At 72.3% G+C, this 56,653-nt stretch carries 52 protein-coding genes and 1 riboswitch (1 of these 53 cut by a window edge); of the genes, 25 read left to right on the top strand and 27 right to left on the bottom strand.

Features of this window, described 5'->3' with window-relative positions:
- A protein-coding gene (locus IEY91_RS19335) for a molecular chaperone Hsp90 (RefSeq protein WP_189174952.1) crosses the window boundary here: on the bottom strand, positions 1–2,783 show its 5' portion. It extends 487 nt beyond the left edge of the window; the window shows 2,783 of its 3,270 coding nt (coding positions 1–2,783); the start codon lies at positions 2,781–2,783; its stop codon lies beyond the left edge, outside the window.
- A 181-nt stretch (positions 2,784–2,964) separates the two neighbouring features.
- The gene (locus IEY91_RS19330) at positions 2,965–3,906 is read right to left on the bottom strand and encodes a DUF3027 domain-containing protein (protein ID WP_164323668.1); all 942 of its coding nucleotides are present in this window, start codon (positions 3,904–3,906) and stop codon (positions 2,965–2,967) included.
- Positions 3,907–4,385: 479 nt separating this feature from the next.
- Between IEY91_RS19330 and IEY91_RS19325 the strand changes: the two genes are divergently transcribed.
- The 4 genes from IEY91_RS19325 (at position 4,386) to IEY91_RS19310 (ending at position 8,161) form a co-directional block, all read left to right on the top strand.
- The gene (locus IEY91_RS19325) at positions 4,386–5,795 is read left to right on the top strand and encodes an MFS transporter (RefSeq protein WP_189174951.1); all 1,410 of its coding nucleotides are present in this window, start codon (positions 4,386–4,388) and stop codon (positions 5,793–5,795) included.
- Between the two features lie 275 nt (positions 5,796–6,070).
- A complete protein-coding gene (locus IEY91_RS19320; protein ID WP_164323664.1) occupies positions 6,071–6,571 on the top strand; it encodes a DUF2771 domain-containing protein in 501 nt (166 codons plus the stop codon).
- The gene (locus IEY91_RS19315) at positions 6,568–7,287 is read left to right on the top strand and encodes a futalosine hydrolase (protein ID WP_229697106.1); all 720 of its coding nucleotides are present in this window, start codon (positions 6,568–6,570) and stop codon (positions 7,285–7,287) included. Before IEY91_RS19320 ends, IEY91_RS19315 begins: the two co-directional genes overlap by 4 nt.
- Positions 7,280–8,161, top strand: a complete 882-nt coding sequence (locus IEY91_RS19310) for a 1,4-dihydroxy-6-naphtoate synthase (RefSeq protein ID WP_189175106.1) — start codon at positions 7,280–7,282, stop codon at positions 8,159–8,161. The genes IEY91_RS19315 and IEY91_RS19310 overlap by 8 nt, the downstream gene beginning before the upstream one ends.
- A gap of 73 nt (positions 8,162–8,234) precedes the next feature.
- Here IEY91_RS19310 and IEY91_RS42505 read toward each other — a convergent pair whose 3' ends face one another.
- Positions 8,235–8,618: a cold-shock protein gene (locus IEY91_RS42505; RefSeq protein WP_016642928.1), complete on the bottom strand. Its 384-nt coding sequence runs from the start codon at positions 8,616–8,618 to the stop codon at positions 8,235–8,237.
- Positions 8,619–8,828: 210 nt separating this feature from the next.
- On the opposite strand from IEY91_RS42505, the gene IEY91_RS19300 reads away from it, so the two are divergent.
- On the top strand, positions 8,829–9,092 hold the full coding sequence (locus tag IEY91_RS19300) for a hypothetical protein (protein WP_164323658.1): 264 nt from the start codon (positions 8,829–8,831) through the stop codon (positions 9,090–9,092).
- A 14-nt stretch (positions 9,093–9,106) separates the two neighbouring features.
- Here the strand turns inward: IEY91_RS19300 and IEY91_RS19295 are convergent, their stop codons facing one another.
- Positions 9,107–9,748, bottom strand: a complete 642-nt coding sequence (locus tag IEY91_RS19295; RefSeq protein ID WP_164323656.1) for an HAD family hydrolase — start codon at positions 9,746–9,748, stop codon at positions 9,107–9,109.
- A gap of 158 nt (positions 9,749–9,906) precedes the next feature.
- Between IEY91_RS19295 and IEY91_RS19290 the strand changes: the two genes are divergently transcribed.
- The 4 genes from IEY91_RS19290 to IEY91_RS19275 are packed head-to-tail and all read left to right on the top strand — an operon-like array spanning position 9,907 to position 13,809.
- The gene (locus tag IEY91_RS19290) at positions 9,907–10,905 is read left to right on the top strand and encodes a FecCD family ABC transporter permease (RefSeq protein WP_229697080.1); all 999 of its coding nucleotides are present in this window, start codon (positions 9,907–9,909) and stop codon (positions 10,903–10,905) included.
- A complete protein-coding gene (locus tag IEY91_RS19285) occupies positions 10,902–11,969 on the top strand; it encodes a FecCD family ABC transporter permease (protein WP_189174949.1) in 1,068 nt (355 codons plus the stop codon). The genes IEY91_RS19290 and IEY91_RS19285 overlap by 4 nt, the downstream gene beginning before the upstream one ends.
- A complete protein-coding gene (locus IEY91_RS19280; RefSeq protein WP_164323650.1) occupies positions 11,966–12,847 on the top strand; it encodes an ABC transporter ATP-binding protein in 882 nt (293 codons plus the stop codon). The genes IEY91_RS19285 and IEY91_RS19280 overlap by 4 nt, the downstream gene beginning before the upstream one ends.
- Positions 12,844–13,809 (top strand): ABC transporter substrate-binding protein, encoded by a 966-nt coding sequence (locus tag IEY91_RS19275; RefSeq protein ID WP_189174948.1) that lies wholly within the window; start codon positions 12,844–12,846, stop codon positions 13,807–13,809. The genes IEY91_RS19280 and IEY91_RS19275 overlap by 4 nt, the downstream gene beginning before the upstream one ends.
- 16 nt (positions 13,810–13,825) lie before the next feature.
- On the opposite strand, the gene IEY91_RS19270 is transcribed toward IEY91_RS19275, so the two are convergent.
- From IEY91_RS19270 to IEY91_RS19260, 3 genes are all read right to left on the bottom strand, one after another.
- Positions 13,826–15,097 (bottom strand): hypothetical protein, encoded by a 1,272-nt coding sequence (locus IEY91_RS19270; RefSeq protein ID WP_189174947.1) that lies wholly within the window; start codon positions 15,095–15,097, stop codon positions 13,826–13,828.
- 331 nt (positions 15,098–15,428) lie between these two features.
- Complete coding sequence (locus IEY91_RS19265; protein ID WP_189174946.1) at positions 15,429–17,972, bottom strand: helicase-associated domain-containing protein; 2,544 nt, start codon at positions 17,970–17,972, stop codon at positions 15,429–15,431.
- A gap of 104 nt (positions 17,973–18,076) precedes the next feature.
- Positions 18,077–18,334 carry a hypothetical protein gene (locus tag IEY91_RS19260; RefSeq protein WP_189174945.1) on the bottom strand — a complete coding sequence of 86 codons (258 nt, stop codon included), beginning with the start codon at positions 18,332–18,334 and terminating at the stop codon, positions 18,077–18,079.
- A gap of 239 nt (positions 18,335–18,573) precedes the next feature.
- Here IEY91_RS19260 and IEY91_RS19255 point away from each other — a divergent pair, with 239 nt between their 5' ends.
- Together IEY91_RS19255 and IEY91_RS19250 are read left to right on the top strand one after the other, a co-directional pair.
- Positions 18,574–20,598, top strand: a complete 2,025-nt coding sequence (locus IEY91_RS19255) for a serine/threonine-protein kinase (protein WP_189174944.1) — start codon at positions 18,574–18,576, stop codon at positions 20,596–20,598.
- An 81-nt stretch (positions 20,599–20,679) separates the two neighbouring features.
- Entirely contained in the window at positions 20,680–22,323 is a 1,644-nt protein-coding gene (locus tag IEY91_RS19250; protein ID WP_164323638.1) for a DNA repair helicase XPB, read from the top strand.
- A 4-nt stretch (positions 22,324–22,327) separates the two neighbouring features.
- On the opposite strand, the gene IEY91_RS19245 is transcribed toward IEY91_RS19250, so the two are convergent.
- Positions 22,328–22,525 (bottom strand): hypothetical protein, encoded by a 198-nt coding sequence (locus IEY91_RS19245; protein WP_189174943.1) that lies wholly within the window; start codon positions 22,523–22,525, stop codon positions 22,328–22,330.
- A 341-nt stretch (positions 22,526–22,866) separates the two neighbouring features.
- Here IEY91_RS19245 and IEY91_RS19240 point away from each other — a divergent pair, with 341 nt between their 5' ends.
- Positions 22,867–24,927 carry a HelD family protein gene (locus IEY91_RS19240; RefSeq protein ID WP_189174942.1) on the top strand — a complete coding sequence of 687 codons (2,061 nt, stop codon included), beginning with the start codon at positions 22,867–22,869 and terminating at the stop codon, positions 24,925–24,927.
- 40 nt (positions 24,928–24,967) lie between these two features.
- On the opposite strand, the gene IEY91_RS19235 is transcribed toward IEY91_RS19240, so the two are convergent.
- Positions 24,968–25,657: a copper homeostasis protein CutC gene (locus tag IEY91_RS19235; protein ID WP_164323632.1), complete on the bottom strand. Its 690-nt coding sequence runs from the start codon at positions 25,655–25,657 to the stop codon at positions 24,968–24,970.
- 188 nt (positions 25,658–25,845) lie between these two features.
- Positions 25,846–28,119 (bottom strand): heavy metal translocating P-type ATPase, encoded by a 2,274-nt coding sequence (locus IEY91_RS19230; protein WP_189174941.1) that lies wholly within the window; start codon positions 28,117–28,119, stop codon positions 25,846–25,848.
- A gap of 143 nt (positions 28,120–28,262) precedes the next feature.
- Between IEY91_RS19230 and IEY91_RS19225 the strand changes: the two genes are divergently transcribed.
- Positions 28,263–29,243, top strand: a complete 981-nt coding sequence (locus IEY91_RS19225) for a DUF8832 domain-containing protein (RefSeq protein WP_189174940.1) — start codon at positions 28,263–28,265, stop codon at positions 29,241–29,243.
- Positions 29,244–29,265: 22 nt separating this feature from the next.
- Here IEY91_RS19225 and IEY91_RS19220 read toward each other — a convergent pair whose 3' ends face one another.
- The 6 genes from IEY91_RS19220 to IEY91_RS19195 form a co-directional block, all read right to left on the bottom strand.
- The gene (locus IEY91_RS19220; protein WP_189174939.1) at positions 29,266–29,943 is read right to left on the bottom strand and encodes a maleylpyruvate isomerase family mycothiol-dependent enzyme; all 678 of its coding nucleotides are present in this window, start codon (positions 29,941–29,943) and stop codon (positions 29,266–29,268) included.
- A gap of 84 nt (positions 29,944–30,027) precedes the next feature.
- Entirely contained in the window at positions 30,028–31,278 is a 1,251-nt protein-coding gene (locus IEY91_RS19215) for a Cmx/CmrA family chloramphenicol efflux MFS transporter (protein WP_189174938.1), read from the bottom strand.
- 32 nt (positions 31,279–31,310) lie between these two features.
- A complete protein-coding gene (locus IEY91_RS19210; protein ID WP_189174937.1) occupies positions 31,311–32,408 on the bottom strand; it encodes a GNAT family N-acetyltransferase in 1,098 nt (365 codons plus the stop codon).
- A gap of 9 nt (positions 32,409–32,417) precedes the next feature.
- Complete coding sequence (locus IEY91_RS19205) at positions 32,418–33,110, bottom strand: HD domain-containing protein (RefSeq protein ID WP_189174936.1); 693 nt, start codon at positions 33,108–33,110, stop codon at positions 32,418–32,420.
- A 9-nt stretch (positions 33,111–33,119) separates the two neighbouring features.
- Positions 33,120–33,425, bottom strand: coding sequence for a DUF4031 domain-containing protein (locus IEY91_RS19200; RefSeq protein ID WP_189174935.1), 306 nt, complete (start codon positions 33,423–33,425; stop codon positions 33,120–33,122).
- Positions 33,422–33,808, bottom strand: a complete 387-nt coding sequence (locus tag IEY91_RS19195) for a DUF8819 family protein (RefSeq protein WP_164323619.1) — start codon at positions 33,806–33,808, stop codon at positions 33,422–33,424. The genes IEY91_RS19200 and IEY91_RS19195 overlap by 4 nt, the downstream gene beginning before the upstream one ends.
- A 79-nt stretch (positions 33,809–33,887) precedes the next feature.
- On the opposite strand from IEY91_RS19195, the gene IEY91_RS19190 reads away from it, so the two are divergent.
- Positions 33,888–34,817: a MurR/RpiR family transcriptional regulator gene (locus tag IEY91_RS19190; RefSeq protein ID WP_189174934.1), complete on the top strand. Its 930-nt coding sequence runs from the start codon at positions 33,888–33,890 to the stop codon at positions 34,815–34,817.
- A gap of 179 nt (positions 34,818–34,996) precedes the next feature.
- Complete coding sequence (gene murQ, locus IEY91_RS19185; RefSeq protein WP_189174933.1) at positions 34,997–35,953, top strand: N-acetylmuramic acid 6-phosphate etherase; 957 nt, start codon at positions 34,997–34,999, stop codon at positions 35,951–35,953.
- Positions 35,954–35,958: 5 nt separating this feature from the next.
- Here the strand turns inward: murQ and IEY91_RS19180 are convergent, their stop codons facing one another.
- Both IEY91_RS19180 and IEY91_RS19175 read right to left on the bottom strand, forming a co-directional pair.
- Positions 35,959–37,188 (bottom strand): mannosyltransferase family protein, encoded by a 1,230-nt coding sequence (locus IEY91_RS19180; RefSeq protein WP_189174932.1) that lies wholly within the window; start codon positions 37,186–37,188, stop codon positions 35,959–35,961.
- A 575-nt stretch (positions 37,189–37,763) separates the two neighbouring features.
- Positions 37,764–38,264: a SigE family RNA polymerase sigma factor gene (locus IEY91_RS19175; RefSeq protein WP_164323611.1), complete on the bottom strand. Its 501-nt coding sequence runs from the start codon at positions 38,262–38,264 to the stop codon at positions 37,764–37,766.
- A 263-nt stretch (positions 38,265–38,527) separates the two neighbouring features.
- On the opposite strand from IEY91_RS19175, the gene IEY91_RS19170 reads away from it, so the two are divergent.
- Entirely contained in the window at positions 38,528–39,766 is a 1,239-nt protein-coding gene (locus IEY91_RS19170) for an esterase/lipase family protein (RefSeq protein WP_189174931.1), read from the top strand.
- 28 nt (positions 39,767–39,794) lie between these two features.
- Here the strand turns inward: IEY91_RS19170 and IEY91_RS19165 are convergent, their stop codons facing one another.
- A complete protein-coding gene (locus IEY91_RS19165) occupies positions 39,795–40,370 on the bottom strand; it encodes a Uma2 family endonuclease (RefSeq protein WP_164323607.1) in 576 nt (191 codons plus the stop codon).
- Entirely contained in the window at positions 40,367–40,675 is a 309-nt protein-coding gene (locus IEY91_RS19160) for a hypothetical protein (RefSeq protein WP_229697079.1), read from the bottom strand. The genes IEY91_RS19165 and IEY91_RS19160 overlap by 4 nt, the downstream gene beginning before the upstream one ends.
- A gap of 115 nt (positions 40,676–40,790) precedes the next feature.
- Here IEY91_RS19160 and IEY91_RS19155 point away from each other — a divergent pair, with 115 nt between their 5' ends.
- The 4 genes from IEY91_RS19155 (at position 40,791) to IEY91_RS19140 (ending at position 43,370) form a co-directional block, all read left to right on the top strand.
- A complete protein-coding gene (locus IEY91_RS19155) occupies positions 40,791–41,633 on the top strand; it encodes a helix-turn-helix domain-containing protein (protein ID WP_189174930.1) in 843 nt (280 codons plus the stop codon).
- Complete coding sequence (locus IEY91_RS19150; protein WP_189174929.1) at positions 41,614–41,880, top strand: DUF397 domain-containing protein; 267 nt, start codon at positions 41,614–41,616, stop codon at positions 41,878–41,880. The genes IEY91_RS19155 and IEY91_RS19150 overlap by 20 nt, the downstream gene beginning before the upstream one ends.
- A 231-nt stretch (positions 41,881–42,111) precedes the next feature.
- On the top strand, positions 42,112–43,008 hold the full coding sequence (locus IEY91_RS19145) for a hypothetical protein (RefSeq protein WP_373287978.1): 897 nt from the start codon (positions 42,112–42,114) through the stop codon (positions 43,006–43,008).
- Positions 42,987–43,370, top strand: coding sequence for a Uma2 family endonuclease (locus tag IEY91_RS19140; RefSeq protein WP_229697078.1), 384 nt, complete (start codon positions 42,987–42,989; stop codon positions 43,368–43,370). Before IEY91_RS19145 ends, IEY91_RS19140 begins: the two co-directional genes overlap by 22 nt.
- A gap of 126 nt (positions 43,371–43,496) precedes the next feature.
- Here the strand turns inward: IEY91_RS19140 and groL are convergent, their stop codons facing one another.
- The 4 genes from groL to thrC form a co-directional block, all read right to left on the bottom strand.
- Positions 43,497–45,122: a chaperonin GroEL gene (gene groL / locus IEY91_RS19135; protein ID WP_164323601.1), complete on the bottom strand. Its 1,626-nt coding sequence runs from the start codon at positions 45,120–45,122 to the stop codon at positions 43,497–43,499.
- A 325-nt stretch (positions 45,123–45,447) separates the two neighbouring features.
- The gene (locus tag IEY91_RS19130; protein ID WP_005315736.1) at positions 45,448–45,651 is read right to left on the bottom strand and encodes a cold-shock protein; all 204 of its coding nucleotides are present in this window, start codon (positions 45,649–45,651) and stop codon (positions 45,448–45,450) included.
- A 448-nt stretch (positions 45,652–46,099) separates the two neighbouring features.
- Complete coding sequence (locus IEY91_RS19125) at positions 46,100–46,375, bottom strand: MoaD/ThiS family protein (protein ID WP_164323599.1); 276 nt, start codon at positions 46,373–46,375, stop codon at positions 46,100–46,102.
- Positions 46,376–46,406: 31 nt separating this feature from the next.
- A complete protein-coding gene (gene thrC, locus IEY91_RS19120; RefSeq protein WP_189174928.1) occupies positions 46,407–47,738 on the bottom strand; it encodes a threonine synthase in 1,332 nt (443 codons plus the stop codon).
- Positions 47,732–47,886, bottom strand: a riboswitch (SAM riboswitch). It overlaps the preceding gene by 7 nt.
- A gap of 153 nt (positions 47,887–48,039) precedes the next feature.
- On the opposite strand from thrC, the gene IEY91_RS19115 reads away from it, so the two are divergent.
- Together IEY91_RS19115 and IEY91_RS19110 are read left to right on the top strand one after the other, a co-directional pair.
- Entirely contained in the window at positions 48,040–48,984 is a 945-nt protein-coding gene (locus tag IEY91_RS19115) for a glucosyl-3-phosphoglycerate synthase (protein ID WP_164323595.1), read from the top strand.
- 122 nt (positions 48,985–49,106) lie between these two features.
- The gene (locus tag IEY91_RS19110) at positions 49,107–50,522 is read left to right on the top strand and encodes an alpha,alpha-trehalose-phosphate synthase (UDP-forming) (RefSeq protein WP_189174927.1); all 1,416 of its coding nucleotides are present in this window, start codon (positions 49,107–49,109) and stop codon (positions 50,520–50,522) included.
- 27 nt (positions 50,523–50,549) lie between these two features.
- On the opposite strand, the gene otsB is transcribed toward IEY91_RS19110, so the two are convergent.
- Genes otsB through IEY91_RS19095 form a run of 3 tightly spaced genes read right to left on the bottom strand, consistent with a single transcriptional unit; the run spans position 50,550 to position 53,017 of the window.
- Positions 50,550–51,422 (bottom strand): trehalose-phosphatase, encoded by an 873-nt coding sequence (gene otsB / locus IEY91_RS19105; RefSeq protein ID WP_189174926.1) that lies wholly within the window; start codon positions 51,420–51,422, stop codon positions 50,550–50,552.
- 15 nt (positions 51,423–51,437) lie between these two features.
- Positions 51,438–51,707, bottom strand: a complete 270-nt coding sequence (locus IEY91_RS19100; RefSeq protein ID WP_189174925.1) for a DUF3263 domain-containing protein — start codon at positions 51,705–51,707, stop codon at positions 51,438–51,440.
- 38 nt (positions 51,708–51,745) lie between these two features.
- Positions 51,746–53,017, bottom strand: a complete 1,272-nt coding sequence (locus IEY91_RS19095) for an ABC transporter substrate-binding protein (RefSeq protein WP_189174924.1) — start codon at positions 53,015–53,017, stop codon at positions 51,746–51,748.
- Positions 53,018–53,317: 300 nt separating this feature from the next.
- Here IEY91_RS19095 and IEY91_RS19090 point away from each other — a divergent pair, with 300 nt between their 5' ends.
- The 3 genes from IEY91_RS19090 (at position 53,318) to IEY91_RS19080 (ending at position 56,535) form a co-directional block, all read left to right on the top strand.
- Complete coding sequence (locus tag IEY91_RS19090) at positions 53,318–54,334, top strand: ROK family protein (protein WP_229697077.1); 1,017 nt, start codon at positions 53,318–53,320, stop codon at positions 54,332–54,334.
- Entirely contained in the window at positions 54,334–55,482 is a 1,149-nt protein-coding gene (nagA, locus tag IEY91_RS19085) for an N-acetylglucosamine-6-phosphate deacetylase (protein WP_189174923.1), read from the top strand. Before IEY91_RS19090 ends, nagA begins: the two co-directional genes overlap by 1 nt.
- 123 nt (positions 55,483–55,605) lie before the next feature.
- Positions 55,606–56,535, top strand: coding sequence for a 1-phosphofructokinase family hexose kinase (locus IEY91_RS19080; RefSeq protein WP_189174922.1), 930 nt, complete (start codon positions 55,606–55,608; stop codon positions 56,533–56,535).
- Positions 56,536–56,653: the final 118 nt, after the last annotated feature.

The raw sequence follows: 56,653 nt of genomic DNA, 5'->3' as shown, positions 1-56,653 counted from the left end.
GGCAGCGTCACCTGCTCCGGGTCGAGGTCCGCGAGCGCCCCGTACAGCGCGTGCAGCCGCGCCGAGGAAACGGTCCGCTCCGGGTCCGCGAGCCGGTCGAGCAGCTCCGCGGCGCCGCCTGGCTCCGCGAGCAGCGAGCCGACGGACGTACGCACGCCGAGCGCCCGCAGCACCTGCTCGTCCTCGAAGCCGCTCGCGTCGGCGTCGTCGTACAGACCGTCGAGCAGCGGATCCCCGCCCGCGGCCCGCAGCCCCGCCGGGCGCCGCCCGCCGAGCACCGGGTGCCCGCGCAGCCACCACGCGGTGTACGAGCGCACGCTCTCCGTCGTGCCGTCCGGAAGCAGCACCCGCACCGGCTGCGTGAGGGCGTCCCGCAGCGGCGGCTGGGCCAGCATGGCCAGGGCCTCGGGCCAGCGCTCGTCGTCGACGAGGTCGAGATCGCGTACGGCGACGACCTCCGTGGCGACCGGCGGCACCGGCGTGTCCGGCAGCCGGTCGAGGACGTCCTCGCACCACACGTCGACGGCGTCGAGCAGACCCGCGTCGTCGGGCTCGGCGAAGTCCCCGTCGCGCGGCTCCAGTTCGTCCGGGTCGAGGACGATGTCCGTGGCGCGGACCAGCGCGAAGGTGGCGAGCACCCCGCACGCGGCGAGCGGCTGCTCGCCCCACCGCTCCGCCAACTCGGCGTCCACTCCGGCGAGTTCACCCTCCCGCATGACGCGGGCGAACGGGCTGCCGGGCAGCACCAGCTCCCCGGCGGGCGCGAGCTCGCCGTCGTCGTCGGTCAGCGCGAGCGCGCCGAGCCACGGCTCGTCGCCGGGCGCGAGCTCCGCGTCACGCACGAGGGAGAGCACCAGGTCGGCCAGTTCCTCGGCGTCCAGAGCCCCCTCCCCCGTCTCGTCGTCGCCGTACCAACTGTCGTCGTCCAGCGAGGCGGCCACCGCGGCCCGCACCTGCGGGGTCGTCAGGACCGCGCGGGGCGTGGCGGGCAGGGCGCCCAGCTTCTCCAGGAGCGGGTGCGCGGCGTCGGGGTGCGCGACCTTCAGGCCGAGCCGGGCGAGGGCGGGGGCGGCACCGGTGTCTTCGTCGGGGGAAGGCAGCAGGACCTGGCGCGGGCCGATCGTCGTACGCCCGTTCGCGAGCGGCACGGGAAGGCCCGAGAGGCGGTCGGGGTCGAGGCCCGCGAGGGTGTCGTACAGCCGCCGCCACCAGGACGGTTCGCGCTCCAGACCCGCGAGCCGGTCGATCGCCTCGGTCAGCGGGACCCGGGCGACGCCGATCGTACGCAGCTCGCCCCGCCGCTCCAGGCCCGCGGGCAGCAGGCTCGGCAGCACCTCGGCGAGCACGCGCACGGTGTCGGCGCCCGCGCCCTCGACGACCTCCGCGTCGCGCGGGCGCAGGGCTTCGGGGGCCTCGGCGTCGGACCACTCGTCGGCGCGGTCGTCCGGCGTGGCGGGAGGTGCGGCCGGAGGCAGGAACTCGGTGCGCGGCAGCCGGTCCAGGACGGCCTGGCGCAGCGCGCCGTCCAGCGCGCTCTTGCCGAGCGGGCCCGGCACGAGGCCGATGACGTCCTCGGTCACCGGGCGCCAGGAGGCGAGGAGTTCGGCGTACGCGTCGGCCGCGCGCTCGACCAGGAAGTCCGTGAGGGGGCCCGGCGCGGCGTGCCGGCGGGTGGTGTCCAGCGGGAAGGAGGCGATGAGCAGGGCGGGCACGCCGAGGGGCTCGTCGCTGGGGGTGGGGGCGTGCACGACCGCGGTGGTACGGGGCCGCTCGGGCGCGCCGTCGGGTCCCGCGGGCACGGCCCAGGTGAGGTGCCAGTACGGGCGCTGGCGCTCCTCGACGGGGCGGCCCGCGAGCAGCTCGGCGGCCAGGGTGCCCTGCTGACTGACGGTGCGCCAGCGGGTCGTACCGTCGCGGCTGTCCTCCACGACGGTGTACGGGCCGTCGGCCGCGCGGCGCAGGGTGCGGGTCGCGCCGTCCGGGGTGCGGACGGTGACCTCGTCGAGGCCGGGCAGCGCGAGCAGCAGGGCGTCGTCGACACCGTCGAGGAGGCGGGCCACCAGGTCCTCCGCGGCGGCGTCGCGCAGCGGCAGGATGACGACGGTGTCGTAGCCGTCCGGAGCGGTGCCCTCCGCGGGCAGCGGGAGCCGGAGCAGGGGTACGTGGTCCTCGCGGCGGCGGATCTCGTCACCGAGCCCCGGGCTGAACCTGGCCGTCTCCGCGGCCAGTTCGCGGGCCTCCGGCAGCGACCAGCGGACGCCACCGGTACGGCCGACGACGGCGGGTTCGTCGGAGACGGCGAGAACGGCGGCGAAGCCCACGCCGAAGCGACCGGTCGTCCGCGGTGCGGCGGGGTCCGCCTGGGCCCGGGTGCCGGTGGCCGTGCTTGTGCCGGCACCGGTGCCCGGGTGGCCGGGGGCCGGGTGGCGGTCGAGGCGGTGGTCGCGGTCCTCTCGCTTCGCGGAGGCCCGCAGGGTGGAGAGGGATTCGACGCCCGTCGCGTCCAGGGGGGCGCCGGTGTTCGCCGCCGCCAGGACGCCGTCCTGGAGGGTGAGGGCCAGGCGGCCCGGTACGCCCGCTCGGGCCGCCGCGTCCGAGGCGTTCTGGGCGAGTTCCACGACCAGGCGGTCGCGGTAGCCGCCGAGGGCCAGGTCCTCCTCGGCGTTCGCGTCCTCGCGGAACCTGGCCGGGCTCGCCGCCCAGGCCTCCAGGACGGAGCGGCGCAGGCGGGCGGTGCCGAACGGGTCGGTGCCCTCGTCGGCCGGCCGCACGGACTTGCTCACTGTGGTCGCTCTCCCTCTGCCCGGCGTTGCCTCGCGGCGCGGCTCTGGTGGGTCCGGTCGGGGGCGACCGTATCGCGTCCCGCGTGGGGGCGGATTTCCGGCTGCGGGCCGGTGGCGCTTTTCGCCGCGCGACGTCACCGGCCCCCGGGCCGCACCCGGAGAACCACAGGAACCGCAGCGGCTACGAGTGGCCCAAGTCCTCGCCCACGCCGGCCGCCGGGGTCACCGACCCCGAGTCGGGGGCCGGGCGCAGGGGCAGGACGTCGACGCGGGTCTCGTCGAGGACCGGAGGGGCCGGGCGGGGCGGCTTGGGCATGACGGCGGCCTCGGAATGGCCGCCGCAGCCGTACGCGAGGGACACCACATGGCCGTCAGCGGGACCAAATTCGTTGGCGCACACCCCGAATGCCTGACCCAGTGATCCCCCGATGGGGACCAGGAAGCCACAGCTCACGCAAGGCGCGGGCGCGGCCTGCGCCATGGGGGTCTTGGGGCCGAACCCCTCCTCCCAACGGTCGGCGGCGGTGTGGAGCCCGTACCGCGACAGGACACGCGCACGCCGCAGCCCCAGCTCGTCGGCGATGGACGCAAGGGACCCGCGCGCGGGGGCGACGGTGAACTCGGCGGGCGGCCCGGCGGTGACCTCGGCGTCCTCCGCCTCGACCCGCTCGGCCATCTCCTCCGAGAGGATGGAGTTCGGCGGCGGCTCGTCCTCGCCGGAGTAACCGGGCTCGAGCCGCAGATCCTCGGCGTCCGTGGGCAGCAGGTCGCCGGGACCCATGTCGCCGGGGCGCAGCCGCTCGCTCCAGGGCACCCACTCGGGTGCGAGGAGGGCGTCGGAGCCGGGCAGCAGCACCGTCTCGTCGAGGGTGACGACCTTCGCGCGGGAGGCGCGGGCCACGGTCACCGCCCAGCGCCAGCCGCGGTACCCCGGCTCCTTGCACTCGAAGAGATGCGTGACGACGCGGTCGCCCTCCACGACGACGTCGACGTGCTCGCCGACCACGCCCGGCGCGGCGGCCTCCTCGGCGGCGGCGCGGGCGAGGCCCACCGCCTCGGCGCAGAGACGGTCGGGGGTACGCGGGGTGCGCTGGGTACGGCTTCGCGTTGTCGCTGCGCTCACAGGTATCGCTTCTCTCCTACGCCGTCTCACGAGTGCGCCTCCCTTACGCGGGGGCACGGACGGAGCGGACCAGTGGGCCGCGTCGACGTCCGCGCCCGACGTCATCGGGCGCACCTACGCCATCCATTCTGCGGGATGGCCGTGAGGCGCGCGGCCGAGGACAACCGCCGCAGGCGCGTTACGCACGCTACCTTCTCCTGGCCCCTGGGCCCACACCGGCGTACCGGCCGCCTGCTGGGGGCTGCGCCCCCTCTCCCCCTCTTTTCGGCGCTCCGCGCCTCGCCCTCAAACGCCGGGCGGGCTTTATTTCCCGCCCGCACGCCGGTCCTTCCAGCCCGTCCGGCGTTTGAGGACGAGGCCGTTCAGGCCGACAGCGGGGGTCCAGGGGGCGGCAGCCCCCTGGTTTCGGGAAGGGGCGGGACTGGGGCGTCCCCGCGAGGGTGCCGCTTCTTCGCCCCCGGAAGGGGCACTATGACTGGGTGACTGGCCTCAGGTCGTCGTCCCCGCGGCCGGGCGATTCGGGTGCGGGATCCCGGTTCGCCCGCGCGCTGGGCCGCGCCCTGCACCTGCCGTTCACCGGCACGGCTAGAGGAATCCGCAAGGCGACCCACGCCCACGGGGCGGGCGAGTCGGGCCTGGGAAAGCTGATCGAGCTGCACGCGGTGAACGGCGCGGGCGACGTGATGATCACGATCGCGCTCGCGTCGACGGTGTTCTTCAGCGTGCCGACGGACGAGGCGCGGGGCCGCGTCGCGCTGTATCTGGCGATCACGATGGCCCCGTTCACCCTCCTCGCCCCGGTCATCGGCCCCCTCCTGGACCGCCTCCCGCACGGCCGCCGCGCCGCGATGGCGGGCGCGATGCTCGCGCGGGCGCTGCTCGCGCTGACTCTTTCGGGTGCCGTCGTCAGCGGCGGCCTGGAGCTGTACCCGGCGGCGCTGGGCGTCCTGGTGGCGTCGAAGGCGTACGGCGTCGTGCGCAGCGCGGTCGTACCCCGCCTGCTGCCACCGGGGTTCTCCCTGGTGAAGGCGAACTCGCGGGTGACGCTGAGCGGACTGCTCGCCACCGGCGTCGCGGCGCCCGTCGGCGCGGGGCTGCAGGCGCTCGGGGCGCGCTGGCCGCTGTACGGGGCGTGCGCGCTGTTCGTCGCGGGCACCGTGCTGTCGTTCACGCTGCCCCACAAGGTGGACTCGGCCAAGGGCGAGGCGAAGGCGCTGCTGGCCGCCGACGAGGAGCATCTGCACCTGGTGTCGGCCAGGGACCGGGAGGACACCTCGCGCAGGAAGCGCCTCGGCCTTCGCACGGTCGGGCCCGCCGTGACCCACGGCCTCGCCGTCAACGCCGCGCAGCGCGGGCTCTCCGGGTTCCTGATCTTCTTCCTCGCCTTCATGCTGCGCGAGCATCCCCTCGGCGGGCAGAGCGCGGCGGTGTCGCTTGGCATAGTGGCCGTCGCCGCGGGCGTGGGCAACGCGATCGGCACGGCGGTCGGCGCGTGGCTGAAGACGCGGGCGCCGGAGCTGATCATCGTGACGGTGGTGGCGGTCGTGCTCGGGGTCGCGGTGTGTGCCGCGCTCTTCTACGGTCCCGTCGGCATCGCCTCGCTCGCGGCGGTCGCGGGCTTCGCGCAGGCGCTGTCGAAGCTGTCGCTCGACGCGATGATCCAGCGGGACGTGCCGGAGAGCGTACGCACATCGGCGTTCGCCCGTTCGGAGACGCTGCTGCAGATGGCGTGGGTGGTGGGCGGCGGCATCGGCATCGCCCTGCCCCTCAACGGCACACTCGGCCTGTGGGTGGCGGCGGCGATCGTCGCGGTGGGCTGGCTCCCCACGGTCAAGGGCCTCCTCGCCGCATCCCACCGAAGCGGCAGGACCCGCCCCCGGGTCGTCTGACCCAGCCCCGTGAAACCCGCAGGGAATCACCCGGCCGAGCCCCATAAGGGGCGCGGGGAACTGCGCGACCGGCCCAAGAAAAGCCGCAGACGCGTCTGCACAATCACTCGGCAGACGCGTCTGCGGCTTATCGCGCGCTGAGCGCGCAGTTCCCCGCGCCCCTTACGGGGCCCGACCCGAGCCAGGGCCGCCCCCCTAGGGCCCCGGCGCCAGTAACGTGCGGCACGCCGTACCCGCCTGGCAAGGCACACCCCCGCTGCCGATAACCTTCCGCCATGACCTCCCTGGTACTCCGCTCGGCGCGTCGCCGCCGCACCGTCGCCGCCTTCGGCGCCGTCTCCGCCGGACTTCTCGTCCTGTCGGCCTGTGACAAGCCGACGCCGCTGGCCACCGTGACGGTCGGCAGCAAGTCCGTGCACTCCGAGGCGTCCTGCTACAACGACGGCAAGGAGCTTGAGCAGTCCGCCGTCGAGAAGTGCCTGAAGGACATGAAGGACGTCAAGTCCATCACCGTCGACCCGGACGAGAAGGTCCGCTTCGGCGTCGACCCGGACATCGCCGACAAGGGCTGGACGCTGCTGATGAACGGCCAGCCGCTGACGGAGGCCAGCAAGAAGACGTACGTCGTCATCCCGGGCAGCGTGTTCTTCAACCAGCAGTACGGGGGCGGCGGCAAGTCGACCACCGTCAGCCTGCTCGAAGGCGGCAAGGCCAAGGGCGGCGCGAAGGCCACCGGCCTGTGGTCGTTCAAGTTCAAGAAGGACTCGGACGCCTGACCGGGACCGCACCACGGACCCGGCCCCCGGGCCCGCGCGTCCTGATCGCCACCGCGGTCCCCGCAGAGCGGGACGCGGTGGCGTCCGGCTTGTCCGGGGCCACCTCCGAGGGCGCCCCGGCGGCCGACCTCCTCGTCGCCGGTGTCGGCCCCGCCGCAGCCGCTGCCGCCACCGCGCACGCGCTCGCCACCGCCGCCGCGGGCGGCACCCCGTACGACCTCGTCGTCTCCGCCGGGATCGGCGGCGGCTTCAAGCCCGCCGCGCCCGTCGGCTCCCTCGTCGTCGCCGACGCGATCACCGTCGCCGACCTGGGCGCCGAGACGCCCGACGGCTTCCTGCCCGTCACCGAGCTCGGCTTCGGCCGGGTCACCCACGAACCCCCGGCCGCGCTCGTGGCCGCGCTGGCCGCCGCCACGGGCGCCGCCGCCGGCACCGTCCTGACCGTCTCCACCGTGACCGGCTCCGCCGAGCGCGCCGCCGCGCTGCTCGCCCGCCACCCTCGCGCCCTCGCCGAGGCGATGGAGGGCTTCGGCGTCGCCGAGGCCGCCGCCGCGCGCGGCCTGCCCGTCCTCGAGGTCCGCGCGATCTCCAACCCGGTGGGCCCGCGCGACCGCGCCGCCTGGCGCATCGGGGACGCGCTGGCCGCACTGACCGAGGCGTTCGGGAAGTTCACGCCCGTACTGGAGAGTTGGAACAGGCATGACTGGCATGACTGACGAGACCGATGTGACCGCGATCCCCGACCAGGCACTGAAGATCGCCTACTCGCCCTGCCCCAACGACACGTTCGTCTTCGACGCGTGGGCGCACGGGCGCGTGCCGGGCGCCCCCGAGCTGGACGTGACCTTCGCGGACATCGACATCACCAACGGCGTCGCGGAGTCCGGCTCCGCCGAGTACGACGTGCTGAAGGTGTCGTACGCCGTACTCCCCTACGTCCTCGACGAGTACGCGCTGCTGCCCTGCGGGGGTGCGCTCGGGCGGGGGTGCGGGCCACTCGTGCTCACGCGGGAGGCCGGGGTCGACCTCACCGGTAGGACCGTCGCCGTGCCCAGCGAGAAGTCGACCGCCTATCTGCTGTTCCGGCTGTGGGCCGCCGACGTGCTGACCGGGGCCGTCGGGGAGATCGTCGTGCTGCCCTTCGACCAGATCATGCCCGCGGTGCGGGACGGGAAGGTCGACGCGGGGCTCGTCATCCACGAGGCGCGGTTCACTTACCAGAACTACGGGCTGCACAAGCTTGCCGACATGGGCGAGCACTGGGAGCTGACCACCGGTCTCCCCATCCCGCTGGGCGCGATCATCGCGCGGCGGGCGCTCGGGGGGGACGCGCTGCGTGCGCTTGCCGCTGCGGCGCGCGCGTCCGTGCGGATGGCCTGGGACGATCCCGAGGTCTCCCGGCCCTATGTCCTGGAGCACGCCCAGGAGATGGATCCCGCCGTCGCCGATCAGCACATCGGTCTTTACGTGAACGAGTTCACCGCGGACCTCGGCGAGGACGGCTACGCCGCAGTCCGCGGCCTCCTCACCCGGGCTGCGGCCGAGGGCCTCGTCCCGGCCCTGCGACCGGGCGCCCTGTCGTTTCCGTAACTGAGGCTCCGCCCCGGACCCCGCTCCTCAAACGCCGGAGAGGCTGGATTTTCCAGCCTCTCCGGCGTTTGGGTCACACGTCCAACTGGTCCGCCACTGCACGCAGCAGACCCGCGATCTTCGCGCCCGAAGCCTTGTCCGGGTAGCGGCCCTTCTCCAGCATGGGGGTGATGTTCTCCAGGAGGGTGGTCAAATCCTGGACGATGGACGCGAGTTCGTCCGGCTTGCGGCGCTGCGCCGCGGCGACGGACGGAGTCGGGTCGAGGAGTGTCACCGAAAGAGCCTGGTCCCCACGCTGCCCCGCGACCACGCCGAATTCCACGCGCTGCCCGGGCTTGAGTGTGTCGACGCCGGCGGGCAGTACGGAGGAATGCACGAAGACGTCACCGCCGTCGTCGCGGGAGAGAAAGCCAAAGCCCTTCTCGCTGTTGAACCACTTGACCTTGCCGGTAGGCACGTGAAGTCCTCGTCCTCGTACTCGTCGTCGTACTCGTCTGTGCCGCGACGCGTTCCGGCGGACGGGTCGGTCCGGCCCGCCGGGCGTAAACGGCTCTGGATAGCAGTACAGCGGGTCGCCCCGACCCGCCGGATCCAAGACTATTGGTCCCCGGGCCGGTGACAAGACGTCCCCGGTTTCTTCCTTCGCGCTGGGAACTACCCTGGTCCGGTGCGTGACAAAACCCAAGCGAATTCCAGCGGACCGGGCGACGGGCTCGTCCGGATTGGCGCGATCGTTTTCTTCGTCGGCGCTGTGGCCACGTTGGTCACAGTGGCCCCGTTGTTCCTCGGCGGCGACCCATTCCCGCCCCTCGCGTATGCCGTGTGCATGCTGATGGGCGTGGGTTTCCTCATCGCGGGCGCGGGAGTCCTGAAGGGAATCGCGGTCCAGCGACGTCAGGCCAGGTCGGCGGCGGGATCGTCGGTCACCTAGCGCCGGATCCTCCGTCAGACGGCGCGGACATGGGCCGAAAGCCAGGCAGGGAACCCGCTCAGGTCTTCGAGTACGACATCGGCGCCCGCCGCGCGCAGTTCCGCTGCGTCGCACGGCCCCGTCGCCACCGCTACGGACAGCGCGGCCGCCGTACGCGCGCCGCGTACGTCGCCGGTGTGGTCGCCGACGTACACAGAAGCCCCGTACTCCCGCAGTGCCTGCGCCTTCTGTTCCGCCCACAGGTCGCCGACGACGGCGTCCACGTCGATCGCCAGGTGCTTCAGGTGGAGCTTCGCGTTCGGCTCGAACTTGGCGGTGACGACTATCGCGCGGCCGCCCGCCGCGTGCACCGCGTCGACGGCCTCGCGGGCGCCGGGCATCGCGGGCGTCGCGTTGATCGCGTATGTGGCGTACATCTCACGGTAGATCGTGGCCATCGAAGCGACCTGATCGGCCGGAAACCACCGCTTGATCTCCTCCTCCAGCGGCGGCCCGAGCCGGGTGACGGCCGCGTCCGCGTCGATGTACGTGCCCGTGCGCTCCGAAAGCGCCTGATAGCAGGCACGGATGCCGGGCCGGGAGTCGATCAGGGTCATGTCGAGGTCGAAGCCGACGGTGAGTGCGGCGGGGGCCCGGTCGTCAGTCCGTGAGGTCATGGGCCCATTGTGCCGAGGGTGCGAGAACTGCTCAGAGGCGGCGCCCCGGGCCCCCTTGGGCGCCCCCTTAGACTTAGCCAAGCCTTACCACCGCTCCGGCCCCGGCCGCCCGCTGTGCCCGACCTGCCGTCCCCGACCTGCGAATCGAGCCCCAACCGATGCGTGTGTCCGTCAGACGTGCTGTCGTGATGACGGCGGCCGTCGTGGCCCTGTCACTAGCGGTCCTGTTCTCCCTCGCCGTCGGCGCCCGCGCGATCGCGCCGTCCGACGTGTTCGACGCCCTGCTGCACGGCGGGCACAGCGACGCCGCCGACGTCGTACGGGAGATGCGGGTGCCGCGCACCGTCATCGGCCTGATGGTCGGCGCCGCCCTCGCCGTCGCGGGCACCGCCCTGCAGGGCATCACCCGCAACCCCATCGCCGACCCCGGCATCCTCGGCATCAGCCAGGGCGCGTCCGTCGGCGTCGTCCTCGCCATCGCGTACGCGGGCGTCCACACGCTCACCGGCTACGTCTGGTACGCCTTCGCGGGCGCCGGGATCGCCTCCGTCGCGGTGTACGCCATCGCCAGCAGCGGGCGCGGCGGGGCGACCCCGGTCAAACTCGCCCTCGGCGGCGCCGCCATCAACGCCCTGCTGGTGTCAGTGACGACAGCGGTCCTCACCACCAAGGCCTCCGCGCTCGACGAGTTCCGGTTCTGGCAGGTGGGCTCGCTGTCCGGGCGCGACGCCGACATCGCCGCGCAGGTGTGGCCGTTCCTCCTTGTGGGGTTGCTTCTCGTGCTCTCCGTCGCGCGCGGTCTTGACGCGCTGGCCCTCGGCGAGGACGTGGCGAAGGGGCTCGGGCAGAAGGTCGCGGTCGTACGGGTCGTGGGCGGGCTCGGTGCCACCGTCCTCACCGCCGTGGGCGTCGCGGCGGCCGGGCCCATCGCGTTCATCGGCCTCGCCGTCCCGCACATCGCCCGCGCGGTCGTGGGCAGCGACCACCGCTGGGTCCTCCCCCTCGCGGCCCTCCTGGGCCCCGTCATGCTCCTCGTCTCCGACACGATCGGCCGCGTCGTCTTTCCCCCGAGCGAGGTCCCTGCCGGGGTGATGACGGCCCTGATCGGGGTGCCGTTCCTGGTGACTCTGGTCCGCAGGAAGGCAGTAGCAGCATGACGACCACCGCTGCACGCGTGCGCCCAGCCGGTTACGGCGTACTCCGCTTCCGGCAGGCGAACTTCCTCGTCCACCGCCGCTCCGGCGTCGTCGCGGTGGCCCTCGGCCTGGCCCTCGCGGCCGCCTGCCTGGCGTACCTCTGCGTGGGCGAGACCTTCGTACAGCCGGCAGAGGCCCTGAAGGTCGTCTTCGGGTACTCCTCCCCCGACGAGCTGGTCGTCGGCACGCTGCGCGAACCCAGGATGACCGTCGGCCTCCTGGTGGGCGCGGCGTTCGGCGTCGCGGGCGCCCTCATCCAGACGGTCGCCCGCAACCCCCTGGCCAGCCCGGACATCATCGGCATCAGCCAGGGCGCGAGCGCCCTGACGGTGGGCGCGATGACGTTCGGCCTCACGTCGTACACGGTGCTCCCGTACCTGTCCGTGGCGGGCGGCGTCCTCGCCGCGCTCCTGGTGTACGTGTTCGCCTGGCGGGGCGGCCTGCACGCCACCCGCTTCGTCCTCATCGGCATCGGCTTCGCGATCGCGCTGCGCTCCGTCACGACGCTGTTCATGACGAAGGGCGACTACCTGGTCGCCCAGCAGGCGCAGATCTGGATGACGGGCAGCCTGAACGGCCGCGGCTGGGCGGAGGCGGAACCCCTCGCCCTGACCCTGCTTGTGCTGCTCCCGTGCGTGGCCTGGGCGGCACGGGCCCAGCGCACGGTGACGATGGACGACGACACCGCGACGGCGCTCGGCGTGCGCCTGGGCCGCGTCCGCTTCGGCCTGATCCTGCTCGGCGTCGTCCTCGCCTCCGTGGCGACCGGCGCCGCGGGCCCCGTCGACTTCGTGGCGCTGCTCGCCCCGCAGATCGCCCGCCGCCTCACCCGCAGCGCGCAGCTCCCGCTGCTCGGTTCGGCGCTGCTCGGCGCGCTGATCGTCGTACTCGCCGACCTGCTCGCGCGAAAGCTGTTCGCGCCGACCGAGCTGCCGGTGGGCGTCCTCACGGCGGCCGTCGGAGCCCCGTACCTGATCTGGCTCATCGTCCGCAGCCGCACCGTCCGCAATGGAGGCACCGCGTGACCGCCCCCGCCAAGGCCCCCGCCGACGCCCGCCTCGCGGCCCGCGAGCTGACCCTCGCGTACGAGGACCGCACGGTCGTGCACGACCTCGACCTCGCCATCCCCGACGGCAAGGTCACCGTCATCGTCGGCCCCAACGCCTGCGGCAAATCGACCACCCTGCGCGCGCTCGGCCGGCTCCTCAAGCCCAAGGGCGGCGCCGTCCTGCTCGACGGCGAGGCCCTCGCGAAGCTGCCGACGCGGCGCATCGCCCAGCAGATCGGGCTGCTCCCGCAGACGCCCGTCGCCCCCGAGGCCATCACCGTCGGCGACCTCGTGGCGCGCGGCCGCCAGCCGCACCAGCGCTGGTGGCAGCAGTGGTCCGACGCCGACGAGACCGCCGTCACCGAGGCGATGGAACGTACGGACGTCGCCGACCTCGCCGAGCGGTCCGTGGACGAGCTGTCGGGCGGGCAGCGGCAGCGCGTGTGGATCGCGATGGCCCTCGCGCAGGAGACGGAACTGCTGCTCCTCGACGAGCCGACGACGTATCTGGACATCTCCCACCAGGTCGAAGTCCTCGATCTGGTCCGTCAGTTGAACCATGACCGCGGCCGCACGGTCGTGGTCGTCCTGCACGACCTGAACCAGGCCGCCCGGTACGCCGACCACCTCGTCGCCATGAAGGAAGGGCGCCTCGTCGCCGGGGGCACGCCCGCGGAGGTCGTCACCGAGGAGCTCGTACGGGAGGTCTTCGGCCTGGAGTGCGTGGTGATCCCCGACCCGGTGACGGGGTCGCCGCTGGTGGTGCCCGGCGCGCCGTGGCAACCACCGGCAGACCGGAAGTCCTCTCACACGTCCGCTCACAAGTCCTCTCGCGACGAAAGGCCTACCTCATGACCGGATTCCCCCGCCGTCCGCTCACCGTCGGCGCCCTGGCCCTCTCCGGCGCGCTCGCCCTGTCCGCGTGCGGCTCGTCCGACGACGACAAGAAGGCGGACTCGGGCAAGACGCACACCGTGAAGACCGCCATGGGCGACGTGAAGGTGCCGGTGGCGCCGAAGCGCGTCGTCGTACTCGACACCGCCGAACTGGACTCCGCGATCACGCTCGGCGTGAAGCCGGTCGGCGCCACGCACGTCGAGGCGTCGTCCGGCTTCCTGAGCTATCTGCCCAAGGACAAGGTCGACGGCATCAAGGACGTCGGCGAGATGCTGAACCCCAACATGGAGGCCATCGCCGGCCTCGAGCCCGACCTGATCCTCACCTCCAAGATCCGGCACGCCGCGAAGTACGACCAGCTCAAGCAGATCGCGCCGACCGTGATGACGGAGACGACGGGCTACCCCTGGAAGGAGAACTTCCGGACGCACGCCGACGCCCTCGGCAAGAAGCCCGAGGCGAAGAAGGTCGTCGCCGACTACACCGCCCACGCGAAGAAGGTCACCACGGCCCTCGGCGGCCCCGCCAAGGCCAAGGCGACCGAGGTCAACGTCATCCGCTTCATGGAGGGCGCGGACATCCGCGTGTACGGCGAGCAGAGCTACATCGCCACCGTCCTGAAAGACGTCGGCCTCGGCCGCGCGCCGATCTCGGCGAAGGCCAAGGACGGCTTCTCGTACGACCTGTCGCCCGAGAAGATCGACCTGGCCGACACCGACGTCATCTTCCGCTCCACGTACGGCGATCCGAAGAAGGCGAAGCAGACGCAGACCGTCGGCAGCGGCCTGTGGAAGAACATGAAGGCCGTGAAGTCGGGCAATGTGCACACCGTCGACGACGAGTTGTGGATCCAGGGCATCGGGTACACGGCGGCGGCGAAGATCCTGGACGAGATGCAGGCGGACTTGACGAAGGGCTGACGACTCCGTCGCTCCGTTACTCCTCCGCCGACGGCCGTTGCCGCTGCGACCTCCACACCAGGAAGAGCGCGGAGGCGACGGCCGCGCCGCGGAGCACCCAGGGCCCGGTGTCGGCCATCGCCTCGTTCATGTGCCCCTTGACGATGGGCTCGCCCCACTTGCCCTGCGAGCGCCCCCACAGCCAGCCGACGCCTGCCGCGATCGCGAGCCCCGGCATGACGAACACGCCGACCTTCTTCTCGCCCCGGCTGAGCTTGGGCGCGTACCAGGCGACTATCCAGCCGCCCGCCAGCGCGTACCAGAGCTCGTTGCCGCCGATGGCGCCGACGAGGAGGGCGAGGGCGGCGAGCAGCACGATGGGATTGCTGAGGGAGAAGCCGCGACCGCGGGCGGCCACGCCTTCGTCGGAACCGCCCTTCGCCGCGGGGCGCTTGGCCGGAGCGGCGGCCTTGGCGGACGGAGGGAGCAGTCCGCCGAGGCGGCGGCGACGAGCGGCTTCGACACCGCCGCCGTCATCGTCCTCGTCACCTTCCTCGCCCTCAAACTCGGGGTCGTACTCGACACCTTCGTCGTAGCCGTCGTCCTCGTCGTCGTCCTCGATCTCGTCCCGGGTCTTGCCGCCGCCCGGCTTCGACGTGCTCACGGGGCGCCGCCCGGACCCAGCAGTTGGAGGCTTCAGCATCTCCGGGATCTCGACGCCGCCGACGAAGCCGTGCACGGTGTCGGCGCCCGCCGACGGGGTGTTGTCGACGCGCCACCAGTCCGGTTCGAGGTCGGTGCCGCCCGTGTCGCCGCCGAGTTCCTCGGTGCTCGCGAGGTGGGGCGGGGCGGGGCGGGGTTCGCGGCGGGGCCGGGGTACGGGTGCGGAGGTGGGGGACTGGGCGGTGGAGTCCTTTTCGGGGGCGGGGCGTTGAGCGTTCGCGGGGCGTCGGGGGGAGGCGGGGCGCAGCCGGGGCCGGGGGACGGCGCGGCGCAGGCGGCCCGGTTCGGGGACGACGCGGCGCAGGCGGCTGGAGGTGGGCTCGTCGGGCTGGTCGGGGATGGCGGCGCTGATGTCGTCGGGGTTGGCGGCGGCCGCGTCGACCAGGTCGTCGGGGGTGCCGAGCCGGTCCAGGATGCGGCGGACGGCGGCGGGGCTGTCGGCGGCGCCGGCGCGGCGGCGGTCGATCTCGGCGCGCAGCCCGGTCACCAGCCGCATCCGGGTGCCGGACGACAGCTGGCGCTGCTGCGCGACGTCGCCGACGCGGCTCAGGTAGTCGAAGACGAGCTGGTCGCTCTCGATCCCCACGAAGTTCCCTCCGGGGCTGCGGTGTTGTGGGCCCGGCCTCGACGTTACCGTGGGCCGGGCCCCCGGGTCCCCTTGCCCCTGACGCAGCCTCCGCAGATCGGCCTGCGGCCTCGTCCTCAAACGCCGGACGGGCTTTTCCCCACCCGCCCGCCCTTCCTGGGGCTCCGCCCCAGACCCCGCTCCTCAAACGCCGGAGGGGCTTTCCCCCACCCACCCGCCCTTTTAGCCCGTCCGGCGTTTGAGGACGAGGCGCGGAGCGCCGATGGCGGGGGTCCGGGGGCGGCAGCCCCCGGTTTCGGGAAGGGGCGGGCCCGGGGCGCCCCGCGAGGGCTCAGCCCGACTCGTCCGCCAGCTCCGCGACCCCCGTGACCCGGTGCAACGGATAGGTGCGGACTTCGTCCGCGGTGTGGTCGTACGCGGTGACGAACCCGCCCTCGACCCGAACCGGGGCGATGACCCGCTGACTGGCGGCGCCCTCGGCGTTGACGTAGCCGATCCACAGCGCCTCGCCGGTCATGACGGCGGCCTGCATGGTGGCGAGGGTCTCGGCGGCGGTGGTGCGGGGAAGTTCACCGGCGACGGCGGGCGCGTCCTTGCGGGGCGCGGTGGAGGCGAGATCACCCGCCCGGATGGCCCGCACGGCGGCGTCGAGGAGGGTGGAGTCGGGCAACGGCGGCCCGTCGGGGACGGGTTCGGGCGCCGTACGCGGCGGCGTGCGGTGGCTGTGCGCGCGGGTGACGAGGACGTCGCCCTCGGCACTCTCGGCGGAGGGCGCGAACCCCATGGACCGCAGCCCGTCGAGGAGCACGGCGGGCTCGGCGCCCGAGGCGAGCACGGTGGGCGCGAGCCGCCGAAGCCGCAGCCCCTGCCCGCGCTTGTCGGCGAGGATCTCGTTGAGCACGCCCTCGTCGTCGCAGCGTACGTAAGCGGAGGCGGCGCCGATGCGCAGGTGCCCGTGCTTACGGGCGACGTCGTCGATGAGGTAGGCGAGGGGTTGCGGGACGGGCGTACGGGAGTGCTCGGCGAGGAAGGCGTGCAGGTCGGACGCGCTCTGCCCGGCGTCGAGTGCGCGCCGCACGGACCCGGGCGTGAACCGGTACACGGTGGCGCCGCCCTTGGACTCGACGTCGGCGAGCACGGAGAGGGCGTCGGCGAGGGGCCGCTGGAGGGGCCCGGGGGCGACGGCGGTGAGGTCGGCCTGGAGCAGGACGTGGTCGAGGGGTTCGGGAAGCAGCGGGGCGAGCAGCTTGGCGGCTTCGGCGGCGGCAGCGGCGTACTCGGCGGGACTGGGCAGCCGATGCCACCCGGGACCGCCGCCCTGCGACGCGGCCCCAGCCACACCGCCCTGCGACGAAGCCCCACCGTGGAGCGCCCCGGCCCCCACCCCCAACAAAGCCCGAGCATGCGAGGCGACCGCCCCCCGCCCCGTGACCCCGAGCAGCTCGGCCTCCTCCAGAGCCCAACGAGCAAGCCGCGACCGCAGGTCGGAGGAGTCGGTCCCGCGCGCGGGCGGCCGTTCCCACCGCAGCCGCGTCAGCACCGACTCCGGCTCGGGCGCGGCCCCTTCGGGCAGCTCGGCGACGAGGGCGAGGACGCGTTGGCGTACCTCGGGCGCGGCGGAGCGGTCCAGGCCGGGACCGAGCGCGGACATCGTCCGGTCCTTGCTGTCGCGCCCGCCGACGAGCCCGGCGGTACGGGTCGCGCCCAGCCACGCGCCGGCGAGCCGGGCCCACCGCTCGGCGACGGGCAGCTCCTGCCACGTGTCGTACGCGGGAGTGGCCGCGTACCGCTCGTCGGCCTCGCCGTCGGCCGCGATCAGACCGGCGGCGTAGGCGAGTTCGACCCAGAAGGCGGCCTGGGGTTCCGGCACGTCGAGGGCGACGGCGGTCCGCTTGAGGTCGCGCACGCTCAGGCCGCCCGCGCGCAGGACGGCGGGGCCGCCCTCGTCCCAGTCCTTGAGGAGTTCGTCGATGGTGGCGAGCGCGGTGTGCGCCTGGCCCGCCGCGGTCACGTCCACAACCTGTGGACGGTGTTCGCGGGCGACGGCCAGGGCGGGCGGCGTCGCTTCGAGGACGCGGTGCGCGCGCCCGCCGCGCAGGTGCAGGGCGGCTTCGCGGGGCAGTACGACGGTGCCGGGCGCGGTCGGCAGGAGCAGCCCGCGGCCGATCAGCCAGCGCAGGTGGGGCGCGGGTTCGGCGGTCACCTGCCCGTAGGGCGGCCCCCACACGAGCCGCGAGAGCACCTCCACGGACTCCACGGGCGCCTCGTCCAGGAGCGCCGACATCCGCTCCCGGTCCGTGAACAGCGCCGTCAGCGCCTCCACGGCCGACACCGCGTCGTGCGTCACGGCGAGCCCCGCCGCCGCGACCAGGTTCTGCACCCGCCCCGGCGACATCCCCGCCATGGCTTCCGCGACGGTCGGCCCGAGCCCGGTCGGAGAGGGCCGCTGCGGGGTGGGCGCGAGCAGCTCCCTCGTGGTGCGGATGAGCCGGAGCCGGTCGTCGCCGCCCCACACCAGGGCCTGCCCGCGCAGGGTCGCGAGGGCCCGGTCGAAGGCGGCCCGGATCTCGCCCGCCTGTTCCTCACCCGTGGGGTCGCCCACGAGGTCGCCCGCGATCAGGTCGAACAGCACCTCGTACGTCGCCGGCTCGGGCGCCACCGCGAGCGCCTCCACGACCTGCTGCGCGAACCGGTCGAGCCGCTCAAGGGCGCGCACGACGGAAGCCCGCGTGCCCGCGCGGGTCGCGAGCTGCGTGAGATCGTTCGGAACCGGCGTCAGAAGATCCGGCCGGGCCCGCAACAGCGCGACGAGGGTCACGTCATCACTCGCCCGGAGGGCTTCCGCCAGGGAACGGGGGGCGTCCGGGGTGCTCATCCTGGTCACGGTAGCGGGTCCCCCGCCGGGCCGGGGCAGACGCGGCGCTCCCACACCGTTCCGCAGCCGGTGAAGATCGGCACCGGACCTCCGGCTAGCTCCGCTCAGGACGACGCGTTGCCCGTGAGCAGCAGCACCACGAACACCGCCAGACCCAGCGCTCCCATGATGGGCTTGGCGAGCAGCACCGCCGCGGCCAGCAGCCCCGCGGCCAGCGCGGCGCCCACGGCGAGATTCCGGCGCGTCCGCGTGCCCGCCGGGACGCGGGGGGCGTGGGGGGCGTGGGCCGCGTACCACTGCGGACGCTGCTCGTACGGATTCAGCCCTGGACGGCGCTCGTACGGATTCGGCTTCCTGGTCATGGCCACAGCCAACCCCGCCCGCACCCGCATCCGGCAGGGCGCACGTACTCAGGCGCCGCCGCCCCTCCTCCGCGTTCGTACTCACACCCCACCCGCCGAGCCCCGCGCACGCCTCGGCGCGCCCGGCGCGTCGCGCCACCCCACCCCGTGCCGCGCGCCCCGGCCCGTCCGGACCAGATCCGGACCACGTTCCACCAACTCCCGAACGACCACAGAGAGTTACAGCTAGCCTTCACTGCGTGACGCCCCCGATGGCCATCGGCAAACTCCTGGAGTCCGACCCGCGCCGCATCGGGCCCTACCGGCTGACCGGTGTGCTCGGGCGCGGCGGCATGGGCGAGGTCTTCCTGGCCAGGGACCGCAGGGGGCGGCAGGTCGCGGTGAAGCGGATGCGGCCGTCGATGATGCACGCGCGGGAGGCCAGGCGGCGCTTCGCCCGCGAGGTCATGGCGGCGCGCACGGTGGACAGCCCGCTCGTCGCCAAGGTCCTCGACGCCGCCCCGGAGGCCGCCCAGCCGTGGCTCGCCACGGAGTACGTGCCGGGTGTCGCGCTGTCCGAGGCCGTGGAGACGTACGGGCCGCTGCCGGAGGAGTATGTACGCGACGTCGGGCGCCAGTTGACGGACGCGCTCGCCGCGATCCACCGGGCCGGCCTCGTCCACCGCGACTTCAAACCGTCGAACGTCCTGCTCAGCGCGGGCGGCCCGCGCGTCCTCGACTTCGGGCTCGCCCGGCATCTGCACGCCAGCACCTTCACCACCAGCCAGGAGTTCCTCGGCACGCCCGCGTACGCGGCGCCCGAGCAGTGGGACGCGGCGAACATCACGCCCGCCGCCGACGTCTTCTCGCTCGCGTCGACGCTCGTGTACGCGCTGCGCAAGCGGGCGCCGTTCGAGGCGGAGGACATGTGGCGGGTGATGTACGCGATCCGCTTCGAGGAGCCGGACCTCTCGGGGCTGCCCGGCGGCTGGCGCCGGCTGGCGGCGACCTGCCTCGCCAAGCGCCCCGAGCACCGGCCCTCCCTCGCCGAGGTGGCGACGGTGCTGGACGGCTTCCCGTCCACCGGCTCCTCCCCCGCCGTGCCGCCGGACGGGCTCGCGGCGCTGCTTCCGGCGCCCGCGGGGCCGCGGCCGCGGGGGGTTTCGCGGCGGGGGGTGATGCGGGTGGGGGCCGCGGTGGTGGTGGGCGCGGGCGTCGCCGGGCTGGTGGGCGGGGACCGTCGCCCGCCCGCCCCCGACGCGTGGACGTTTCCGACGAAGGGCGTGGTGCACCAAGTCCTGGTCGCGGACGACACTTTGTACGCGGCGGACGGCCTGGGCCGCGTGTACGCCCTGGACGCCCGGACCGGGCGTCCCCACTGGAGCAGGCAGATGTCGATCCGCGGCGCACGGCCTTGGCTGGGGACACTGCCGGGCAGACCAGGGCTCTACGTCACGGGCGACCGCTTGGACGTACTCGACTCCGCCACCGGCGAAAAGGTGTGGAACATCGGGATCCCGGCGCTCGGCGCCCCGGCCGTGTCCCCGGAAGCCATCGCCTTCCTCACGCGCGGCGCGGTGTCGGACGAGCTGGCCCTGGTGGACCAGTTCACGCGGGAGCGGGTCCGTCCCAGGTCCGACGGCCTCGCGCTCTCGGTGACCGACGAACGCCCGTCTCCGACAGCACCGGCCCTGTACGGGAACACCAAGGCCGTCGTCGGCGGCAGCGAGGGCTACATCTACGGCATCCCGTTGAAAGGGAAGGAACGTACCTTCCTGGAACTGCCCGACGGCGACCGCCCTTCCCCCGCCGCCCCTCTCGTCACCGGCGGCGTCGCCTACCTCGGCACGACCGCCAAGGGCCGCATCGTCGCCGTCGACGCGAACGTCATGAGACTCCTGTGGGTCTCCACGCTCGCGGGCCCCGGCGAGACCTGGTCCACCCCCGCCATGGGTGACGGCACCCTCTTCGTGACCGGTTTCGCCAGCGGCGTGCACGCGGTCGACCGCGCCACGGGGAAGCGGGGCTGGACGTACCGCCCCGCGTCCCCCACCCCCAGCTCCCCGGCCGTCGCGGGCGACGCGGTGTACGTCCTCACGCACGAGGGCGAGCTCCTCGCCCTGCACACCGGCACCGGCGACGTCCTGGCCCGCCACCGGTACGAGCCGTTCCCCCGAGGCTCCGCCCCGGTCTGCGCCCCCGTCGCCGCCCACGGCCTCGTCCACTTCGCCACCGCCGACCGCACCATCCGCGCGGTACCGCAGGCCCGCACGCAGGCGGCGTAAAGGCGAGGCAGAAGCGACGCAGACCCGCCCGCGCGGCGATGCGGCACACTGGATGTTTGGCCTAGCGAAAGGGCACCCCCGGTGAACGGACCGCTCATCGTCCAGTCGGACAAGACTCTGCTGCTCGAAGTGGACCACGAGCGGGCCGACGCCTGCCGCCGCGCCATCGCCCCGTTCGCGGAGCTGGAGCGTGCCCCGGAGCACATCCACACGTACCGCGTCACGCCGCTCGGCCTGTGGAACGCCCGTGCGGCGGGGCACGACGCCGAGCAGGTCGTGGACGCGCTCGTCGAGTTCTCGCGGTATCCCGTCCCGCACGCGCTCCTCGTCGACGTCGCCGAGACGATGGCCCGCTACGGCCGCCTCACCCTCAGCAAGCACCCCGTCCACGGCCTCGTCCTCACCAGCACCGACCGCCCGGTCCTGGAGGAGATCCTCCGCTCGAAGAAGATCCAGCCGCTGGTCGGCGCCCGCGTCGACCCGGACACGGTCGCCGTGCACCCCTCCGAGCGCGGCCAGATCAAGCAGACGCTGCTGAAGCTGGGCTGGCCCGCAGAGGACCTCGCGGGGTACGTCGACGGCGAGGCGCACGCCATCGAGCTGCGCGAGGACGGCTGGGCCCTGCGCCCCTACCAGCGCCAGGCCGTCGAGGGCTTCTGGCACGGCGGCAGCGGGGTCGTCGTGCTGCCGTGCGGCGCGGGAAAGACGCTGGTGGGTGCCGGCGCCATGGCCGAGGCGAAGGCCACGACGCTGATCCTCGTCACCAACACCGTCTCCGCCCGGCAGTGGAAGCACGAGCTGGTCAAGCGCACCTCCCTCACCGAGGACGAGATCGGTGAGTACAGCGGTACGAAGAAGGAGATCCGGCCGGTCACCATCGCCACGTACCAGGTACTTACCACCAAGCGGAAGGGCATCTATCCGCATCTGGAGCTCTTCGACTCCCGCGACTGGGGCCTCATCCTCTACGACGAGGTGCACCTGCTGCCCGCGCCCGTCTTCAAGTTCACCGCCGATCTGCAGGCGCGGCGGCGGCTCGGTCTCACGGCGACGCTCGTGCGGGAGGACGGGCGCGAGTCGGACGTCTTCTCGTTGATCGGGCCCAAGCGGTTCGACGCGCCGTGGAAGGAGATCGAGGCCCAGGGGTACATCGCGCCCGCCGACTGCGTCGAGGTGCGCGTCAATCTCACCGACTCCGAGCGGCTCGCGTACGCCACCGCCGAGGCCGAGGAGAAGTACCGCTTCTGCGCCACCACCGCGACCAAGCGGAAGGTCACCGAGGCGCTGGTGCGCAAGCATCAGGGGGAGCAGACGCTCGTCATCGGACAGTACATCGACCAGCTCGACGAGCTGGGTGAGCATCTCGACGCGCCCGTCATCAAGGGGGAGACGACGAACGCGCAGCGCGAGAAGCTGTTCGACGCCTTCCGCGAGGGCGAGATCTCCGTCCTCGTCGTCTCCAAGGTCGCCAACTTCTCCATCGACCTGCCCGAGGCGACCGTCGCCATTCAGGTGTCCGGCACGTTCGGCTCCCGCCAGGAGGAGGCGCAGCGGCTCGGGCGTGTGCTTCGGCCGAAGGCCGACGGGCATGAGGCCCGCTTCTACTCCGTGGTGGCGCGGGACACCATCGACCAGGACTTCGCCGCGCATCGGCAGCGGTTCCTCGCGGAGCAGGGGTACGCGTACCGGATTCTCGACGCGGACGCGGTGCTGGCAGAGGGCTGAGTGGTCAGCGGCGGCGGACGCCCGCCTCTTCCGCGTACTCACCGAGCACGGCCACGCCGAACGCCGCGCCCGCGAACACCTTCGCGGCGCGCAGTGCGGCGCCGATGCGGTGCGGGCGGTGGGTGTCGGAGAGGGCCGTCGCGCCGGTGGAGGGGCGGGAGTCGGGGCCGAGGGACGCGGGGGTGAAGGTTGCTGCGCTCATGTGTCCATGGTGGTTCGCGGAGCCGCTCGGCACATCGGTCTGCGGGGGTAACCGGCGCTGTACGCCGGTACGACTCCGGGGCTGCGCCCGTCCGTCTCCGGAGGGAGGGCGACCCTCAGGGTTTTCTCGGGGGTGCCTCAGGGTTTGGTGACGCGGCGTTTCCCGGGAGGGGTGCGCCGGGCTCGCCGCGCCCCCGGGAAATTCGTTGGCCCCGCCCCGGCCCCCCTCACTAGGATCTCCCCTTCCCGCCTCCCGCCCTGTTGGAGCGCCGCCGCCCGGCCGGAAACCGGCGGCCCTGAGCCACGTACCGAGCACATCCCGCACCCGCCGGAGGCCACCCCGTGAACGCCGCGCCCGAAGACCCCCTCGTCGACCCCCTCGCCCGCGAGCGCGCCCACCTCACCGCGTCCCGCGCCGCGCTGCGCGCCATGCGCGAGGACGCGCAGGCCCTGGACATCCGCGACGTGACCGCGAACTGGGTCAACGCCGAGGTCCTGCAGCGCCAGATCGACGAGCGGATCAAGGCCCTGGCCGACCTCTCGCACACGCCGCTGTTCTTCGGCAGGCTCGACTTCCTGCACATGGTGGGCGCGGACCAGGCCGAGGGCGGGGAGGGCGAGCGCTTCTACATCGGGCGGCGGCACGTCCACGACGCCGACGGCGACCCCATGGTCATCGACTGGCGCGCGCCCGTCTCGCAGCCCTTCTACCGGGCCTCGAAGAAGGACCCCCTGGACGTCGGCCTGCGCCGCCGCTTCGGTTACACCGGCGGCGACCTGACCGCGTACGAGGACGAGCACCTCACCGACACCACCGAGGCCGAGCAGGTCAGCAAGCTGCTCCAGCAGGAGATCGAGCGGCCGCGCGTGGGTCCGATGCGGGACATCGTGGCGACGATCCAGCCCGAGCAGGACGAGATCGTACGTGGCGGGCTCGGCGGGTCCGTGTGTGTGCAGGGTGGCCCCGGCACCGGAAAGACGGCGGTCGGCCTGCACCGGGTCGCGTACCTCCTCTACGCCCACCGCGAGCGCCTCGCCCGCACCGGCACCCTCGTCATCGGCCCGAACCGCTCCTTCCTCCACTACATCGAGCAAGTCCTGCCCGCCCTCGGCGAGTTGGAGGTGCGGCAGGCGACGGTCGACGACCTCGTGGCGCACGTGCAGGTGACGGGCCGTGACGACGCGGACGCCGCCGTCGTCAAGGGCGACGCGCGCATGGCGGACGTGCTGCGCCGGGCGCTGCGCGCGCATGTGACGCTGCCGCACGAGGCGGTCGTGGTGGTGCGGGGGTCGCGGCGGTGGCGCGTACCGGCGTACGAAGTCGAGGAGATCGTGGGCGAGTTGCTGGCCCGCGACATGCGCTACGGGGCCGCCCGCGAGGCGCTGCCCCATCGCATCGCGCACGCCGTGCTCGTCCAGATGGAGCGGTCGGGGGAGGCGCCGGACGACCGGGTGCAGGACGCGGTGGCGCGCAACGCGGCGGTGAAGGCGGCCGTGAAGACGGTGTGGCCGCCCGTCGACCCGGCGAAGCTGGTGCTTCGGCTGCTGTCCGACGTCGACTTCCTGGCCGCGCACGCGGACGGGATCCTGTCCCCCGAGGAGCAGAAGACGATCCTCTGGGCCAAGCCCGCGCGGGGCGTGAAGAGCGCCAAGTGGTCGGCTGCGGACGCCGTGTTGATCGACGAGGCCGCGGATCAGATCACCCGCACGCACTCCCTGGGGCATGTGGTCCTCGATGAGGCGCAGGACCTCTCGCCGATGCAGTACCGGGCCGTGGGCCGCCGCTGCACGACGGGGTCGGCCACCGTCCTGGGCGACCTGGCGCAGGGCACCACGCCGTGGGCGACGCCGAGTTGGGCCGAGGCGCTGACCCATCTCGGCAAGGCGGACGCCGTCGTGGAGGAACTGACGGCCGGCTTCCGCGTGCCCCGCGAGGTCATCGCGTACGCGTCCCGCCTCCTGCCGTCCATCGCCCCCGACCTGACGGAGGTCAGCTCGGTCCGCGAGTCCCCGGGTTCACTGGCGGTACGCCACGTCGCCGACCCCACCGAGGCGGTCCTCGCCGCCTGCACGGAGTCCCTCCGCAACGAGGGCTCGGTGGGCCTGATCGCTGCGGACGCCCGGGTCCCGGCCCTGGCGGAAGCCCTGCGCGCGGCCGGCCTCCCCCACCTGGACCCCGGCGAGGAGACCACCCCCGACACCCGCCTCACCCTCGTCCCCGCGTCCCTGGCCAAGGGCCTGGAGTACGACTACGTGGTCCTGGACGAACCGGCCGCGGTGCTCACGGGCGAGCCGGACGAACGCACGGGCCTGCGGCGCCTGTACGTGGCCCTGACCCGAGCGGTGTCGGGCCTGACGGTGATCCACTCGACCCCACTGCCGGAAGCGCTGGCGACGCCGTGAGGTGACGGTGCGGGAGAGGTCCCGGCGGGCGGGTCGGGCGTCAGGCGTCCAGGGCCCGGCGCCAGGCCGAGACCGCCTCCGCCGAGACCGGCGCGTCCCACCCGTGGGGCCGAGCCGCCCCGCCGATGTGGAAGGCGTCGACCCCGGCCGCCCGGAGCCCAGGGACGTGGTCGAGGCGGAGGCCGCCGCCGACGAGGATCCGGGGCTCGTACCCGGGCTCACCGGAGCGCGCCGCCTCGGCGAGGAGGGTGGGGAGCCCCTCGTCGACGCCGCCCGCGGCGCCTGCGGTGAGGTACGTGTCCAGACCGGGCAGGTCCGCGAGCTGCTTGCGCAGGGCGTCCCGGTCGGCGGCCCGGTCGACGGCCCGGTGGAACGTCCACCGGCACCCGTCCAACGCCCCCACGACCGCCTCGACGGCAGCCACGTCCGCGCCCCCGGATTCGTCCAGGAACCCGAGCACGAACTCCTCGGCCCCCGCGTCCCGCAGCTCCCGCGCCCGGCGTACCAGCTCGGAGACGTCCCCCGCCGCGAACCCGTCCGCGAGCCGCAGCATGACGCGCAGCGCGATGCCGACCGAGGAACGGATCTCCGCGAAGGTCTCCAGGGACGGCGTGAGCCCGTCCGCGGCCATGTCGGTGACCAGCTCGAGGCGGTCCGCACCTCCGGCCTGGGCGGCGATCGCGTCCTCGGCGTCGAGGGCGATCACCTCCAGGAGCGCGCGCTTGCTCATGGATGTCTTCCTTAGGGCGTCGGAGCCTGCTGGCAGGCGGGCGTGGGCGTCGTGCGGAGCGGCGACCACAGAAACACAGGTCTAGTCCAATTACCAGGGTACGCGCAGATCACCCCGGCGCGAATCCCACCGCACCGGGGTGATCAAGCCACGTACCGTATCCAACAAGCCACGCCGCGCCCGAAACCTCAGCTCAGCGCCTTGAACCCGCGCAGCCGCAGGCTGTTGCCCACCACGAAGACCGAGGAGAAGGCCATCGCGGCCCCCGCGAGCATCGGGTTGAGCAGCCCGGCCGCGGCGAGCGGCAACGCGGCGACGTTGTAGGCGAAGGCCCAGAACAGGTTGGACTTGATGGTGCCGAGGGTGTGGCGCGAGAGCCGGATCGCGTCGGCCGCCGCCCGCAGGTCACCGCGGACCAGGGTCAGGTCACCGGCCTCGATGGCGGCGTCCGTCCCCGTCCCCATGGCGAGCCCCAGGTCGGCCTGCGCGAGCGCCGCCGCGTCGTTGACGCCGTCGCCGACCATGGCCACCGAACGGCCCTCGGCCTGAAGGCGCTTGACCACGTCGACCTTGTCCTGCGGAAGGACCTCCGCGATGACGTGCTCCGGCGCGATGCCGACCTCGGCGGCGACGGACGCCGCGACGGCGGCGTTGTCCCCGGTCAGCAGCATCGGCGTGAGGCCGAGCTCGCGCAGCCTGCGAATGGCTTCCGGGCTGGTCTCCTTCACGGCGTCGGCCACTTCGAGCACGGCCCGCGCCTCGCCGTCCCAGGCGACCGCGATGGCCGTACGCCCGGCGGCCTCGGCCGCGTCCTTGGCCCGCTTCAGCTCCGACGAAAGGTGGATCTCCCACTCGGCGAGCAACTGCTCACGGCCGACAAGGACCGCGTGCCCCTCGACGATCCCCTGCACCCCGAGCCCGGGGACGTTGGCGAAGTCCTCCGGCGTCGGCAGCGCGCCGACCCGCTCGGTGGCCCCCGCGGCGACGGCCTGCGCGATGGGGTGCTCGGAGGAGTGCTCCAACGCGCCCGCGATCCGCAGCACTTCGTCCTCGGTCGCGTTCTCGCCGACGTGCGTCGCGAGCAGCGTCATCCGCCCCGTGGTCACCGTCCCGGTCTTGTCGAGCACGATCGTGTCGACGCGTCGCGTGGTCTCCAGGACCTCCGGGCCCTTGATGAGGATGCCGAGCTGGGCGCCGCGCCCGGTGCCGACCATCAGCGCGGTCGGCGTGGCGAGGCCCAGGGCGCAGGGGCAGGCAATGATCAGTACGGCGACGGCGGCGGTGAACGCGGCCGTCAGACCGGAACCGTTGCCGAGCCAGAACCCGAGCGTGGCCACGGCGAGCGCGATGACGACGGGCACGAACACGCCGGAGATGCGGTCGGCGAGCCGCTGGGCCGCCGCCTTGCCGTTCTGCGCGTCCTCCACGAGCCGTGCCATGCGCGCCAGTTGAGTGTCGGCGCCGACCCGCGTGGCCTCGACGACGAGACGGCCGCCGACGTTCAGGGTGGCGCCGGTGACGGCGTCGCCGGGCGCGACCTCGACGGGCACGGACTCGCCGGTGAGCATGGAGGCGTCGACGGCGGAGGTGCCCTCGACGACCCGCCCGTCGGTGGCGATCTTCTCACCGGGCCGCACGAGGAACCGGTCGCCAACCATCAACTCACTAACTAGAACGTTCTTTTCAGTCCCACCCCGCAGCACGGTGACGTCCTTCGCCCCCAGTTCGAGCAGCGCCTTGAGAGCCGCGCCCGCCTTCCGCTTGGAGCGGGCCTCGAAGTACCGCCCGGCGAGGATGAAGGCGGTGACGCCGGCCGCGGCCTCCAGGTAGATGTTCCCGGCGCCGTCGCTGCGCTCGATGGTCAGCTCGAAGGCGTGCGTCATGCCGGGCATCCCGGCCGAGCCGAAGAACAGCGCCCACAGCGACCACAGGAACGCCGCCGACGTACCGACCGATATCAGCGTGTCCATGGTGGCCGCGCCGTGCCGGGCGTTGGTGACGGCCGCCTTGTGGAAGGGCCAGGCGGCGTACGTCACGACAGGCGCCGCGAGCGTCAGGGACAGCCACTGCCAGTACTCGAACTGGAGGGCCGGGACCATCGCCATCGCGATGACGGGCACGGAGAGCACGACGGCGGTGATCAGCCGCTCCCGCAGCGGCCGCAGCGCGTCGGCGTCCGCACCGCCTGCCTCACCCGCACCTGCCCCGCCGGGCTCCGCGCTCGGCGGGGCGGGCTCCTGGGCGGTGTATCCCGTGGCCTCGACGGTGGCGATCAGGTCGGCCACGGCGACGTCGTCGCCGTCGTACGTGACCTTGGCCTTCTCGGTGGCGTAGTTGACGGTCGCCGCCACCCCGTCCATGCGGTTGAGCTTCTTCTCGATGCGGGCGGCGCACGAGGCGCAGGTCATGCCGCCGATGGAGAGTTCCACCTGCGCCGTCTGTGCTGTCTCAGTGGTGGACATGCCAGCTGCTCCTCATGGCCGGGTACCCCGGGTCGGTATTGCCTTACGAGTCCATGTATACCCCTGGGGGGTATCAGAACGCAAGAAGATCCCGGGGGAGAATCGGGCTTGACTTGATACCCCCAGGGGGTATCGTCGTTCTCATGAATACAGGACTGCGGATCACCGCGTACGCCACGGCCGTCGCGGCGGCGTTCGGCGCCGCGTACGCGGCGGGCACGAACGTCGACACCGTGAGCAAGCCGGTGGCGCACAGCGAGAAGAAGGACCACGGCGGCGGGCACCCGGAACAGGGCGCCGAGAAGAAGGGCGGCACGGCCCCGGCGGGCCTGCAGGTCGCCGCCGGCGGTTACGCACTCGACCTGAAAACGCCGCGCGCCGAGGCGGGCGAGCGCACCGACCTGCGCTTCACCGTCCTGAAGGAGTCCTCAAGGACGCCCTTGAAGACGTACAAGAAGGATCACGGCAAGGAACTCCACCTGATCGTCGCCTCACGCGACCTGACGACGTACCGCCATCTGCACCCCACACGCGCCGCCGACGGCACCTGGTCCGTCCCGGCGACACTGCCGAAGGCCGGGGACTACCGCGTGTTCGCGGACTTCACGCCCGCGCGGGCGAAGCAGAAGGTAACCCTGGGGACGGACCTCGCCGTGACGGGCGCGTACGCGGCGGCCGAGCTGCCGCCCGCGAAGCCCACCGCGAAGGCGGGCGACGGCTACGAGGTGCGCCTGGACGGCGGGTTGAAGCCCGGCAAGCCCCGCGAGCTGACGCTGCGCGTCACCCGCGACGGCAAGCCGGTCACCAACCTCCAGCCCTACCTGGGCGCCTACGGCCACCTGGTCGCGCTGCGCGCGGGCGACCTCGCGTACCTGCACGTCCACCCGAACGGCGAAGTGGGCGACGGTGCCACGAAGCCAGGACCGCGGGTGTCCTTCACGGCGACGGCGCCGAGCACGGGCGCGTACCGCCTGTTCCTGGACTTCAAGCACGAGGGGACGGTGCGGACTGCGGCGTTCACGGTGCACGCGGGCGGGAGCGGGGCCGACACCAACACCGACACCGGGGCCGACACAGGGACGGGCACCGACACCGGGAGCACGACCGCACCCCACGGACACTGAGCCAACCCCCGCCCCCGGAGCCTCAGTTGAAGATGGTCAGCTCCTCCCGCGTCACACCCGCGAGCTCGAACCGCGACCCGTCGAGCGGGCGGCCCGCGTACAGCCGGATGAGGGTCGGGGCGTCACCGATGTACCGGGCCGGGGGCCGGCTGCCGTCGGTGACGCCGAGGATCAGCGGCTCGTCGAAGCCGTCGAGGTCGGCGTGCAGGGGCAGCGCGGCGCGCTGTTTGGTGTACGCGGCGAGCAGCGGCAACGCGTCGCCGAGACCGTCGCCCGCGTACGCGCCCGGCAGCCCCCAGGCATCCCGTACGTCACCGGCGTGCACCCACTCGCCGAGCGCCACGCCGTCGAAGAGGCCCTTGGACGCGGCGATGGCGGCGCCCGCGTTCGTCATGCCGTGCTCCAGCTCGTCCACGATGCGGGAGTTGGGCCAGTCGGTGCGCTCGGCGATGTCGCGGTCGTTGCCCGCCGCGGTGAACACACCCTCCTCGAAGCGGCTCTCGATGACGCGGCTGAGCGCCGCCGAACAGTGCGCGAGGACGTCGCGGACCGCCCAGCCCGGGCAGCAGGTGGGCGCAGCGAAAGCCTTTTCGTCGGCGGCGCGCAGGAGGGGGATGAGAGCGTCGCGTTCGGTACGGAGGAGCCGGCCGGGGCGGTCGGCTTCGTGCGCTTCGTCGGACGTGGTCGCGTCGTTCGTCATGGCGGCCAGCCAAGCGGGCGCTGCCGCGAAAGGCAACGTCCGGGGCCGGGTTTTCCGTCGAGACCCGCCCCGAGCCCCTCTCGCCTACTGTGCCTGAGGCGCCCGCTCCGGTTCCGGCTCCGGCGGACAGTCCGGATCGTTCTCGTACGCGGTACGGGCCGTGAAAGCGCTCTTGGCGGACTCCTTCCCCGAACCCCCTCGCACCCGCAACGAAACCGCCACCGCAACGATCGCGAACGTCGTGAGCCCGGCGCCCGCCCACGCGGCCGACTCGTAGCCGAGCCCCGCGTCGATGACGGTGCCGCCGAGCCAGGGCCCGGCCGTGTTGCCGAGGTTGAAGGCGGCGGTGGCGGTGGCACCGGCGAGGGTGGGCGCGGCGGTGGCGACCTCGAAGACGCGGGCGTTGAGCGCGGGCCCGGTGTAGAAGGCGGAGACGCCGAGCAGGAAGGCGAGGACGACGGCCGCGGCGGCGGTGGCGGAGAAGAGGGCGAGGGCGGTGAGGAACACGGTCGAGGCGGCGATCCCGCTGAACAGCACGGTGAAGATCCGCCCGTCGGTGACGCGCCCGCCGATGGCGGTCCCGATGAGCGCGCCCACGCCGAACAGCGCGAGCACCGCCGGAACCCATCCCTCCCGCATCCCCGCGACATCCGTCAGCAGCGGCGCGAGATAGCTGAAAGCGCAGAACACGCCGCCCGCGGCGAGCGCGACGACGGCGACGGCGAGCCACACCTGCCGATCCCGGTAGATGACCAACTCCCGCCGCAGCACAGGCTGTTCGGCGGGCCGCTCGATCCGCGGCACGAGCGCGACGACACCCACGAGCGCGAGCCCCGAGGCCGCCGCCACCGCCCAGAACGCGGACCGCCACCCGAAGTGGTCCCCGAGGAAGGCGCCCGCCGGTACGCCGAGGACGTTGGCGATGGAGAGACCGCCGAGCATCACTGCGATGGCCCGCGCCCGCTGCGTCACCGGCACCATCGCCACGGCCACGGACGCGCCGACCGCCCAGAACCCGGCACAGGCCAGCGCGCTGACGACACGCGACGCGAAGAGGATCCCGTACGACGGCGCGATCGCCCCCGCGATCTGCCCGAGCCCGAACACTCCGAGGAGCGCGACCAGCGTCGCCCGCCGCGGCAGCCGCAACGTGGCCGCCGCGAGCAACGGCGCCCCCACGACCATCCCGATGGCGAACGCCGAGATCAACAGCCCCGCCCGCGGCACCGAGACGCCCATGTCGTCCGCCACGTCCGGCAGCAGCCCCGACAGCATGAACTCACTGGTACCGAGCGCGAAGACGGCGACACCGAGGGTGTGGACGGCTATGGGCATGCGGGTGCGCGGGGGTATGTGAGAGGGCATGGTCAGGGCCGACGGAGCTCGAAGGTGAGGTTGGCGTCCCGGTCGGCGGCACGGACGAATCCCGCCCGAGTCAGGACGCCGTGGGACGCGGTGTTGTCCGGGTCGGCGAGCGCACGCAGCCCCGACAGGGGGACGTCGCCCGCCTGCCCCAAGGTGAATTCCGCGAGCGCACTCAGCGCCTGCGTCGCGTACCCGTTGCCACGGGCGGCCGGCACCAGGTCGTACCCGACCTCGGCCCACCCCTCCTCATCGGGCGCCCCATGGAACCCCATGGCCCCGACGGCGAGCTGATCCTCTTCACGGACGACGGCGAACATCCCCCACTCGGGCCGGTGCGTCCCCGCCGCATACGCCTTCGCGATGCGCCCGGCAGCCCCCCGAGTCCCCTCGAAGGGCCCGCCCTCGACCCACCGGAAACCCCCGTCACCGCCCGCGGCGAGATCGGCGGCGGCGTCCACCGCCACCTCGACCAGCGCGACGGGCCCCGCGGGCAGGTGCAGCGGGTTGTGCCACCTCCACCGCTCGAGCCGCCCGTGCCCCGCACGCTCGCCCCGCCCGGTGGCCCAGAGGAGCACCTCCCAGTGCCCCTCCCCGTCCCGCGCGGGCGCGACCTTCGGGAACTGCCGCGCGAGCAGCGCCTCGCACAGCTCCGCCGGGGGCTCGTAGGCGACGTCGAAGGCCCGCAGGATGTCGTACGTGTGCAGGAGCAGCTCGACGCTGCCCATCGCCGCGAAACCGGCGGCGTCCGAGCTGCCGTACAGGTACGGATGCCACCCCCGCACCCCCGGCGGCGTCGTCCGCACGACCGCCGCCAGCATCCCCGCCGTCGCCTCGACGACCCGCACCGCGCCGTCCGCGTCGGTGCCCTCCTCGAGGTGGATGTCGAAGGGCACATACGCGCCCGTGCCCGCCGTGCGCCCGGTGAGCTGCCCCGCGTACCCCGTGAAGTCGCCCCCGATGTGCTCGGCAGTGAACAGGCAGCTCCACTCCAGGCCGCCCGCGGGCCGCGTCCAGTCGTACTCCGCCGTCGCCACCGCGCGCAGCGCCCGCACCGCGTGCGCCGTCGCCTCGTCGATCCTGTTCCCACCGTTGAAAAGCATGCGGCGAGGCTACGTGAGCAGTTCCAGCTCCGTCGTGAGGTTTTCCCTGGCCCGGGGCTCCCAGTGCGCGGCGCCGTACTCGGTACGGAACAGCCGGGGCAGCGCGAGCAGTTGCCGCAGCACGTCGGCCCGCCCGGCGCGGAACGCCTCGTCGGGCACGAAGGCGTACTCCTCGCGGACGGCGGCGGCGTAAGCGGCGTACGCGTCCGGCTCGGCCGCGAGGATCGCGAGGTCCGCGTCGCACAGGACCTCGCCGTTGCGGTCGCCGTCGGCGGGGTCGTGGGTGACGGTGAGCCGGACGAGCCGGGCCACCTCGGCGGTCGCCTCGGGCGTGAGCCCCGCCTCGGGCAGCGCGCGTTCCGCGAGCCGGGCGCTGCGCTCCTCGTTCTCGGAGCGGTCGGGGGCGTACACCGCGTCGTGGAACCACGCCGCGAGCCGCACCAGCTGCGGGTCGTCCGCGTACGCCTGGAGGGTGTCGACGTGGGTGAGGACGGCGGCGAGGTGGGTGCGGGTGTGGTAGCGGCGGTGGGGCTCCGACCAGCGGGTCAGGAGGTTCTCGGCGTACGGGTCGGGGTCGGGGCCCGAGTCGGGGTCGGGGCCGGTGTCCGTCCCCCGGGCCCCGAGCAGGGCTGCGCGCCAGCGGTCCCGCAGGAACGCCACGTCGTCGTGGTCACCGTGATCGGGCATGGGGCTGTCAGGCATGGAGCGACCCTAGTCCGACCCGCCGGAGCTCTCCCCCGACGGGGGCGCCCCCGCACTCCGCCCCTTCGGCCGCCGCAACCCCGCCCCCGTGAGCCTCCGCACCAGCTCCTTGGACCCGACCTCCACGGCCCCCGCCCGCACGGCGTCCCCATACCGGTGCGAGGGCAGGTCGTAGTGATCACGTTCGAAGGCGCGGGGCGGCACGCCGATGCGCGCGGCGAAGGCGTGCAGTTCCTCGTACGACACGTCGCTGACCAGGTGGGACCAGAGGCGGCCGTGTCCGGGCCAGACCGGCGGGTCGATGTAGAGGGTCACCGCCGCACCGCCCCGAGCGACCCCACGGCCGCGACCAGCACACCCGCCTTGGCGCACACCCAGTGCGGGTCGGCGCCCAACTCGGGCTCCACTTCGAGGGCGTGCAGGTCCTCAGAACCGCACACGGGACACAGCGGCCACCGCCCGTACCGCTCGAGCAGCGCGTCCTGCACGTCCTGGGCGACGAGCCCGGCGACGTACTCGGCCCCGTCCGGCCACTGCTCGACCCACCAGCGCCGCTGCGCCACGGACTCCTCGACGAGCGAGACCACGTCGGGATCGGCCACCTCGTCCGCGACCAGGTCGGCGAGGACCAGCGCGCGGGCGGCGTGCAGCGCCCGCTCCAGCGGGCCGACGGGGACGGAGGATGCGGAGGAGTCCATGCATTCATTGTGCGCCCCACCCGGTCTAGCCCCTTCCCGGCCTCTTGACCCTCCCCGGCACCGAAAATATCTTTCAAGAGTGACCAACAACGTGAAGGAAATTTTCGCGGGTGGCGCACCCCCGGCCCCGGCGGCCCTGGCGGCCAAGGTGCGCACGCTGGCGCCGTCGATGACGCGCTCCATGCAGCGGGTCGCCGAGGCGGTCGCGGGCGACCCGGCGGGGACCGCGGCGCTCACGGTCACCGGCCTCGCCGAGCTCACCGGCACCAGCGAGGCGACGGTGGTCCGCACCGCCCGCCTCCTCGGCTACCCCGGCTATCGCGACCTGCGCCTGGCCCTCGCGGGCCTCGCCGCCCAGCAGCAGTCGGGCCGCGCGCCCGCCGTGACGGCGGACATCGCCGTCGACGACCCGCTGGCGGACGTCGTCGCGAAACTGGCGTACGACGAGCAGCAGACCCTCGCGGACACCGCCGCGGGCCTGGACACCGTCCAGCTCGGCGCGGCCGTCGCCGCGCTCGCGGCCGCCCGCCGCGTGGAGGTGTACGGCGTCGCCGCGTCCGGGCTCGTCGCCCAGGACCTCGCCCAGAAGCTGCTCCGCATCGGCCAGATCGCGCACGCCCACTCCGACCCGCACCTCGCGGTCACCAACGCGGTGACGCTCCGCGCGAAGGACGTGGCGATCGCGATCACCCACTCCGGCTCCACCGGCGACGTCATCGAGCCCCTGCGGGTCGCCTTCGAACACGGCGCGACGACCGTCGCGATCACCGGCCGCCCCGACGGGCTCGTGTCCCAGTACGCCGACCACATACTGACGACGTCGACGGCCCGCGAGAGCGAGTTGCGGCCCGCCGCGATGTCCTCTCGGACGAGTCAACTCCTTGTCGTGGACTGCCTGTTCGTGGGGGTCGCGCAACGTACGTACGAGACGGCGGCGCCCGCCCTTGCGGCGTCGTACGAGGCGTTGGCGCACCGCCACAACCCTCGCGGGGGCGCCGGCAGTCGTTGATGTCCCGTTCGCCGGGGGTGCCGTCGATCGGCCTTCGGCCTCGTCCTCAATCGCCGGACGGGCTCAAATTCCCGCCCTCCGTACGGACTGAACCACCCAACCGAACAAGCTGAACCACCAAATCGCCGGACAGGCAGCGCCACCCACCCCCGACCTCATCGCGAAAGAGCCGCACCCTTATGACCTCCACGCCCACCGGGTCCGCCGCGTACCGCGAGTTGCGTGCCCAGCTCGACGCTCTCACCACCGAGGCGTTCCGGCCCGAGCTCTCCGAGATCGACCGGCTGCCGACGGAGGAGATCGCGCGCATCATGAACGGCGAGGACGCGACCGTGCCCACGGCCGTCGCCGCGCAGCTCCCCCGTATCGCCGCCGCCATCGACGCGACGGCGGAGCGCATGGCGCGCGGTGGGCGTCTGATCTACGCGGGCGCGGGCACGGCCGGGCGCCTGGGCGTGCTGGACGCGTCGGAGTGCCCGCCGACGTTCAACACGGACCCGGGCGACGTGGTGGGCCTCATCGCGGGCGGCCCGTCCGCGGTGGTCACGTCGATCGAGGGCGCGGAGGACCGCAAGGACCTGGCGGCCGCCGACCTGGACGCCCTCGCCCTCACGGCGGACGACACGGTGGTGGGCGTCTCGGCGTCGGGCCGCACGCCCTACGCGATCGGCGCCGTGGAGCACGCCCGCGCGCAAGGGGCCCTGACCGTCGGCCTCTCCTGCAACGCGGACAGCGCGCTCGCGGCGGCGGCGGAGCACGGCATCGAGGTCGTGGTGGGCCCCGAACTCCTCACAGGATCCACGAGGTTGAAGGCGGGCACGGCGCAGAAGCTCGTCCTCAACATGCTCTCGACGATCACGATGATCCGCCTCGGCAAGACGTACGGGAACCTCATGGTCGACGTACGCGCCTCCAACGAGAAGCTGCGCGCCCGCTCCCGAAGAATCGTCTCGCTGGCCACGGGCGCCTCCGACGAGGAGATCGAGACGGCCCTGGCAGCCACCGACGGCGAGGTAAAGAACGCGATCCTCGTCCTCCTGGGCGGAGTGGACGGCCCGACGGCCGCCCACCTCCTCACCAACTCCGCAGGCCACCTCCGCGCGGCCCTCGACAGCTCCAACTCACCCACGGAGTAAGGCACTCACCCTGCCCACCTCCCCGTGGTGAACGCCAGCGCGAACACCGTCGTCAGGGGGGCCAGCGCGCACACGAGGGTGTTCGTGAGCCAGGCGCGCCGTAGCGACCAGGCGGCGAGGGTGGTCCACAGGGGCCACCAGAGGAGGGTGGCGCGGGGCAGGGACATGTACCAGTACGAGGTGCCGAGCGCCCAGAGGCTCAGGGCGAGGTACGTCGCCTCGGGCCAGCGGCGGCGGCGCAGCAGGACCACGAGCAGGGTGACTCCGACGGCCATCGCGAGGAGTTCGGCCTGGAACATCAGGGCGTACCCGGAGCGGTATCCGCCGTCGAAGGCGGCCCGCCAGGTGTTCGCCCACGCCTCCCACGGCACGTGGAACTCCCTGTTCCAGCCGCGTTCTTGGGCGTGTTTCCAGGCCATCCAGTCGCCGGTGAGGGTGTGCAGGTACCAGGTGTAGAGGAGGGCGGGGAGCGCGGGCAGCGCCAGCCACGGCAGCGGCCGCCAACGTCGCGAGGCCTCGCGGCCCCTCCGACTCACGACGAACTGCACGACCAGCGCCGCCGCGAGGAAGAGCCCGCTGACCCGGGTCGCGGTGGCCGCCGTCGTGAGCAGGGCGGCGAGCGGCCAGCGCCCCCGCAGCGCGGCGAGCCACGCAGGCAGGGCGAACGCGAGGAAGAGGGATTCCGTGTAGCCCGCCGCGAGGAACACGGCACAGGGCGAGAGCAGCACGAGCAGCACAGCCCGCCGCCCGCGCGCCGCGCCCGCGCCGGTGTCGGTGTCGGTGTCGGTGTCACGGCCCACCGCGATCCGCCCCAGCGCGACCATCGCCACCGCCCCGCTCACCAGCGAGATCAGCAGCCCGGCCACGCCCCAGTGCGGCACCACCGCGTGCACGCCCCGAAGCACCATCGGAAACCCGGGAAAGAACGCCTCCTCATTGGCGAACCCGGGCTGCGACTCGGTCGCCCGCACATACCCGTACTCCGCTATGCGCTGGAAGTGCACCCAGTCCCACTGCTCCCACACCCCCAGCACGGACGCCCCATGCCTGGCCTGCGGATCCCGGGGAAACAGCCAGGCCCCGCAGTAGGCGGTGAGCCACAACCCGACCCGGGTGAGGAGGTAGACCTGAAGCACTTGCCGGTCACCGGGCCCGAGCCGGGACCGCCGACGCCGCGGGGGCGACACGGGCCGCGACACCACCCGAGCCGGCGGACTCGACAAGGCCGTAGGCATACGTGATCTCCGTTTCGCGGTGCGCGGGCACGCCGAATCGCCCTTCGGCGAGGGAATGGGGCGGGTGGGCGGGGTTATAGCCCGTCCGGCGTTTGAGGACGAGGCCGTTCAGGCCGATAGCGGGGGTCCAGGGGCGCAGCCCCGGAACGGCCCCCTACCCGGGGGACCCCGTACTGGTGGGCGGATACGTACGCGTCGCAGACGTACTCGGCGGAGAGGTATCGGGCGGCGCGGACCCGGTCGGCGCCATGGTCGTCGCACTGGGCGGCGGCGCCGACGTCGGCCCAGGCGAGTCACCGGACGACGGCGCGGGCGCGGGCGGCTCCGTCCGCCCCGCGGGCCGCACGGTCTCCTCGCTCTGGTCCGCGACAGCGACGAGCGCCCCGCTCACCCCGCCGAAGAAGACAACCGCAGCGGCCGCGAGGCCAGCAAGGCGCCGCCGCCGCAAGCGATCACCACGCTCGGTGATGGCACCGGAAGGGACAGGCGCAACCTCCCCCTGCCCACGCTCGGCAAGCTGCCGAACCGCGGCGGCCACCAGGATGTCGTCATCGGGACGGTGCCCCGGACGCGGCTCAAGAGCCACCGTGCGCCTCCTCCGTGTGAGGATCCCGCAGCCGGGGCGCGAGCGCGGCCCTGCCTCGGGACAGATGAGTCTTGACCGTGCCGGTGGAGAGTCCCGTCTCGTGGGCGATCTGCTCGACGGACAGATCGCACACGTACCGCAGCGCCACGGTCCTGCGCTGCTGCGGGGACAACTCCTTGAGCGCCTCGACCAGTACGACGGACCCCGGATCGGGCGCGTCCACGGGAGCCGCGCCCCCATGCCGCTGCCAGGCGCGCTCGGCCCGGAACAACCCCTGCCTGCGGCGCAGCGCGAGCCGCCAGGCCACGGTGCGTATCCAGGCCTCGGGCGCGGCCTCGCGGCGCAGCCGCCCGCGCCTGCTCCACGCCTTGACGAAGGCTTCCTGCACGACGTCCTGCGCCTCGTGCAGATCGCCGAGCATCACGTAGAGCTGTCCGGTGAGCCGTCTGACCGCGTGGGCGTAGAACTCCTCGAATTCCTCAGCGGTCAATGCCGTGCTCCCCATCTGGTCGGTACACCTTCTCTAGACCAGCGGGGGTACGTCCGGTTGACACCGCTCACCAACTTTTTTCCGAACCGCACGCCACAAGCCAAGACCCAAACAGGCCAATCGCACCAACTTGAGCCATTCCAAACCGATTTGAGCCATCCGTACGACGGCGAGAAACGCCCTTACAGACCATCACCCTTCGTATCAAAGATGACACGGCGCGTCATCGCCGACGTGCGCACGGTCACGGAGAAGGGGACCCCATGCCCGAAGAGAACGCCCCCAGCGAGCAGCAGATCCAGGAAGCCCTGCGGTCCGCGCCCCCGATCATTCTCGGCTCAGGCCCGACCGAGCCAGTAGTCACCGCCGCACCGGCCCCCGACGAGACGTGGGAGCTGCAGAACGGCACGGCCTGGGTGTACTACGGCGAGCGCAACCCCAGCCTGACCCGCCCCGTGATCCTCGCGGACGGCTTCAACGCGGGCCCCAGCAACCTGGACGCCTCCTGGGACCACCTGGACCGCGGCCAGTTCCCGCTCCTCACCGCGCTGCGGCAGCGCGGCCGCGACGTCATCCTCCTCGGCTTCAACGAGCGCAGCGCGTCGATCCTGGAGAACGCGAAGGCCGCGGAGGAGGCCATCCTGCGGGCCAACGCGCAGAAGGAGGGCAACGCGCGCCTGACCGTCGGCGGCTTCAGCATGGGCGGGATGGTCACGCGCTACGCACTCGCCCACCTCGAAAGGCGGCGGGTGGACCACGAGGTGGACCTGTACCTCTCCTACGACACCCCGCACAACGGCGCCTGGATCCCCATCGGGATCCAGGCCATCGCGCACTACATCCGCAAGCTCAACAGCACCTTCTCGGACCAGATGAACAGCCTCGCCTCCCAGCAGCTCCTGTGGCAGCACATCTCCGAGTGGCAGGACCAGCCGTCGACCAGCAAGGAGCGCACCGAGTTCCTCGCGGAGCTGGAGCGCGTCGGCAACTGGCCGCAGCGGCCCCGCCTCATCGGCGTGGCCAACGGCGTCGCCGACGGCACCGGCAACGGCGTCGACCCGAACAAGCTCGCCTTCGAGGGCAAGGGCCTGTCGGTCCTCGGCAGCAAGCTGTTCACGCAGGAGGCGGGCGAGCGCCAACTCGTGGGCAACCTGCGCGTGGTGACCCCGCCGCCGCCCAAGGAGGTGCGCACGTCCGGCCTCCCCGTCATCGACGGCGCGCCCGGCGGCACGCTCAACAGCTTCGAGATCCTGGCCAACCGCTTCAACGCGTTACTGCCGATCCTCGGCTTCCGCTCCGAAGCCCCCATCCCCGCGCACTGCTTCGTACCCACCGTGAGCGCCGTCGCCATCCGCAACATCGACACCCACGACAACCTCTACACGGGCTTCTCACTGGAGGACAGCGAACTGCACGACTTCCGGGTCGCCTCCCAGAACGAGCCCCACACCAGCATCACCGAGGAACTCTGCACCTGGATCATCGACCAGCTCCCCAACTAGCCCACCCACCCCAAGAGGCGGCCGCCCGTCACCCGGGAAACCCCGCGGTGTCGACGGCCGCCCCGACGGGCTCGGGCAACACGAACCGCTCCCCGAACGGCACCCGTTCGGCATGCTTGTACGCCCCGTTCTGCGGCTCGCTGAAGAGCGTCACCGTCGGGCCGTGCTCGTCGAACCGGTCCACGAGCAGATAGACGGGTACGGGCGCGTGCGCATAGGCCCACAACTTCTTGCCCCGGTCGTCCTTGGCGTTGCCCTGTGAGGTGATCTCGACGACGAGCAACGCCTCGGCCGCGTCCAGGGGGTCGCAGTCGCCGGGCTCGACGTCGTCGACGGCCTGCCGGGGGGCCACGACCAGGTCGGGGACGTACAGCTTGTCCAAGTCGGCGATGTGAACACCGAGGGCCTGGTAGACCCCCAACTCCTCCGGAGCAGACCCGTAGAAGGCCCTGCACAAGGCAGCCGCGACGCCACTGTGATGCCGATGCGGCGGCGGCACAAGCACAATCCGCGCCTCGTCGATCTCGGCGCGCCAGCCCTCCGGCACATCCAGCTCACGCCACGCCTGAAACAGGCAGTCCCACAACCGACGGTCCCCCTTCACGGCAGCCGTCCCTCCCTGTTCAGCTCCCGTACCCGGGCCCGCAGCACGTCCCCCGGCGACGCCTCGGCCCCCGCCGCCGGCCCCGTTCCCCGCCGCGCCTCGTACAGCACGGCGGTGAGCCGCAGCGCCGTGTCCAGGTTGCACCGGCCCAGGTCCACCAGGGGGTACGACCCTCCGGACGCCACCGTCAGCGGGTCCACCCTGAGCGAAGGCAGCACCACCCCGACCTCCGCCAGCTCCGCCCGCAGCCGCGCCGCGCCCTCCTCCGAGGCCCGCACCCTGTCCATCCGCGCCGCACTCACCATGTCCGCACCTTCCACAACCCGGTGTTCCGATTCCATCACCCAGCGTGGCCGAGGAGTTCTACGCTGAACAGCTCGGGCGACCCAACAACGCCCCCTGTACGACGAGGAGTCGGCGATGACGCGCCCCAAGGACCTCGACCCGTCGTCCAACCCCCGCGCCCTCCTCGGCGCGGAGCTGCGCCATGCCCGCGAGCGGGCGGGCTTCAGCCAGGAGGCGCTGGGCGCCCCGCTGTTCGTGAGCGGTTCGTTCATCGGCCAGTTGGAGGCGGGGACGCGGCGCATGCACCTGGAGTACGCGGCCCACTTCGACGAAACCCTCGACATGGGGGGCTTCTTCACCCGCAACTGCGGCGCTCTCGCCAAGTCCAAGTACCCGGACCACTTCGCAGAGGCCGCGGAGGCGGAGGCGTCCGCCACAACGATCAAGCACTACCTGCCGCTGCTGATCCCCGGCCTGCTCCAGACACCGGCGTACTCCGCCGAGCTGTTCCGGTCCTATCGGCCGATGGCCACGGACGACGAGATCAAGGAACTGGTGACGACCCGCATGGATCGCGCCCGTCTCCTCGACAACCCAACAACCCCGTTGTTGTGGGCAATTCTGGACGAGGCCGCGCTCCGACGCCCGGTCGGCGGGCCCGCGACCATGGCAGAGGCCCTGCGCCATGTAGCCGACCTGGCACACCGACACCGAGTCATCTTGCAGGTACTGCCGTTCAGCGCCGGAGCACACGCTGGAATGGGCGGCTCCCTGAAGCTCATGGAGTTCGCGGATGCCCCACCCCTCTGCTTCGTCGAGGGACTGGACACAGGAAGGCTGATCGACGACCCGGCGACGGTGGCTCGCCACACCATGACGTTCAGCCTTCTTCAGGCGTTGGGTCGTTCGCCCCGGCGCTCCCTGGCCCTAATCGAATCGATGGCGCACGATTACGCCCATGAGGAACCGCACCCCTGAGTACGACTTGAGCGTGACCGTTTGGCGTAAGTCCAGCCACAGCGATGGGAGCGGCGGCAACTGCCTGGAGGTCGCCGCCTGGCGCAAGTCCACGCACAGCGCCGGTGACGGCGGCGACTGCCTCGAAGTAGCCGACGGCCACCCGAACATCGTCCCCGTCCGGGACTCCAAGACCCCCACCGGCCCGAAGCTCGTGTTCCGGGCAGCCGCCTGGGCCCCGTTCATAGCGAACATCAAGCACAGCTAGCAGCGGGCCCCGCCCGAGGCTCAAGCCCCCAGCCCCGAGCCCTCTTTGCAAGGAACGGGAGGCGGGTCCAACCCGCCCACCCACCCCGCGAGTTGGCGAACGCGACCACTTCCCGCATTCGACTTGCCACGCAACGTAACGAAGCTCTAGCGTGCCCGAATAACGAACAACCCCCGCCCGGTGCAGCAACACCTTGCGGGGGTTTAACCATCGAGATCGGAGCACGATCCCGTGGCTGACAGCCAGCTTAGTGCTGCCCCCCGCCCCACGCACGCGGCACCGCACGCGGCACCACACCCCATGGCCAACCCCGGCTACGGGAAACGAACCGCACCGGACCAACTCGCGCACCGCGCCGACGACTTCACCCACCTGCCCGGCCGCGAGGCCGCCGTCGCCGCGTACGTGGACCGACTCCCCGACGGCGCGGACATCTCCGTAAAGACGCTGGCGAAACACCTCCCGTACGGCCAGTGCGCCCTCCGCACGGCGCTCAACAACCTTCAGGCGGCGGGCCACTTACGCCGGGGCCGCGAGCACGTCGCGGGCGCGGGCAGCGCACGCTGGATCACCCGAACGTGGTTCACGCGGACGCCGCGAGACGACGCGTGGTGGGCGGCGTTCACGCGCGGCGACGTACCGCAGGAGCGCGAACCGCCCACCCGCAGCAGGGCGTTCATCCTCCTTGCGGCACTGGGCCGCACGACCCCGGCACTGTCGCTCTCACACGCGGACTGCGTGACGCTGGGCCCCCTCGTGGCGCGCTGGTTCGAGCGCGGCGCGAACGACGACGAGGTACGACGAGCGCTGACGACGGGCCTGCCGACCCAGATCCACAGCCCGGCAGCACTCGTGGCCCGCCGCCTCCGGGACAAACTCCCACCCGACCGGACACCCGCACCCCGCCGGACGGCGCTCCGCATCCTGGAATGCGCGACCTGCGGCGCCCCAGGCCGCCCAGAAGCCCTGCCGGGCGGCACCTGCGCCCCCTGCCGGGGTGAGCGCGGCTCTCAGGGGCGCTCCGTCGCCCTGACTGCGAACCAGGTCCGCACGCACGCGGCAGCGGCCCGCGCGGCGGCATCCCACCAGCATGAAAGGACACGGGCATGCCCGAGCACGCCCAGATGACCGTCGAGGAGTTCGAGCATCTGGAGAAGCACGCTCCCGACACGGTGAAGCTCGAATTCATCCGTGGAAAGCTGAAGGTCAAGCCGATGCCGGACCAGCGCCACAGGGCCATCGTCATGTGGCTGCTGACACAGTGCATGCAGCAGCGTCCTGAGCTGCTGCTGTATCCGGAACAGGATCTCCAGGTGGAGACGTACCGCAACGGCCGGGCCTACGCGGACGGCGCCCTCGTCGTGTTCAGCGAACCCATGAACGGGGCGTACCAGCGCTGCCCCTCCTACCCGTTCGGGAACACCGTCCAGCTTCCCGCCCCCGTGAACATCACCCTCGAAACCGAAAAGCTCAAGGACTACTCCAACTGACCGCCCCGGCCCGCAGCCCCCGGGAACGCCGAAGGGCGGCACCCCCAACCCTGGGGATGCCGCCCTCCGCGTACAGACGTAAAGCCAGCCGTACAGCAGTACGGCGATGAACTACCGAGCCGAGGCTCAGAAGTCCATGTCACCGCCCGGCATGCCGCCCGGAGCGCCGCCCGCGGCGGCCTTCTCCGGCTTGTCGGCGATGACGGCCTCGGTGGTGAGGAACAGCGCGGCGATGGACGCGGCGTTCTGCAGCGCGGAACGCGTGACCTTCGCCGGGTCGATGATGCCCTCGGCGATCATGTCGACGTACTCGCCGTTCGCGGCGTTCAGGCCGTGACCGACGGTCAGGTTGCGCACCTTCTCCACGACGACGCCGCCCTCGAGGCCGGCGTTGACCGCGATCTGCTTCAGCGGGGCCTCGAGGGCCAGCTTCACAGCGGCGGCACCGGTGGCCTCGTCACCCTCGAGCTCAAGCTTCTCGAAGACGGAGGAGGCCTGGAGGAGGGCCACGCCACCGCCGGCGACGATGCCCTCTTCGACGGCAGCCTTCGCGTTGCGAACGGCGTCCTCGATGCGGTGCTTGCGCTCCTTGAGCTCGACCTCGGTCGCGGCACCGGCCTTGATGACGGCCACGCCGCCCGCGAGCTTCGCCAGGCGCTCCTGGAGCTTCTCGCGGTCGTAGTCCGAGTCGCTGTTCTCGATCTCGGCGCGGATCTGGTTGACGCGACCCTGGACCTGGTCGCTCTCACCGGAGCCGTCGACGATCGTCGTCTCGTCCTTGGTGATGACGACCTTGCGGGCGCGGCCGAGCAGGTCGAGACCGGCGTTCTCCAGCTTGAGGCCGACCTCCTCGGAGATGACCGTGCCGCCCGTGAGGATGGCGATGTCACCGAGCATGGCCTTGCGGCGGTCACCGAAGCCCGGGGCCTTGACGGCGACGGACTTGAACGTGCCACGGATCTTGTTGACGACCAGCGTGGACAGGGCCTCGCCCTCGACGTCCTCGGCGATGATCAGCAGCGGCTTGCCGGACTGCATGACCTTCTCGAGGAGCGGAAGGAGGTCCTTCACGTTCGAGATCTTGGAGTTGACGATCAGGATGTACGGGTCGTCGAGCGACGCCTCCATACGCTCCATGTCGGTGGCGAAGTACGCCGAGATGTAGCCCTTGTCGAAGCGCATGCCCTCGGTGAGCTCAAGCTCGAGCCCGAAGGTCTGCGACTCCTCGACGGTGATGACGCCTTCCTTGCCGACCTTGTCCATCGCCTCGGCGATGAGCTCGCCGATCTGGGTGTCGGCGGCGGAGATGGAGGCCGTCGAAGCGATCTGCTCCTTGGTCTCCACGTCCTTGGCCTGCTCGAGCAGGGCGCCGGAGACGGCCTCGACGGCCTTCTCGATGCCGCGCTTGAGGGCCATCGGGTTGGCGCCGGCCGCGACGTTGCGCAGGCCTTCCTTGACGAGCGCCTGGGCGAGGACGGTCGCGGTCGTCGTGCCGTCACCGGCGACGTCGTCCGTCTTCTTCGCGACCTCCTTGACCAGCTCGGCGCCGATCTTCTCGTACGGGTCCTCGAGCTCGATCTCCTTGGCGATGGACACACCATCGTTGGTGATCGTGGGGGCGCCCCACTTCTTCTCGAGGACGACGTTGCGACCCTTGGGGCCCAGGGTCACCTTGACGGCGTCGGCGAGCTGGTTCATGCCGCGCTCGAGGCCGCGCCGTGCCTCCTCGTCGAACGCGATGATCTTGGCCATGTGAAGTGGTCCTCCCGGACGGGGTGGAAAAGCAAACGGATCTGGCTGGTGCCCGCGACGGACGGCCTGCGCGCCGTGTGGTTCCTTGCCCCACCCGGCCTGCGGACCTCACCGACCCGACCCAAGTTCTGTCACTCTCACTCGTAGAGTGCTAACGCCAATGATTAGCACTCGCCCCCCTCGAGTGCAAGGCCGTCCCCGATGCCGGGGAGCGCGCCCGCGCGCGGGGGAGATCAACACCCGCGCGCGCGAAGGGCCCGCACCCCGTCTCCGGGGTGCGGGCCCTTCGCCTGCGTCGCTTCGGTGGCCGATCGCGTCAAGCCGCTCAGACGGCGAGCTTGACCATGTCCGCCTGCGGACCCTTCTGGCCCTGCGAGATCTCGAACTCGACTCGCTGACCTTCTTCAAGGGTGCGGTAGCCGTCCATCTGGATCGCGCTGTAGTGGACGAATACATCCGCACCACCGTCGACCGCGATGAAGCCATATCCCTTCTCCGCGTTGAACCACTTGACGGTGCCCTGAGCCATGCCTAACTCCCCTATTACTGGCCCTTGCGCAGACCCGCACTTCGCGGACCCGGGTCAGACCTCACCCCCCATGGGTTGGGGGTGTGCGCCGGAACGCGTCGACCGCGGCTGAATGTATCTGTCCAACTGCCCTCTGCAACAGGTCAATCGGACGAGAATTCTGGGCACGCTCTATCACTGATATGCGGAGAATTCGCCGGAGTTCAGGGCAAGTCGGGCCCGACAAATGCCACTTAAGGCGCAAAAGGGCGGCACACTTTGGCTACTTCTTGTCGGCCCGAGACCGACTTCGAATATGCGCGGGGCACGGCGCGAGATGAAGAACGAAGCTCTATGCCCAACTGTACCGCGATCAACCATACAGAATTGCCCCCTCCGCTTCTCTCGCGGAGGGGGCAATTACGGTGACGCAGCGTATGTGTTCAGCCTCCGGCACTGTGCTGGATGGTCAGCCTCCGGCGACGGCCGGGATGATCGAGACGCCCGCGCCGTCCGGCGTCGCCGTCTCAAGACCCTGCTCGAACCGCACGTCGTCGTCGTTCACGTACACGTTCACGAACCGCCGCAGCTTCCCCTGGTCGTCCAGGACCCGGGCGGCGATCCCGGTGTGGTTCTTCTCCAGGTCGGCGATGACCTCACCGAGGGTGCCCCCCTCGGCGGCGACCTCGGCCTGACCGCCGGTGTATGTGCGGAGAATGGTGGGGATGCGGACGTTGACGCTCATGGGGATGCCTTTCTGGGGTGCCGGGGGAGATTCAGCGGGCGAGGCCCGCGGCGCGGAACGCGTCGAGGCTCGGGCGGATGGTCGCCGTCGCCTGCGACGTCTCCGCGACCGCGTCGAGGGTCTTGAGGCCGTCACCGGTGTTGAGGACCACCGTGGTCAGGGACGGGTCGATGAGGCCCGCCTCGACCAGCTTCTTGGTGACGCCCACCGTCACCCCGCCCGCGGTCTCCGCGAAGATGCCCTCGGTGCGCGCGAGAAGCTTGATCGCAGCGACCACCTGCTCGTCGTTCACATCCTCCACCGCACCGCCCGTGCGCCGCGCGATGTCCAGGACGTACGGCCCGTCGGCCGGGTTGCCGATGGCGAGCGACTTGGCGATCGTGTCCGGCTTCTGCGGGCGTACGACGTCGTGGCCGGCCTTGAACGCCGTGGACACCGGCGAACAGCCCTCCGCCTGCGCCCCGAAGATCTTGTACGGCTTGTCCTCGACCAGGCCGAGCGCGATCAGCTCCTTGAGACCCTTGTCGATCTTCGTGAGCTGGGAGCCGGAGGCGATGGGGATGACGAGCTGGTCGGGCAGGACCCAGCCCAACTGCTCGCAGATCTCGTACGCGAGGGTCTTGGAGCCCTCTCCGTAGTACGGCCGCAGATTGACGTTCACGAAGCCCCAGCCCTCGCCCAGCGGGTCGCCGATGAGCTCGGAGCAGAAGCGGTTGACGTCGTCGTAGTTGCCCTCGATGCCGACGAGTTCGCCGCCGTAGACCGCGGCCATGACGACCTTGCCCTGCTCCAGGTCGTGCGGGATGAACACGCAGGAGCGGAAGCCCGCGCGGGCCGCGGCGGCGCCGACCGCGCCCGCGAGGTTGCCCGTGGAGGAGCAGGAGAGGGTGGTGAACCCGAAGGCGCGCGCCGCTTCGAGCGCCTGCGCGACCACGCGGTCCTTGAAGGAGTGCGTGGGGTTGCCGGAGTCGTCCTTGACGAACAGCTTGCCCGGCTCGACGCCGAGCTCCCGGGCGAGGTTGTCGGCCTGGACGAGCTGGGTCCAGCCGGGGTTGAGGTTCGGCTTGTCGGCCACGTCGGCGGGGACGGGAAGGAGCGGGGCGTACCGCCAGATGTTGGCGGGTCCGGCCTCGATCTTCTTGCGGAGGCTCTCCGGGTCGCCGAGCGGCAGGTCGTAGGCCACTTCGAGGGGGCCGAAACACTCGACGCAGGCGAAGATCGGGCCGAGGTCGAAGCGGGTTCCGCACTCGCGGCAGGAGAGGCCGGACGCGGGTCCGAGGTCTACGGTGCCCGGGGCGGAAGCGGCGGGGGTGGTGGTGGCGACAGTCTGCACAGCCATGGAGGCGAGGCCCTTTCTCCTCATCTTCCTCGCGGCGCATCTCGCCACGAGACGGAATTGGCACCTTCCCGAGCCGGGAGCCTCGCGTGCGCCGTGACGGCGGCTTACGAGACCGGCTGGAGGGTTGCCGGGGCTTCAACGGGCCGTATCCCTCTGCCCCTCTGGATGAGCGGTATTCGATTGTGGGTTTCAGTTGTTGATCTCGACGCGGCGGCGACCCCCGACATGCGATGGTCACCGGCGTTGTTCAAGACTGTAACCGAAGCCTTGGACCCTTGAGATAGTCGTCCGATGCGCGAGATGGATCACAACCGGGAGGACGCGCGTGCTGGAAGAGGTCGAGCGCTGGCTGAGCAGGCGTTCCTGGTCCGTCGCCGACCGCCCGACGCATCAGCTCACCGCCGCCAAGCGTGCCGCCGGCGCCTCGGTGAGCGTCGTGCTGCCCGCGCTCGACGAGGAGGAGACGGTCGGCGAGATCGTCGCCGAGGTCCGTCGTGAGCTGATGGAGAAGGTCCAGCTCGTCGACGAGCTGGTGGTCGTCGACTCCGGCTCCGCGGACCGCACGGCCGAGGTCGCCGCGGCGGCCGGGGCGCGGGTGGTGCACCGGGACGAGATCCTGCCGCGGCTGCCCGCCCTTCCGGGCAAGGGCGAGGTCCTGTGGCGGTCACTCCTGGTCACCAGCGGTGACATCGTGGCGTTCGTCGACGCGGACCTGAAGGAGTTCTCGGCGGACTTCGTCACCGGGATCGTGGGGCCGCTGCTCACCGAGCCGGACGTGGACTTCGTGAAGGCGATGTACGACCGCCCGCTCGGCGAGGCGGCGGGCCAGGGCGGCAGGGTCACCGAGCTGATGGCGCGCCCCCTGCTGAACATGCACTGGCCGCAGCTCGCGGGCTTCGTGCAGCCGCTCGGCGGCGAGTACGCGGCCCGCAGGTCGCTGCTCGAACGCCTGCCGTTCCCGGTCGGGTACGGCGTGGAGGTCGGCCTGCTCGTCGACGCGCTGCACACCGTGGGCCTGGACGCGCTCGCGCAGGTCGACGTCGGGGTGCGCAGGCACCGGCACCAGGACGGGCAGGCGCTCGGGCGGATGGCGGCGGCGATCTACCGCACCGCGCAGCTACGGCTCGCCCGCGCCCATCTCGTACGCCCCGAGCTCACGCAGTTCGTGCGCGGCGAGGACGGCTTCGAGCCGCGGACGTACGCGGTGGACACGGAGGAGCGGCCGCCGATGGCGGAGGTGGAGGAGTACGCGGAGCGGCGGGTCGCCTAGGGCCTCACCCAGCGCGCCGCCGCATGCCGTCGTACGCCGCTGTATACGGCCCGCTCGGGCAGTGATGTGACGTTCCATGGACGTACGTTTGAGCGTTTCCGAGAGCGGCTAGGTTTCGGCACATGGTTTCCGAGGCTTCCCACAGCGTGACGCGGGCCGGCGCCCAGGTCCTGGTCGCGTCCAACCGCGGTCCGGTGACGTACTCCCTCGGTGACGACGGGACGCTCGACGCCAAGCGGGGCGGCGGCGGGCTCGTCTCCGGGCTCAGCGCCATCGGGGACGACGCCGACGCCCTGTGGGTGTGCTCGGCCCTCGGCGAGGGCGACCGGGAGGCCGTGCGGCGCGGGGTCGGCGAGCCGGGCGTGCGGATGCTCGACATCGACGCCGCCGTGCACGCCGACGCGTACAACGGCGTCGCGAACTCGGTGCTGTGGTTCGTGCACCACATGCTCTACCAGACGCCCCTGGAGCCCGCGTTCGGGCCGGAGTTCCGGGCGCAGTGGGCTTCGTACGAGGCCTACAACCGGGCGTTCGCCGAGGCCCTGGCGGAGAGCGCCGGGCCGGGGGCGGCCGTCCTCGTGCAGGACTACCACCTGGCCCTCGTCCCCGGCATGCTGCGCGAACTCCGCGCCGACCTGCGCATCGGGCACTTCTCGCACACCCCGTGGGCGCCCGTCGACTACTTCCGGATGCTGCCGGACGACATCGCCGAGCGGCTCCTTCGCGGGATGCTCGGCGCGGACCGGCTCGGGTTCCTCACCGGGCGGTGGGCGGACGCGTTCACCGCGTGCTGCGTGGCGGTGCTCGGGGGTACGTCGGGGACGCGGATCGGGGTGCACGGGCTCGGGGCCGACGCGGACTTCCTGCGGGAGCGGTCGCGGCGGGCGGACGTCGAGGAGCGGCTTGCCGCGCTGCGGGAGCAGATCGGGGGCGACGGGACCCGGAAGGTCGTCGTCCGCGTGGACCGGACCGAGCTGTCCAAGAACATCGTCCGCGGGCTGCACGCGTACCGGCTGCTCCTCGATGAGCGGCCGGAGTGGCGGGAGCGGGTCGTGCACGTCGCGTTCGCCTACCCCTCGCGGCAGGACCTCGCGGTGTACCGCGACTACACGGCGGAGGTCTCCCGGGTCGCCTCCGCCATCAACTCCGCGTACGGCACTGACAGTTGGATGCCCGTCATCCTCCACGTCAAGGACGACTTCGCGCGCTCTCTCGCCGCGTACCGGCTCGCCGACGTGGCCCTCGTCAACCCCATCCGGGACGGGATGAACCTGGTCGCCAAGGAGGTGCCGGTCGTCTCCGACGAAGGGTGCGCCCTGGTGCTGTCCCGGGAGGCCGGGGCCTTCGAGGAGCTCGGCGATGACGCGCTGGTCGTGAATCCGTACGACGTGTCCGGCACGGCACAGGCCCTGCACACAGCGCTCACCATGCCCTCGGCGGAACGCGCCGAACGCACGAAGCGCCTGGCCGCGTCCGCCACGTCCCTCCCCCCGTCCCAGTGGTTCCTGGACCAGTTGCAGGCCCTGACCGCCCCCTAATCGCGGCCGGAACAACTGCGCCGAAGGTCAAGGGAGTTGGGTGGCCAGAGCTGCGAGGAGGGCGACCACGCCCCGGGGGCCGTCCACGACCAGGTCGGCCCGGTCTGCGAGTTCGGTGACCTCTGGGCTTCCGCTGCACACCAACAGGCCCCGGACCTCGCCGTCGGTACGGAGCTTTTCCACGGCGGCGAAAGCGGGGATGTCCCCCAGGTCGTCTCCGGCGTACAGGACGGACTCGGCGCCCATCTCACGTACGTAGTCGACCAGAGCCACACCCTTGTCGACGCCGGGGGGCCGCAACTCCAGGACGAGGCGCCCCGGTTCGACGATGAGGCCGTGGCGTGCGGCCAGCTCGCCCAGCGGTCCGCGCAGGGCGTCGAACGCGGCCTGCGGGTCACGCGCGCGGCGCGTGTGGACCGCGACGGCCCGCCCCTTCTCCTCGATCCACGTGCCACGCCACGCGCCGATCGCGTCCAGGAACCCGGGAAGCTCCGCACGCACCGCGGCGACCCCGGGGTGCGGGTCCGCGGCCTGCACGATCGTGCTGACGGCGTCCCACCGCTCCGCGCCGTAGTGCCCGAGCACGACCAGGTGCTCAAGGCCTGGCACCCCGGCGAGCCCGCCGTACCGCACGGCGACGCTGGCGGGCCGCCCCGTGACGACGGCGACGGAGCGGACCTTCGGCGCGAGCGCGGCGAGCGCGGGCACCGCGCCCGGGTGGGCCCGCGCCCGTTCCGGGTCGGGCACGATCGCCGCCAGCGTCCCGTCGAAGTCGAGGGCGATCACGGCGCGTTCGGGCCGGGAAAGGATCGCGGCGAGCCCGTCCCGCCCGGCGGGCGTCAGCGGCTGCGGCAACGTCGGGGAGGAGTGCGTCGGGGAGGAGTGCGTCGGGTCACCCATGGCCCGACCATAACGTCAACGCTCGGCGCGCCGCGCCTCCCGAACCCGTCGCAGTCGGTTCACGGTGACCGGATCGTGGGCGAGGGCGCGCGCGTCGTCGAGGAGGGCGTTGAGGATCTGGTAGTAGCGGACGGGAGCGAGGCCGAGCTCCTCGCGGATGGCCCGCTCCTTGGCACCGGGCCCGGCCCAGTTGCGCCGCTCCAGCGCGAGCACCGCCTCGGCACGCGCGGAGAGGCCGTCTTCGGCGGAGAGGTGGTCGCCTCCGGAGAGACCGTCGTCCGTCATGCCGTCCACGCTATCCCCGCCCCGCCCCCCGCACCCCGCTACTGCGCGTTCTCCTCCGCGGCCGCCTTCGACTCGATCTGGCCGAGGATGGCCTTGGGGTTGCCGTTCGGGCCGACGGTCTTGCCGATGTACTTCTTGACCTGCACGGACACCTGCGCCCACGACACCTTGCCGACGGGGTAGAGCTGCGAGGTCGGCAGCTCCTTCAGGAACTCGCCGAGCTTCGCCGCGTCCTTCTTGTCGCCCGCCATCTCCTGCGACGCCGACGTCGTCACGGGCAGCAGGTCGTACTCCCGCGAGAAGTCGAGGACGTTCTTCTTGGAGTAGACGAAGTCGAGGAAGTCGCCGATCTCCTTGCGGTTGCCGTTCTGCTTGAAGGCCATCATCCAGTCGGCGACGCCCATAGTGGACTGGGCCTTGCCGTTGATGCCGGGCATCGGCACCATGCCGTACTTCAGGCCCTTCTTGGCCGACATCTGCATCAGCGTCGGGTGGCCGTTGAGCATGCCGACATCACCGCGCGTGAAGGCCGCGAAGGCCTCGGCGCGGTCCAGCTCGGCGGGCGCGGTCGGGCCGGTGAGGCCCTTGCCGACCAGCTCGTCCTTCAGCCACTCGAAGGTGCTGATGTTCTGCTTGGAGTCGATGGCGTACGAATCGACGTTGTCGGTGTAGCCACCGCCACCGCTGAGCAGCCACTGCATCGTCTCGGCCTGCGCCTCCTCAGGGCCGAGCGGCAGCGCGAACGGGATCTTCACGCCGCGCGACTTCAGCTTCTGCGCGGCGGACTGCAGCTCGGACCAGCTCTGCGGGGGCTTGATGCCGGCGCTCTTGAACAGCTTCTCGTTGTAGAAGAGCAGACGCGTGGACGCGGCGAACGGCATGCCGTACTGCACGCGGTTCACCTCGCCGGCCTTCGAGAGGGGGGCGAGGAAGTCGGCCTGGGTGGGGATGGAGAGCAGGTCGTCGGCGCTGTACAGCTTGTCCTGCGCGGCGTAGTCGGCGTACGCGCCGATCTGGGCGAGGTCGGGGGCGTTCCCGTCCTTCACCATCTCCTTGACCTTGCGGTCGACGTCCGTCCAGGAGTAGACGCTCACGTCGACCTTGATGTTCGGGTTCTCGGCCTCGAACTTCTTGGTCAGCGCGGCCCAGTACTTCTTGGAGCTGTTGGTCGAGGAGTCGCCGTAGTCGGCCGCCACGAGCTTGAGGGTGACGTCACCGGAGTCGCCCGAGTCGCCGCCGCAGCCGGCGAGCAGTGCCGTCATGCTCAGCGCGGCCACCGCCGCGGTCAGACCTGTCACGCGCCGCTGCACTGCTGTCCCACCCTCGTCGTTCCTTGCTGAACTGCGAGTTTCCCCCGCGTCCCGACACAAGGTCTACACCACCCGAGTATCACTTCTGCAACGGCCTTGGTGAAACTGGCCCCTTGCCGGTGCGGCTGGAGTGTTTTAGCCCGTCCGGCGTTTGAGGACGAGGCCGTCCAGGCCGATCGGGGGTCCAGGGGGCGGAGCCCCCTGGTTACGTGACGGGGTCGGCCCAGAAGCACCGCCCAAGGCCCAGGGGCCAGAGCATGTGGACTAGACCTCTCGCGGGTCACACGCGACACTGTCCCCGTGAGACATGTCATCGCCCTGGACGTGGGCGGCACAGGAATGAAGGCCGCCCTGGTCGGGGCGGACGGCACGCTGCTCCACGAGGCCCGCCGCCCGACCGGTCGGGACCGCGGCGCCGACGCGGTAGTGGAGTCGATCCTCGGCTTCGCGGCCGACCTCCGCGCCCACGGCCTCGCCCACCTCGGCGAACCCGCCGCGGCGGCGGGCGTAGCCGTCCCCGGCATCGTCGACGCCGAGAACGGCGTGGCGGTGTACGCGGCCAACCTGGGCTGGAACGACGTACCCCTGCGCGAACTCCTCAGCACCCGCCTGGAGGGCATCCCCGTGGCGCTCGGCCACGACGTGCGCACCGGCGGCCTCGCCGAGGGCCGCCTCGGCGCGGGCAAGGGCGCCGACCGCTTCCTGTTCGTGCCGCTGGGCACCGGCATCGCGGGCGCCATCGGCATCGACGGCGCCATCGAGCCCGGCGCGCACGGCTCGGCCGGCGAGATCGGCCACATCGTCGTACGCCCCGGCGGCCCGCCCTGCGGCTGCGGCCAGCGCGGCTGCCTGGAGCGCCTGGCCTCCGCGTCCGCGGTGAGCGAGGCCTGGGCGAAGGCGAGCGGCGACCCGGCCGCGGACGCCGCGGACTGCGCGAAGGCCGTCCGCTCCGGCGACCCGCGCGCCCTGGACGTCTGGCAGAACGCGGTCGACGCCCTCGCGGACGGCCTGCTCACGGCCCTCACTCTGCTGGACCCGCACACCCTGATCATCGGTGGCGGCCTGGCGGAGGCCGGGGAAACCTTGTTCACACCGCTGCGCGCGGCGGTCGCCTCCCGCGTGGTCCAGTTCCAGACGCTGCCCGAGATCGTCCCGGCCGCACTCGGCGACGCGGCGGGCTGCCTGGGCGCGGGCCTGCTCGCGTGGGACCTGCTCGACACCGACGAACCCGTCACCGGCGGACCGCTCACCGACGGACCCGTCACCGGCGAACCCGACAGAACCCCCATCCCCGACTCCCCGGAGGTAACCACCTGATGGCCACTAGCAAGGTGCTCGCCGGTGCTCAGGTGGTACTGCCCACCGGGACCGTCCCGAACGGCCGCGTGATCGTCTCGGACACCGGCCGCATCGCGGGGAGCGCTCCCGCGGACGCAGAAGCCATCGAGACGATCGACCTCACCGGCCACTGGCTGGTCCCCGGCTTCGTCGACATCCACAACCACGGCGGCGGCGGCGCGTCCTTCACCAGCGGCACCGCCGAGGACATCCTGCAGGGCGTACAGACGCACCGCCTGCACGGCACCACCACCGTCGTGGCCTCGACGGTCACCGACGACATGGACGCCCTCGCCCAGCGCGCGGGCCTGCTCTCCGAGCTCGCCGAGCAGGGCGACATCGCGGGCGTCCACTTCGAGGGCCCCTTCATCTCCCCCTGCCGCAAGGGCGCCCACAGCGAGGCCCTGCTGCGCCACCCGGACCCGGCGGAGGTCCGCAAGCTCATCGACGCGGCCCGCGGCCACGCCCGCATGGTCACCCTCGCCGCCGAACTCCCCGGCGGCATCGACTCCGTACGCCTGCTCGCCGAGCACGGCGTGATCGCGGCGATCGGCCACACGGACGCCACGTACGAGCAGACGAAGGCCGCCATCGACGCGGGCGCCACCGTCGCCACGCACCTCTACAACGCGATGCCCGGCCTCGGCCACCGCGCCCCCGGCCCCATCGCCGCCCTCCTGGAGGACGAGCGGATCACCGTCGAGCTGATCAACGACGGCACGCATCTGCACCCGGCAGCCTTCGAGCTGGCCTTCCACCACGCGGGCGCGGGCCGCGTCGCCCTCATCACGGACGCCATGGACGCGGCGGGCTTCGGCGACGGCACCTACCTGCTCGGCCCGCTGGAGGTCGAGGTGAAGGAGGGCGTCGCGCGGCTCACCGAGGGCGGCTCGATCGCCGGCTCGACGCTGACCATGGACCGCGCGTTCAAGCGGTCGGTGACCGTCGACAAGCTGCCGGTGGAGGACGTCGTCGCGGCGATCTCCGCGAACCCGGCCAAGCTGCTCGGCCAGTACGACCGCGTCGGCTCGCTGGAGTCGGGCAAGGACGCCGACATCGTGGTCCTGGACGCGGAGTTCACGCTCAAGGGCGTGCTGCGCAAGGGCGATTGGGTCATCGAGCCGTAATTCGCCCCATACCAGAGGCGGTTGGTCCGAGGCCTGGGCCAACCGCCTTCTTTTTGGCATGATCAGGCCCCGAAAGCCGCACGCGCACGCAGCACGCGGATCCGTGGTCCCGGGGGTGAAGCAGTGATCGTCACGGTCACGCTGAACGCCGCCCTGGACATCACGTACAAAGTCCCCTCCCTCACCCCGCACGCCTCGCACCGCGTCACCGAGGTGACCGAACGCGCGGGCGGCAAGGGCCTGAACGTCGCGCGGGTGCTCGCCGCGCTCGGCCACGAGGTGACCGTGACCGGCTTCGCGGGCGGCGACACCGGCCGCACCCTGCGCGACCACCTCGCCCGCGTGCCCGGCGTCACGGACGGCCTGCGCCCGGTCGCGGGCGCCACCCGCCGCACCCTCGCCGTCGTGGACGCCCGCACCGGCGACACCACCCAGCTCAACGAGCCGGGCCCGACCGTTTCTCCCGCCGAATGGGCCGGATTCCTCTCCTCCTACGAGGAGTTGCTGAGCGGCGACGACGTGACGGCCGTGGCCCTGTGCGGCAGCCTGCCGCCGGGCGTTCCGGTGGGCGCGTACGCCCTGCTGATACGCGCCGCGCGCGCCGCCGCCGTACCCGTACTCCTCGACACCAGCGGCGAACCGCTGCGCCGCGGGGTCGCCGCCCGTCCCGACATCGTCAAGCCGAACGCCGACGAACTCGCCGAACTCACCGGCGCCCACGAGCCCGCCCAGGCCACCCGCGACGCCCGCCGCCGCGGCGCCCACGCCGTCGTCGCCTCACTCGGCGCCGAGGGCCTGCTCGCCCTCACCCCCGAGGGCACCTGGCGCGCCACCCCGCCCGGCCGCGTCCGCGGCAACCCCACAGGCGCGGGCGACTCGGCGGTCGCGGGCCTGCTCTCCGGCCTCGTCCGCCACCTGCCCTGGCCGGACCGCCTCTCCCGCGCGGTGGCCCTGTCGGCGGCGACGGTCGCGGCTCCGGCCGCGGGCGAGTTCGACGCGGCGGTGTACGAGGACGTACTCCCGAAGGTAACGGTGACGGGGAAGGTCTTTTAAGCCCGTCGAGGGGGTACCCCCTGCTCTTTAAGAGCTTGGGGGAGTTTGAGGACGAGGCGCGAAGCGCCGATTGCGGGGAGAGGGGCGCAGCCCCATGCATGGCGGAGGCCCGACCCAC

This window comes from Streptomyces lasiicapitis (assembly GCF_014646335.1).
GTDB classification, from domain to species: Bacteria; Actinomycetota; Actinomycetes; order Streptomycetales; family Streptomycetaceae; genus Streptomyces; species Streptomyces lasiicapitis.
This window is presented reverse-complemented; position numbering and strand designations above follow the sequence as displayed.

Bases quoted from the DNA above. Each gene is read 5' to 3' on its own strand.
- IEY91_RS19320 (WP_164323664.1), top strand. From the start codon at position 6,071: ATGACCTCCCTGGTACTCCGCTCGGCGCGTCGCCGCCGCACCGTCGCC.
- IEY91_RS19310 (WP_189175106.1), top strand. From the start codon at position 7,280: ATGACTGACGAGACCGATGTGACCGCGATCCCCGACCAGGCACTGAAG.
- IEY91_RS19295 (WP_164323656.1), bottom strand. From the start codon at position 9,748: ATGACCTCACGGACTGACGACCGGGCCCCCGCCGCACTCACCGTCGGC.
- IEY91_RS19290 (WP_229697080.1), top strand. From the start codon at position 9,907: ATGCGTGTGTCCGTCAGACGTGCTGTCGTGATGACGGCGGCCGTCGTG.
- IEY91_RS19285 (WP_189174949.1), top strand. From the start codon at position 10,902: ATGACGACCACCGCTGCACGCGTGCGCCCAGCCGGTTACGGCGTACTC.
- IEY91_RS19275 (WP_189174948.1), top strand. From the start codon at position 12,844: ATGACCGGATTCCCCCGCCGTCCGCTCACCGTCGGCGCCCTGGCCCTC.
- IEY91_RS19265 (WP_189174946.1), bottom strand. From the start codon at position 17,972: ATGAGCACCCCGGACGCCCCCCGTTCCCTGGCGGAAGCCCTCCGGGCG.
- IEY91_RS19260 (WP_189174945.1), bottom strand. From the start codon at position 18,334: ATGACCAGGAAGCCGAATCCGTACGAGCGCCGTCCAGGGCTGAATCCG.
- IEY91_RS19245 (WP_189174943.1), bottom strand. From the start codon at position 22,525: ATGAGCGCAGCAACCTTCACCCCCGCGTCCCTCGGCCCCGACTCCCGC.
- IEY91_RS19235 (WP_164323632.1), bottom strand. From the start codon at position 25,657: ATGAGCAAGCGCGCGCTCCTGGAGGTGATCGCCCTCGACGCCGAGGAC.
- IEY91_RS19230 (WP_189174941.1), bottom strand. From the start codon at position 28,119: ATGTCCACCACTGAGACAGCACAGACGGCGCAGGTGGAACTCTCCATC.
- IEY91_RS19225 (WP_189174940.1), top strand. From the start codon at position 28,263: ATGAATACAGGACTGCGGATCACCGCGTACGCCACGGCCGTCGCGGCG.
- IEY91_RS19220 (WP_189174939.1), bottom strand. From the start codon at position 29,943: ATGACGAACGACGCGACCACGTCCGACGAAGCGCACGAAGCCGACCGC.
- IEY91_RS19215 (WP_189174938.1), bottom strand. From the start codon at position 31,278: ATGCCCATAGCCGTCCACACCCTCGGTGTCGCCGTCTTCGCGCTCGGT.
- IEY91_RS19210 (WP_189174937.1), bottom strand. From the start codon at position 32,408: ATGCTTTTCAACGGTGGGAACAGGATCGACGAGGCGACGGCGCACGCG.
- IEY91_RS19205 (WP_189174936.1), bottom strand. From the start codon at position 33,110: ATGCCTGACAGCCCCATGCCCGATCACGGTGACCACGACGACGTGGCG.
- IEY91_RS19195 (WP_164323619.1), bottom strand. From the start codon at position 33,808: ATGGACTCCTCCGCATCCTCCGTCCCCGTCGGCCCGCTGGAGCGGGCG.
- murQ (WP_189174933.1), top strand. From the start codon at position 34,997: ATGACCTCCACGCCCACCGGGTCCGCCGCGTACCGCGAGTTGCGTGCC.
- IEY91_RS19180 (WP_189174932.1), bottom strand. From the start codon at position 37,188: ATGCCTACGGCCTTGTCGAGTCCGCCGGCTCGGGTGGTGTCGCGGCCC.
- IEY91_RS19170 (WP_189174931.1), top strand. From the start codon at position 38,528: ATGCCCGAAGAGAACGCCCCCAGCGAGCAGCAGATCCAGGAAGCCCTG.
- IEY91_RS19160 (WP_229697079.1), bottom strand. From the start codon at position 40,675: ATGGTGAGTGCGGCGCGGATGGACAGGGTGCGGGCCTCGGAGGAGGGC.
- IEY91_RS19155 (WP_189174930.1), top strand. From the start codon at position 40,791: ATGACGCGCCCCAAGGACCTCGACCCGTCGTCCAACCCCCGCGCCCTC.
- IEY91_RS19150 (WP_189174929.1), top strand. From the start codon at position 41,614: ATGAGGAACCGCACCCCTGAGTACGACTTGAGCGTGACCGTTTGGCGT.
- IEY91_RS19140 (WP_229697078.1), top strand. From the start codon at position 42,987: ATGCCCGAGCACGCCCAGATGACCGTCGAGGAGTTCGAGCATCTGGAG.
- groL (WP_164323601.1), bottom strand. From the start codon at position 45,122: ATGGCCAAGATCATCGCGTTCGACGAGGAGGCACGGCGCGGCCTCGAG.
- IEY91_RS19130 (WP_005315736.1), bottom strand. From the start codon at position 45,651: ATGGCTCAGGGCACCGTCAAGTGGTTCAACGCGGAGAAGGGATATGGC.
- IEY91_RS19125 (WP_164323599.1), bottom strand. From the start codon at position 46,375: ATGAGCGTCAACGTCCGCATCCCCACCATTCTCCGCACATACACCGGC.
- thrC (WP_189174928.1), bottom strand. From the start codon at position 47,738: ATGAGGAGAAAGGGCCTCGCCTCCATGGCTGTGCAGACTGTCGCCACC.
- IEY91_RS19110 (WP_189174927.1), top strand. From the start codon at position 49,107: ATGGTTTCCGAGGCTTCCCACAGCGTGACGCGGGCCGGCGCCCAGGTC.
- otsB (WP_189174926.1), bottom strand. From the start codon at position 51,422: ATGGGTGACCCGACGCACTCCTCCCCGACGCACTCCTCCCCGACGTTG.
- IEY91_RS19100 (WP_189174925.1), bottom strand. From the start codon at position 51,707: ATGACGGACGACGGTCTCTCCGGAGGCGACCACCTCTCCGCCGAAGAC.
- nagA (WP_189174923.1), top strand. From the start codon at position 54,334: ATGGCCACTAGCAAGGTGCTCGCCGGTGCTCAGGTGGTACTGCCCACC.